This window comes from Azospirillum doebereinerae, assembly GCF_003989665.1.
Taxonomy (GTDB): Bacteria; Pseudomonadota; Alphaproteobacteria; order Azospirillales; family Azospirillaceae; genus Azospirillum; species Azospirillum doebereinerae.
Map to the genome: position 1 here is coordinate 113,998 of NZ_RZIJ01000011.1, position 57,671 is coordinate 171,668.

At 72.2% G+C, this 57,671-nt stretch carries 33 protein-coding genes and 2 pseudogenes (2 of these 35 only partly in view); 8 read left to right on the forward strand and 27 right to left on the reverse strand.

Annotated features, from left to right (window positions below; all coding sequences use genetic code 11):
- The 5 genes and pseudogenes from EJ913_RS15335 to EJ913_RS33225 form a co-directional block, all read right to left on the reverse strand.
- On the reverse strand, positions 1-3,836 hold the 5' portion of the coding sequence (locus EJ913_RS15335; protein ID WP_126999348.1) for a type I polyketide synthase. The gene continues 970 nt to the left of window position 1, outside the view; only the first 3,836 of its 4,806 coding nucleotides appear in the window; the start codon lies at positions 3,834-3,836; its stop codon lies off the left edge, out of view.
- A complete protein-coding gene (locus EJ913_RS15340) occupies positions 3,833-15,961 on the reverse strand; it encodes a non-ribosomal peptide synthetase/type I polyketide synthase (RefSeq protein ID WP_126999350.1) in 12,129 nt (4,042 codons plus the stop codon). The genes EJ913_RS15335 and EJ913_RS15340 overlap by 4 nt, the downstream gene beginning before the upstream one ends.
- A gap of 13 nt (positions 15,962-15,974) precedes the next feature.
- On the reverse strand, positions 15,975-20,039 hold the full coding sequence (locus EJ913_RS33215; protein WP_425321115.1) for an SDR family NAD(P)-dependent oxidoreductase: 4,065 nt from the start codon (positions 20,037-20,039) through the stop codon (positions 15,975-15,977).
- 42 nt (positions 20,040-20,081) lie between these two features.
- Positions 20,082-20,942: pseudogene (locus tag EJ913_RS33220) on the reverse strand (beta-ketoacyl synthase N-terminal-like domain-containing protein); the annotation flags it as partial.
- Positions 20,937-22,871: pseudogene (locus EJ913_RS33225) on the reverse strand (non-ribosomal peptide synthetase); the annotation flags it as partial. The pseudogenes EJ913_RS33220 and EJ913_RS33225, both read right to left, overlap by 6 nt.
- A 399-nt stretch (positions 22,872-23,270) precedes the next feature.
- Between EJ913_RS33225 and EJ913_RS15350 the strand changes: the two are divergent.
- The gene (locus tag EJ913_RS15350) at positions 23,271-23,894 is read left to right on the forward strand and encodes a YcjF family protein (protein WP_126999354.1); all 624 of its coding nucleotides are present in this window, start codon (positions 23,271-23,273) and stop codon (positions 23,892-23,894) included.
- Between the two features lie 85 nt (positions 23,895-23,979).
- Here EJ913_RS15350 and EJ913_RS15355 read toward each other — a convergent pair whose 3' ends face one another.
- From EJ913_RS15355 to EJ913_RS15380, 6 genes are all read right to left on the reverse strand, one after another.
- The gene (locus tag EJ913_RS15355) at positions 23,980-25,620 is read right to left on the reverse strand and encodes a cyclic peptide export ABC transporter (protein WP_126999356.1); all 1,641 of its coding nucleotides are present in this window, start codon (positions 25,618-25,620) and stop codon (positions 23,980-23,982) included.
- Positions 25,621-25,639: 19 nt separating this feature from the next.
- Complete coding sequence (locus EJ913_RS15360; RefSeq protein WP_126999358.1) at positions 25,640-25,831, reverse strand: hypothetical protein; 192 nt, start codon at positions 25,829-25,831, stop codon at positions 25,640-25,642.
- A gap of 13 nt (positions 25,832-25,844) precedes the next feature.
- Positions 25,845-27,152, reverse strand: a complete 1,308-nt coding sequence (locus tag EJ913_RS15365) for an ABC transporter substrate-binding protein (RefSeq protein ID WP_126999360.1) — start codon at positions 27,150-27,152, stop codon at positions 25,845-25,847.
- Positions 27,152-28,015 carry a prohibitin family protein gene (locus EJ913_RS15370; protein ID WP_185909792.1) on the reverse strand — a complete coding sequence of 288 codons (864 nt, stop codon included), beginning with the start codon at positions 28,013-28,015 and terminating at the stop codon, positions 27,152-27,154. Before EJ913_RS15370 ends, EJ913_RS15365 begins: the two co-directional genes overlap by 1 nt.
- 347 nt (positions 28,016-28,362) lie before the next feature.
- Complete coding sequence (locus EJ913_RS15375; RefSeq protein WP_211098963.1) at positions 28,363-31,446, reverse strand: response regulator; 3,084 nt, start codon at positions 31,444-31,446, stop codon at positions 28,363-28,365.
- Positions 31,447-31,620: 174 nt separating this feature from the next.
- The gene (locus tag EJ913_RS15380) at positions 31,621-32,541 is read right to left on the reverse strand and encodes a LysR family transcriptional regulator (protein WP_126999364.1); all 921 of its coding nucleotides are present in this window, start codon (positions 32,539-32,541) and stop codon (positions 31,621-31,623) included.
- 124 nt (positions 32,542-32,665) lie between these two features.
- Here EJ913_RS15380 and aptA point away from each other — a divergent pair, with 124 nt between their 5' ends.
- From aptA to EJ913_RS15395, 3 genes are all read left to right on the forward strand, one after another.
- Positions 32,666-34,027 (forward strand): omega-aminotransferase AptA, encoded by a 1,362-nt coding sequence (gene aptA / locus EJ913_RS15385; RefSeq protein WP_126999366.1) that lies wholly within the window; start codon positions 32,666-32,668, stop codon positions 34,025-34,027.
- 119 nt (positions 34,028-34,146) lie between these two features.
- Positions 34,147-35,187, forward strand: coding sequence for a DUF808 domain-containing protein (locus EJ913_RS15390; RefSeq protein ID WP_126999368.1), 1,041 nt, complete (start codon positions 34,147-34,149; stop codon positions 35,185-35,187).
- Positions 35,188-35,287: 100 nt separating this feature from the next.
- Positions 35,288-35,725, forward strand: coding sequence for a hypothetical protein (locus EJ913_RS15395; protein WP_126999370.1), 438 nt, complete (start codon positions 35,288-35,290; stop codon positions 35,723-35,725).
- Positions 35,726-35,787: 62 nt separating this feature from the next.
- On the opposite strand, the gene EJ913_RS15400 is transcribed toward EJ913_RS15395, so the two are convergent.
- The 8 genes from EJ913_RS15400 to EJ913_RS15435 form a co-directional block, all read right to left on the reverse strand.
- Positions 35,788-36,741 carry a phosphatidate cytidylyltransferase gene (locus EJ913_RS15400; RefSeq protein WP_126999372.1) on the reverse strand — a complete coding sequence of 318 codons (954 nt, stop codon included), beginning with the start codon at positions 36,739-36,741 and terminating at the stop codon, positions 35,788-35,790.
- Complete coding sequence (locus EJ913_RS15405; protein WP_126999374.1) at positions 36,738-37,391, reverse strand: lysophospholipid acyltransferase family protein; 654 nt, start codon at positions 37,389-37,391, stop codon at positions 36,738-36,740. The genes EJ913_RS15400 and EJ913_RS15405 overlap by 4 nt, the downstream gene beginning before the upstream one ends.
- Complete coding sequence (locus EJ913_RS15410; RefSeq protein WP_244939369.1) at positions 37,388-38,065, reverse strand: CDP-alcohol phosphatidyltransferase family protein; 678 nt, start codon at positions 38,063-38,065, stop codon at positions 37,388-37,390. The genes EJ913_RS15405 and EJ913_RS15410 overlap by 4 nt, the downstream gene beginning before the upstream one ends.
- Entirely contained in the window at positions 38,062-41,472 is a 3,411-nt protein-coding gene (locus EJ913_RS15415; RefSeq protein WP_126999376.1) for an acyl-[ACP]--phospholipid O-acyltransferase, read from the reverse strand. The genes EJ913_RS15410 and EJ913_RS15415 overlap by 4 nt, the downstream gene beginning before the upstream one ends.
- Positions 41,469-42,056 carry a TetR/AcrR family transcriptional regulator gene (locus EJ913_RS15420; RefSeq protein ID WP_126999378.1) on the reverse strand — a complete coding sequence of 196 codons (588 nt, stop codon included), beginning with the start codon at positions 42,054-42,056 and terminating at the stop codon, positions 41,469-41,471. Before EJ913_RS15420 ends, EJ913_RS15415 begins: the two co-directional genes overlap by 4 nt.
- 247 nt (positions 42,057-42,303) lie before the next feature.
- Positions 42,304-43,506 (reverse strand): glutathionylspermidine synthase family protein, encoded by a 1,203-nt coding sequence (locus tag EJ913_RS15425; RefSeq protein WP_126999380.1) that lies wholly within the window; start codon positions 43,504-43,506, stop codon positions 42,304-42,306.
- A gap of 4 nt (positions 43,507-43,510) precedes the next feature.
- The gene (locus EJ913_RS15430; RefSeq protein ID WP_126999382.1) at positions 43,511-44,128 is read right to left on the reverse strand and encodes a DUF1190 domain-containing protein; all 618 of its coding nucleotides are present in this window, start codon (positions 44,126-44,128) and stop codon (positions 43,511-43,513) included.
- Between the two features lie 16 nt (positions 44,129-44,144).
- Positions 44,145-44,558 (reverse strand): DUF350 domain-containing protein, encoded by a 414-nt coding sequence (locus tag EJ913_RS15435; protein ID WP_126999384.1) that lies wholly within the window; start codon positions 44,556-44,558, stop codon positions 44,145-44,147.
- Positions 44,559-44,770: 212 nt separating this feature from the next.
- On the opposite strand from EJ913_RS15435, the gene EJ913_RS15440 reads away from it, so the two are divergent.
- Both EJ913_RS15440 and EJ913_RS15445 read left to right on the forward strand, forming a co-directional pair.
- Positions 44,771-45,091 carry a hypothetical protein gene (locus EJ913_RS15440; RefSeq protein ID WP_126999385.1) on the forward strand — a complete coding sequence of 107 codons (321 nt, stop codon included), beginning with the start codon at positions 44,771-44,773 and terminating at the stop codon, positions 45,089-45,091.
- Positions 45,092-45,219: 128 nt separating this feature from the next.
- A complete protein-coding gene (locus EJ913_RS15445) occupies positions 45,220-46,170 on the forward strand; it encodes an MBL fold metallo-hydrolase (protein ID WP_126999387.1) in 951 nt (316 codons plus the stop codon).
- Between the two features lie 65 nt (positions 46,171-46,235).
- Here the strand turns inward: EJ913_RS15445 and EJ913_RS15450 are convergent, their stop codons facing one another.
- From EJ913_RS15450 to EJ913_RS15460, 3 genes are all read right to left on the reverse strand, one after another.
- Positions 46,236-46,430: a DUF2783 domain-containing protein gene (locus EJ913_RS15450; RefSeq protein ID WP_126999389.1), complete on the reverse strand. Its 195-nt coding sequence runs from the start codon at positions 46,428-46,430 to the stop codon at positions 46,236-46,238.
- A gap of 26 nt (positions 46,431-46,456) precedes the next feature.
- A complete protein-coding gene (locus tag EJ913_RS15455) occupies positions 46,457-48,115 on the reverse strand; it encodes an FAD-dependent oxidoreductase (RefSeq protein ID WP_126999391.1) in 1,659 nt (552 codons plus the stop codon).
- A gap of 279 nt (positions 48,116-48,394) precedes the next feature.
- A complete protein-coding gene (locus tag EJ913_RS15460) occupies positions 48,395-49,750 on the reverse strand; it encodes an esterase-like activity of phytase family protein (protein WP_126999393.1) in 1,356 nt (451 codons plus the stop codon).
- 325 nt (positions 49,751-50,075) lie between these two features.
- Between EJ913_RS15460 and EJ913_RS15465 the strand changes: the two genes are divergently transcribed.
- Both EJ913_RS15465 and EJ913_RS15470 read left to right on the forward strand, forming a co-directional pair.
- Positions 50,076-51,248: an amino acid aminotransferase gene (locus EJ913_RS15465; protein ID WP_126999395.1), complete on the forward strand. Its 1,173-nt coding sequence runs from the start codon at positions 50,076-50,078 to the stop codon at positions 51,246-51,248.
- 34 nt (positions 51,249-51,282) lie between these two features.
- Positions 51,283-51,927: a YitT family protein gene (locus EJ913_RS15470; protein ID WP_126999397.1), complete on the forward strand. Its 645-nt coding sequence runs from the start codon at positions 51,283-51,285 to the stop codon at positions 51,925-51,927.
- Between the two features lie 10 nt (positions 51,928-51,937).
- Here the strand turns inward: EJ913_RS15470 and EJ913_RS15475 are convergent, their stop codons facing one another.
- From EJ913_RS15475 to EJ913_RS15500, 5 genes are all read right to left on the reverse strand, one after another.
- Positions 51,938-52,855: a DMT family transporter gene (locus EJ913_RS15475; RefSeq protein WP_126999399.1), complete on the reverse strand. Its 918-nt coding sequence runs from the start codon at positions 52,853-52,855 to the stop codon at positions 51,938-51,940.
- Positions 52,852-53,901 carry a histone deacetylase family protein gene (locus tag EJ913_RS15480; RefSeq protein ID WP_126999401.1) on the reverse strand — a complete coding sequence of 350 codons (1,050 nt, stop codon included), beginning with the start codon at positions 53,899-53,901 and terminating at the stop codon, positions 52,852-52,854. Before EJ913_RS15480 ends, EJ913_RS15475 begins: the two co-directional genes overlap by 4 nt.
- 202 nt (positions 53,902-54,103) lie before the next feature.
- A complete protein-coding gene (locus EJ913_RS15490; RefSeq protein ID WP_126999403.1) occupies positions 54,104-55,345 on the reverse strand; it encodes a Zn-dependent hydrolase in 1,242 nt (413 codons plus the stop codon).
- 166 nt (positions 55,346-55,511) lie between these two features.
- Complete coding sequence (locus EJ913_RS15495) at positions 55,512-56,498, reverse strand: ketopantoate reductase family protein (protein ID WP_126999405.1); 987 nt, start codon at positions 56,496-56,498, stop codon at positions 55,512-55,514.
- A protein-coding gene (locus tag EJ913_RS15500) for an ABC transporter ATP-binding protein (protein WP_126999406.1) crosses the window boundary here: on the reverse strand, positions 56,495-57,671 show its 3' portion. The gene runs 476 nt beyond the window's last position; 1,177 of the gene's 1,653 nt are visible here — the last part of the coding sequence; its start codon lies off the right edge, out of view; the stop codon is at positions 56,495-56,497. Before EJ913_RS15500 ends, EJ913_RS15495 begins: the two co-directional genes overlap by 4 nt.

Consider the following 57,671-nt stretch of genomic DNA (forward strand, 5'->3'; position numbering starts at 1 on the left):
GGCGTGACGCTCTCCACCCGGAAGGCGGTGCCCTCGCCGGACGGGAGCAGGACGACCCGCAACTCGGCCACGCCCTCGGCGTTCGGCGTCAGGGGGCGGACCAGCGCCACGTCGCGCAGCTCCACCGGCTGGAAACCGCTCTGGTGATGGCCCTGGTGATGAACGAAGGCCGACAGCGCCAGCTCGACCACCCCGGTTCCCGGCAGGGTCGGGCGGCCGAACAGCCGGTGTTCGGCCAGCAGCCAGTCGCGCCCGGCGTCGAGCCGGCCGTGGTAGCGGATCTCCCCGTCCGGCATCCGTGTCCTCTCATGGAACACCGGATGGTCGAGCGCGGTGGTTTCCGCCCGGCGGCTCCAGACGTCCTGGGCCATGCCGACCGTCCGCCAGGAGTTCCAGTTGACGGAGATCACCGGCATCGGGTTGTCCGGCCGCTGGGCGAGCGCGTCCAGCACCGCGTTGGCGGCGGCGTAATCGGCCTGCCCGACCGTCGGCGCCACGGCGGCCAAAGAGGAGCACAGCATCAGGAAGTCCGGCGGGTCGTCGCGCAAGGCGTCGATCAGCGCGCAGGCCCCCGCCACCTTGGGCGCCATCACCGCGCGGGCCTGTTCGGCGGTCAGCGCGTCCAGCGTCACCGCGCCGGGCAGTCCGGCGGCGTGGATCGCCCCGTCGATCCGGCCGAAGCGGGCGCGACCTTGCGCCACCGCGCGGGCGATCTGGCTCGGGTCGGCGGCGTCGGCGGCCAGCGCCAGCACCTCGGTGCCCCGCGCGCGCAGGGCGTCGAGCCGCCGGGCCTTGTCGCCGGTGTCGCCTGGGTTGGGGATGTCGCGCGACACCAGCACCAGCCGCGCCGCCGTCGTTTCGGCCAGATGCCGGGCCAGGGTGTGGCCGATGCCGCCCAACCCGCCGGTGATCAGATAGACGCCGCCCGGCCGCAGCCGCCCGGCCAGGGTTTCGCCGTCCAGCGGCAAGGCCTCGGTGGCGGGGCTCCAGCGCTGGTTGCCGCGCAGGGCGACCACGGCGGCGGTGGCGTCGCTCGCCGGGAGCCGCAGTTCCGCCGCGACGCTGTCGGCTGTGACCGTTTCCCCGGCGTCGAGGACGCGGCCGGTCAGATGGGCGTATTCCTGGGCCGCCACCGCCGCCAGGGCGGGCAGCGCCGCCAGCTCCGGCCGGAGCGGGTCGGCGCCGGTCACCTGGAACAGGCCGGAGCCGACCACGTGGAGGGCGAAGGGCTTTTCCGGCCACACCGCGTCCACCGCGCGGATCCAGCGGTGCAGTTCCAGGAACCCGGACAACGCCCGTTCGGCGATACCGGTTCCGGCCCCCTCCACATTGCCTGGATCGGCGCAGAAGACCAGCGCGGTCGGCTCCCAGATCTTCAGACGGGTCAGCAGGCGGTCCAACTGGTCGGGGCGGGCGGTGTCGACGGTGTAGCGCCGCTCCGCCGGGTTGGTGGTCTGCTCCCCGGCGGCGATGCGGATCACCGTGTCGCCCCGACTCTCCAAGGCGTCGGCCAGACGTTCGCCCAGCCCGTCGCGGTCGAGCACCAGGATGCGGCAGCGCGGCCCCTCGGCGGCGGCAACGCGCGGCGGCAGCCGTCGCCACGACGGCACCTGGAAGCCGGGCGGCGGTTCGGTGGCGACGGTGGCGACGGTGGCGGGGGCGGCTGCCTTCGGGGCGGTCGGTTCCGCCCGGCCGTCCAGCCAGTGGCGTTCCCGTTCGAAGGGGTAGGTGGGCAGGGACAGCCTCTGGGGCGCCGTGCCGCCGTGGACGGCGGTCCAGTCGAGATCGACGCCGTCCAGCCACACTTGCCCGATCATCCGCGCCAATCCGGCCGCGCCACCACTTTCGTTGCCGCTCCCGCTGTCGGGAAGGCCGATGTCGAGCCGGATGTCGGCGGGATCGGCGGCGTCCTGCGGCGGCAGCGGCGGGGCGTCCCGGCCGCTGGCGAGCCGTTCCAGCGCCTCGTCCAGTCCAAGCACCCCCGCGACGCAGGCCGCCGCCAGACGGCCGCGGCCGCTGCCCTCCAGGCCGGTGGGCTCGATCCCCCAGGCGATCCAGGCGCGGGCGAGCGCGTGGTCGAACAGCAGCCGGGCTTCCGGGCCGGTCAGCCCGTCGAGCGCCTCGCCGAAGGGTGCCGCGCGGCCCTCGTCGAGCAGCCGGCGCAGGGTCGGGTCGGCGCGGTAGGCGCCCAGCGCGGCGGCGCGGTCCAGCGGCGTTTCGGAGAAGACGAAATGGACGCGCGGGTTGCGCCGGGTGACGGCGGCGTCGGTGGCCTTCCCCTCGCGCAGCCGCCGCGCCACCTCGCCGGCGCTGGCGCCGACGACCAGCCGGCGGTGGTTGAAGCCGTGCCGCCCGGCCCGCAGGGTGTGGGCGACGGCGTCGAGCGGCTGGTCGGGCTGGCGCTCCAGATGCTCGGCCAGCCGTTGCGCGGCGGCGTCCAGCGCCGTGGGCGTGCGGGCCGACAGCAGGATCGCCTGGGGGCGGCCCGCGTCCGCCGTCCGGGTGTCCATTGTGCGGGGCGGCGGCTCCGGCGCCTCCTCCAGCACCAGATGCACGTTGGTCCCGCCGTAGCCGAGCGAGGTCACCCCGGCGCGGCGGGGACCGTCCACGGCCTCCCACGGCCGGGTTTGCTCGTTGACGTGGAAGGGCGAGCCGGCGAAGTCGATGCGCGGGTTGGGAGCCTGGAAGTTCAGCAGGCCGGGCAGGGTGCGGTGGCGCAGGCTCAAGGCCGCCTTGATCAGCCCGACCACGCCCGACGCGCGGTCGGCGTGCCCGATGTTCGGCTTGGCCGAGCCGACCGCGCAATAGCCCCGCCGGTCGGTGAAGACGCGGAACGCCTTGGTCAGGGCGGCGATCTCGATCGGGTCGCCCAGCAGGGTGCCGGTGCCGTGGCACTCGACGTAGCCGACGCTGTCCGCCGGCACCCCGGCGTCGCGCAACGCCTGGACCACCACGCGGGCCTGCCCGTCGACGCTGGGGGCGTTGTAGCCGGCCTTGCGGTTGCCGTCGTTGTTGGCGGCCGAGCCCCGGATCACCGCGTCGATGCGGTCGCCGTCGGCCAGCGCGTCGTCCAGCCGCTTCAGCAGCACCGCGCCGACGCCGTTGCTGAACAGCGTGCCGTTGGCCCCGGCGTCGAAGGCGCGGACCACCCCGTCCTGCGAATAGAGGCTGTCGGGCATATGGCGGTAGCCCTGCGCCTGCGGCACCCGGACCGAGGCGCCGCCGGCCAGCGCCATGTCGCACTCGCCCTCCAGCAGGCTCTGCCGGGCCAGATGCACCGCCAGCAGCGAGGTCGAGCAGAAGGACTGCACCGTCAGCGCCGGCCCCCGCAGGTCGAGCTTGTAGGCAATGCCGGTGCTGAGGAAATCCGGGTTGGCGAAGAAATCCAGCCCGACGTCCAGCGCGGTCAGGTTGGGCGCGACGTTGTTGCGCCAATAGCTGTCCAGGCTCTGGCCGAAGAACAGCCCGGTGCGGCCGGGGGTGCCCTTGGGGTCGTAGCCGGCCTGCTCCAGCGCCTCCCAGCAGCATTCGAACAGCAGGCGGTTCTGCGGCGGCAGGCATTCGGCCTCCCGCGCGGTGAAGCCGAAGAAGCCGGCGTCGAAGCGGTCGATGCCGGGCAGCACGCCGCCGACCGGGACGTAGTCGGGATGCGTGAACTCGGCCTCCGGCACGCCGGCCGCCCGCAGCTCGTCCTGCGTGAAGGTGGCGATGGAGCACACGCCGTCGCGCAGGTTGCGCCAGAACGCGTCGGGCGTGTCGGCGCCCGGCACGCGCAGCCCCATGCCGATGATGGCGATGGCGCCGTCCAGATCGTCGTTGCCGCTGGTCATGCTCATGGAAGGAAGTCGTCCCGTTTTCTGTCGCGCCGCGAGCGGCGGCTGTCCCGGCTTTTGTCCAGGGTGAGTTCGTCGGCTGGCGCCGGCCTGGCGTCGGGCTTGCCCGGTTCCAGGCGCAGGGCCAGGGTCTCCACGGTCGGGGTCTCGTACAGGGTCACCGCCGGAAGGCCGGCCCCGAACTCCCGGTTCAGGCGGGCGACCAGCCGCGCCCCCACCAGGGAATCGCCGCCGAGGTCGAAGAAGTTGTCCCGGATGCCCACCGCCCGGATGCCGAGGATCTCCTGCCACAGCGCCGCCACCCGGCGCTGGGCCGGGGTGCCGGGCGCGACGAAGGAGGTCGCGAGGTCGGGACGCTCGTAGGCGCGGGCCTCCGGGGCTTGCTCTCGCTCCTCCGTCCGCCCGGCCGCCGCGATGTCGTCCAGCATGGCGTTCAGGTCGGTGGGGGAGACCACGACGTGGGGCAGGCCCGGCTGGGTCAGGATGCGGGCGAAGGCGTCGATCCCCTCCTCCACGGTCAGCGCCTGGGCCGCCTGCCGGCGGCTGACGCCGGTCCGGAACGCGCCCTTCGACAGGCCGGTGTCGGCCCAGGCGTCCCAGCCGATGGACAGCGTGGGCAGCCCCGCCGCGCTGCGCCGGTGGGCGAAGGCGTCGAGGAAGGCATTGGCCGCCGCGTAGTCCATCAGCCCGGCCGCCCCCAGCACCGCGCTGCTCGACGAGAACAGCGCCAGGAAATCCAGCGGGATCCCCGCCGCCGCGCCGGCCAAGGCCAGCGTGCCCTCCACCTTCGGGGCCAGCACCCGCGCCATGCTCTCCGGCGTCTTGGCGGCGATGGCGCCGTGGTCGGCGGTGCCGGCGGCGTGGATCACCCCGTGCAGCGTGCCGTGCTCGGCCAGGATGCGGGCGACCAGCGCCTCCATCGCGGCGGGGTCGGTCACGTCGGCGCTCGCCAGGGTCACGGACGCGCCGTGGCCGGCGATCTCGCGCAGGGTCTCGTGGCGCGGATCGCCGGGGGGAAGGGCGCCGCGTCCGCACAGGACCAGCCGGGCCTGACAGCGCTTCGCCAGGAAGCGGGCGATCTCCAGCCCGATCCCACCGAGACCGCCGGTGATCAGGTAGACCCCCCGCTCGCGCAGCGGGCCGGGCGTGTCCCCGCCGATGGTCAGCGGCTGGAAATCCCGCACCCAGCGGCGGTTGCGGCGGTAGGCCACCAGCCGGTCGCCCCGCCGGTCGTGGAGTTCGCCCAGAATGCGGTCGGCCGTCCGGGCCGGGTCGGGCTGCGCCGGGTCGGTGTCGAGGATTCGGCAGGCCACCCACGGGCATTCGCGGGGGATGACCGTTGCGGGGCCGAGCAGCAGGGCGGCCTGCGCCGGGGCCGGCTCGTCGCCCGCCACGTCCTGCACCCCAGCGGCGACGATGGTCAGGTCCAGCGAATCCGGGCGCTCCGCCAGGGTCCGGGCCAGGAACAGCAGGCTTTCCAGGCCAAGCTCGCGGGTCCGGTTGACCGGCGCCCCCAGGCTCCAGGCGTGGACGATCCGGCGCAACGGCCCTTGGGCGCGCAAGCGGGCGAGCAAATCCCGGTAGGCCTCGGCCCGGTGGGGCAGGGTGAGCGCGTCGGCTCCGGCGCTTTCGCCGCCGGCGCCGGGGCGGACGGTGACGACCCGGCCGCCCCGTTCGCGCAGCCGTCCGGCCAGCCGCTCCGCCACGCCGGTGTCGTCAGCGAAGATCAGGCACAGCCCATCCTCCGCCGCGCCAGGAGCGGTCGGCAGAGGGGCCGGCAACGCGGTCGCCGTCCAGCGGGGGATGTAGAAGCGGCGGGCGGCGTCCGCCCGTTCCGGCACCGCCGCCGGCACCACCAGCGTGCGGGGCGCCGGTCCGCTCTCGGGCGGGTCCACCCAGTAGCGCTGGCGGTCGAAGGGGTAGAGCGGCAGCGGCACCCGCCGGCCCGTCGTCGCGCGCCCGTCCGCCCCGGCGACGTGGCGCCACGCCACCTCCGCCCCGGCGGTCCACAGGGCGGCCAGGGCGCAGAGCAGGGCTTCGCGGTCGTCGCGGGTCTCGGTCTCGCGCCTTGCGGTGGCGAGGACCGGCGGGCCGTCCTTCCCCCTCAGCCCGTGGACCAGACGCTGGGCCTGGGCGCTCAGGACCCGTCCCGGCCCGACCTCCAGCAACGCCCGGCGCGGTTCGGCCAGCAGGGTTTCCACCCCCTGGCGGAAGCGCACGGCGCCGCGCAGCTGCCGCACCCAGTAATCGGGATCGCGGGCCTCGGCGTTCGTCAGCCACGTCCCGGTCAGGCAGGAGATCACCGGGACGCGCGGCGCGAGGCGCTCGACCCCGGCGACGGTGCGGCGGAAGTCCTCCAGGATCGGGTCCATCATCGCGGAATGGAAGGCGTGCGACGTGGCGAGCGCGTGGGTGGTCACGCCGCGCGCCTCCAGGCGGCGGGCGACGGCGGCGATGGACTCGGCGGGGCCGGACAGCACGCATTGGGCGGGGCCGTTGTCCCCCGCCAGACAGACCTCGTCCGACAGCAGATCCGCAGCCTCGGCGGCCGGCAGGTTGACCGCCAGCATGGCGCCGGGGGCCAAGCCCTGCATCAGCCGGCCACGGGCGGCGACCAGCGCCAGCGCGTCGTCGTAGGCGAAGACCCCGGCGAGTGCGGCCGCGACGTACTCCCCGACGCTGTGCCCCATCAGCGCGCGCGGCGCGACCCCGAAGCCCTGCCACAGCCGGGCGAGCGCGTGCTCGACGATGAACAGGAAGGGCTGGGTGTAACGGGTCTGCCCGAGAAAGGCGGCGGCCTCCGCCCGGCGCTCGGCGGTCGGGTGCAGCATGGCGCGCAGCGTGCCGGCCGGGGTGCCGTCCAGCGCCGCCAGCCGCTCCAGCCCCGCGTCGATCTCCTGCCGGAAATCCGGCCGGGACCGGTAGAGATCCCGCAGCATGCCGGGGTGTTGGGCGCCCTGTCCGGGGAAGAGGAAGGCCACCTCCGGCACGCCCTGCACCCGCGTCCGGGAGGCGCGGGCCAAGGCGGCGGGGACTTCCGCCACGCTGCGGACCACCAGCGCGGCGCGGTGGGCGAAGGCGCTCCGCCCCTCCTGCAAGGTGAAGGCGGCGTCGGCGAGCGCCGGAGCGCCGGGAGCGTCCAGCGTGTCCGCCAACCCTGTCACAATGGCCTCCAGCCCGGCGGCGCTGCCGGCCGACAGGGGGAGGACGTGCCACGCGTCATCATCCGCACCGGGCGCCGGGCGGGGCGGGGCCTGTTCGACCACCACATGCACGTTGGTGCCGCCGATGCCGAAGGAACTGACGCCGGCCCGCCGGGGCGCCGCGCCCTCCGGCCAGCCGCGCAAGGCCGTGGCGACGGCGAAGGGCGAGCCGGCGAAGGGAATCTTCGGGTTGGGCGTCCGCAGATGCAGGCTGGGCGGGATTTGCCCCTGCCGCACCGCCAGCACCGCCTTGATCAGCCCGGCGACGCCGGACGCCGCGCCGAGATGGCCGATGTTGCCCTTGACCGACCCCAGCAGGCAGGGCGACGCGGGCCGGGGACGGTCGCCCCAGGCCTGGACCAGCCCGGCCACCTCGATGGGGTCGCCCAGCGGGGTGCCGGTGCCGTGCGCCTCGATACAGCCGAGATCGGCGGGGGCGATGCCGGCCTTCTCCCACGCCTCGGCCAGCGCGCGGGCCTGCGCGTCGGCGTTGGGGGCGGTGTAGCCCAGCTTGCGGGAGCCGTCGTTGTTGACCGCCCAGCCCGTCAGCACCGCGTGGATCGTGTCGCCGTCGGCCAGCGCCCGCTCCAGCGGCTTCAGCAGCACCACGCCGACGCCGTTGCCGTTGACGGTGCCGCCGGCCTCCGCGTCGAAGGGGCGGCAATGCCCGTCGGGCGAGGCCACCATGCCCTCGCGGTAGCGGTAGCCCTGGACCTGCGGAAGCTGGATCGAGACCCCGCCGGCCAGCGCCATGTCGCAGTGCCCCGCCGCCAGCGCGTCGCAGGCCATCGCCACCGCGCTGAGCGAGGTCGAGCAGGCGGTCTGCACCGTCACCCCCGGCCCGCGCAGATCCAGCGCGTAGGAGGCGCGCGTCGCCAGGAAATCCTTGTCGTTGGCGAGGCTGAGCGCGTAGCCGCCGTTCATCTCCGCCGGGTCGATCCGGTGGGCGAGGTTGAACAGCAGGTAGTTGCTGATCTCCGACCCGGCGTAGATCCCGACCCGCTCCGCCAGCCCGCGCCGGCCGTAGCCGCCATGCTCCAGCGCGTGCCAGACGGTCTCCAGGAACAGGCGGTGCTGGGGATCGAGGGTCTCCGCCTCGCGCGGGGAATAGCCGAAGAAGCCGGCGTCGAAATCCTCCACCCCCTCCAGCACCCCGTTGGCCGGGACGTAGGACGGGTCGTCCGCCAGCGACGGCGGCACCCCGGCGGCCAGCAGCTCGTCCCGCGTGAAGCGGCGGACGCTCTCCACCCCACGGGTCAGGTTGTCCCAGAAGGCGTCGACGTCGGCGGCGCCGGGCAGGCGGGCGGCCATGCCGATCACCGCGACGGCGTGGCCTTGCGCGGTCGGCCGCGCCGGAACCGCGGCCGTGGCGGCGGGCTTCGCGGCGCCCGACAGATGCGCCGCCAGGGCGGCGACGGTCGGGTGGCGGAACAGCTCCAGCATCGGCACCGGGCCGAAGCCGGCCTCCTCCAGCCGCAGCCGCACGCGCGCCAGCATCAGTGAGGTGCCGCCCAGGTCGAAGAAATGGTCGTCCCGTCCCACCGCCGTCAGGTTCAGCAGGTCGCGCCAGATGGCGGCGACCGTCCGCTCGGCGTCGCCGGCCGGCGCGGGCGCAAGCGCAAGCGGGCGTTCCTCCGCCCTCGCCGCCGGCCGGGCCAGGACGGCGCGCAGGTGGCGGTCCACCGCCGCGCCGTCGATCTTCCCATGGGCGGTCAGCGGCAGGGCCGGCAGGGTCGCCCACAGCCGTGGCACCATCCAGCCGGGCAGGCGGCGTTCCAGGAAAGCCGCCGGTTCCCCCTCGTCCAGCCCGCCGCCCGCCGCCAGCACCAGACAGGCCCCCAGCACGGGCTCGCCCGAGGGGGCGGCCACCGTCCGGACCACCGCTTGGGCGATGGCGGGGTGCTGTTGAAGGACGGCCTCGACCTCGCCGGTTTCCAGCCGCATGCCGCGCAGCTTGACCTGACGGTCGGTCCGCCCGAGGAACTGGAGCGCCAGCGCCCCCCCGGCGTCGCGGACCAGCCGCACGCGGTCGCCGGTCCGGTACATCCGCGCGCCCGGCGTGCCGGCGAAGGGATCGGGGAGGAAGGATTGCCCGGTCAGGTCCGGCCGTCCCAGATAGCCGCGCGCCAGACAGCGCCCGCCCAGATACAGCATTCCCGGCACGCCCACCGGCACCGGCGACAGCGTGTCGTCCAGCACGTGGAGCCGGCTGCCGGCGACCGGGCCGCCGATCCGCACCGCGTCGTCGTCGTCGACATCGTCGGGGCAGATCCAGGCGGAGACGAACACCGTCGCCTCGGTCGGGCCGTAGACGTTGACCAGGGCGGTGTCGGGCAGAGCGCGGCGGAAGCGGCGGATCAGCGCGGCCGGCAGCGGCTCGCCGCCGCAGACCACCCAGCGCAGAGACCGGCAGGCGGCGAGACCCGGCTCATCCAGATAGGCCCGCCATTGCGACGGCACGGTGAAGGTGGCGGTCACCCGCTCCCGCGCCATCAGATCGACCAGATGGGCGGGGTCCGTGTGGCCGTCGGCCTTGGCCAGAACCAGCCGGGCGCCGGTGGTCAGCGGCCAGAAGATCTCGCAGACCGAGGGGTCGAAGCTGGTCGGCGTCTTGCCCAGCACGGCGTCGTCCGGGGTCAGCGGGTTGGCGCCCTGGAGCCAGTCCAGAAGGCTCGCCACGCTGTCGTGCGCGATCATCACCCCCTTGGGCGTGCCCGTGGTGCCGGAGGTGAACAGCACGTAGATCAGGTCGTCGGGGGTGACCGTCACCGGCGGCGCGTCGTCCCGCTCGTCCCGCGCCGCCGGATCGAGCGTCAGGACGCGGTCGGGATCGAGGGCGGCGAAGCGGTCCAGCCGGTCGGGCTGCACCAGCACCACGGCCAGCCCGGACTCCCCGGCCAGCCCGGCCAGCCGCTCGGCCGGGTCGTCGGGCGACAGCGGAACATAGGCGCCGCCGGCCTTCAGCACCGCCAGCAGCGCGACGATCATCGCCGCCGACCGCTCGACGCAGACGCCGACCAGCCGGCCCGGTCCCACCCCACGGCCGGCGAGGGCATGCGCCAAGGCGTTGGCCCGGCGGTCGAGCGCGCGGTAGCTGAGGCTCGTGTCCTCGACGGTCAGGGCGACGGCGTCGGGGGTGCGGCGGGCTTGGTCCGCGAAGCGGTGATGGACGCAGCCGCTCTCCCCCGTCCGCCCGGCGGCGTGCCACAGCGCCAGCGCCTCCCGGTCGGTGCCGGTTAGCACGTCGACGGAGCGGACCGGCGCCGTGGGCCGCCGCAGCAGGTCGTCCAGGGCGGCGCGGTAATGCGCGGCCACCGCCGCCGCCCCGGCTTCGTCGTAATGGGCGGTGTCGTATTTCAGGACGCCGTGCAGCGTGCCGTCGGCCTTGAACCACTCCATGGTCAGCGGGTACTGGCCCTCCTGCTGGTCCAGGAAGAAGGGCTCGATCTCCAGCGCGCCGAAGGGGATGCGGGCGGTCCGGCCGGGGATGAAGGCGTTGCCGAACGGCCCCATCTCCTCCAGGTTGCGCAGGTGGAACAGGGTGGTGAAGAGCGGGTGCGGCCCGTCGCGGTCGGCCTCCGGCGCCAGGGCGGCGATCTCGGAGAAGGGCAAATCCTGGTGCGCGATGGCGTCCAGCACCGCCCGGCGCACCAGCCGCAAGGCATCGGGCCAGGACGGATCGCCGGACAGGCTGGCGCGGATCGGCACCACGTTGACGAAGAAGCCGACCGCGTCGGCCCAGGCGCGTTCGCTGCGGCCGAGCGCCGGGGTGCCGACGATCACGTCGTCCCGGCCGGTCAACCGGCCGACCAGCAGCAGCCACGCCGCCAGCAGGGTCACGGTCAGGGTGGCGCCGTTCTCCTGGCTCATCCGCTCCAGGGCGGCGGTGCGCGCGCGGTCCAGCTCGAAGTGGAAGGAGCGGCCGTTCAGCGCCGGCTGCCCTGGGGCGGTGCGGGCCAAGGGCGGGGCGCCGGCGGGGGGCGCTCCGGCCAGCCGCTCGCGCCAATGGTCGCGCAGGATGCGTCCCCGTTCTCCGGCCAGCCGTTCCCGCTGCCACTCCACGAAATCGGCGTAGCCGTGGGAGGGCGGCGGCAGCGAGGCCGGCTCCCCCCGGACCAGGGCGGCGTAGAGCTGTTTGACTTCGGTCAGCAGCCGCTCGAAGGACCACACGTCGATGCTGATGTGGTGCACCGCGATCAGCAGCGCGTGGTCGTCCTCGGCCACACGCCACAGCCCGACGCGGATCGGCGGCCCATCCTCCAGCCGGAAGGGGCGGCGGTAGGCGGCTTCGACGGCGGCGCGCAAGGTGCTTTCCCCGCCGTCCGGCGCGTCGGCCGGTTCGATGGCGAAGCGGTCGGCGGGGATGGCGTCCTGGCGCGGCACCCCGCCGGGGGCGGTGAAGCGGGCGCGCAGGGGCGGGTGGCGGTCGAGCACCAGCCGGAACGCCCGCTCCAGCGCGTCCACGTCCAGGGCCGAACGGATGCGGGCGGTGAAGCAGGTGTGGAAGGCGGCGCTGTCGGGGGCCAGTTGTTGCAGGAACCACAGCCCCTGTTGCCCGGCACTCAGGCGGGAGCCGTCGGCGGATGCGGCGGGCCCCGGCTGTTCGGGCGCGTCGCTTTTTACGGCGTCGCCCAGAGCCTCGCAGAGCCCGGCGATGGTCGGGTGGTCGAACAGGATGGTGGAGGGCAGGCTCACCGCCAGCTCACCTTCGATGGCGTTGCGCATCCGCAGGGCCATCAGGGAGTCCAGCCCCAGCTCGAACAGATCTTGGGTCTCGGCGATGGCGGTGCCGGGCGCGGCGCCCAGCGCGTCGGCGGCGGTGCGGGCGAGGAAGGCGGCCAGCGCGTTGCGGTCCTTCAACCCCGTTGACGGGGACCGGGGGGCGTCGGGCAGCAGAGCGCGCAGCATCTCCGGCACCGCCCCGGCCGGCAGCGACCGGCGGTAGCGCGCCCAGTCCACCGGCAGCACCGCCGCGCCGCTCCAGCCCGTCGCCAGCAGCCGTTCCAAGGTGTCGAGCGCCCCGGCCGGCGTCAGCGCGGCGAAGCCGAGCAGGTCCAGTCCTTGGGCGACGGTTCGGCCGGCGGCCATGCCGGTCCCGGCCCACGGCCCCCAGGCGACGCTGAGCGCGGGCCGCCCCGCCCGCCGCCGCCGCGCCGCCAGCGCGTCGAGAAAGGCGTTGGCGGCGGCGTAGTTGCTCTGCCCCGCCGCGCCCAGAACGGCGGTGGCGGAGGAGAAATACACCATCAACTCCAGGGGCAGGCCGCGCGTCAGGCGGTCGAGCGTCCAGGCGCCGCCGGCCTTGGCCGCCATCGCCCCGGCCAGCGTTTCGTCGGTCTGGTCGGCCAGCAGCCCGTCGCGCAGCGCCCCGGCCAGATGGAAGACGCCGGCCAGCGGCGGCATCTCCCCGGCAAGACCGTTCAGGGCGGAGGCCAGGGCCGCCGGATCCGCCGCGTCGGCGCGCAGGATGCGGATCCGCGCGCCCTTGGCGGCCAGCGCGTCGAGCCGGGCCTGCGCGGCGGGCGACGGTCGGCCGCGCCCCAGCAGCGCCAGATGGTCGGCGCCCCGGCCGCACAGCCAGTCGGCCAGCTCCAGGCCAAGAGCGCCCAGTCCGCCGGTGACGAGGTAGGTGACCCCGGCCCGGATCGGCGGGGCCGCCGCGTCGGGCAGGGCGGCCGGCTCCAGCCGGGGCACCAGGGTGTCGCCGCCGCGCAAGGCGCGCTCGCCCGGTGCCAGCGCCGCCGCCAGCCGGTCCCAGATGGTCGGGTCGGGATCGGCCGGCAGATCGACCAGCCCGCCCCACAGGCGCGGCTGCTCCATGGCCAGCGAACGGCCCAGCCCCCAGAGGGCGGCCTGGAACGGATCGGCGTCGTCCTCGGGCCGGGCGGGCTGCGCGCCGCGCGTGACGATCCACAGCTTCGGCGGAGCGTCCAGCGCCGCCAGGGTCCGGGCCACGCGCAGGACCGGCGCGGCAAGGGCGGGATCCTCGCCGCCGTCCAGAGCGTGCAGGCAGACGACGCCCGTCAACTCCGCCCCCGCCTCGGCGATGGCGGTTGTCAGGCGGGCGGCGTCGCTGTCGGCGGGAAGGCGGATGGCGCCGGGGAGGGCGTCGTCCGGCAGGCCGGCGGGGGCGAGGACGATCCAGCGCCCCCCGGTCGCCGCTCCGGTCGCGGCGTCGGGGGCCGGGCGCCAGACGGTGCGGTAGCAGGGCGCCGGCCCCGCCGCTCCGTCCGCTCCCGCCGCGCGGCGCAGGTCGTCCGCCGACATCGGGTGGCCGTGGACGCCGTCGAGCGCCAGCAGCACCCGCCCGTCGCCGTCCAGCAGCCGCACGTCGCCCAAGGGTTCGCCGGCCGCCGTCAGGGTCGCGGCGGCCCAGCGGCACGGCGCGGCCGGGGCGCCGGGAAAGCGCAGGCGGGCGATGCGGACGGGCACCAGCGCCTCGTCCCCGCCTCGCCCCCACAGGGCCGGCAGCAGTTGCAGCCCGCCGTCGATCAGGCCGGGGTGGAAGGACGGCGCCCAGGACTCCACGGCCGTGTCGGAAGCGGCGTCCAGGGCGGCCAGCGCCGCGTCCTTCGTCCGCTTCGCCTCCGTCACCCGGCGGAAGGCGGGGCCGAGCGTCAGCCGCTCGCCCTGCGTCGCGAACAGATCCCCGGCGTCGAGGGCGGTGGTCCAGGATTCCCAGCGGGCCGCGACGGGCTCTGCCGGCAGCGCGGCGTCCCGCGCCGGGCACAGGGTCGCGGCGGCGTGGGTCACCGGGCCGGAATCGGTCAGGCGGGCGAGCCGCAGCTCCGCCCGCCCGTCCTCCAGGGGCCGCAGCCGCAGATGCAGCGTCACCGTCCCGTCGTCCGGCAGCGCCAGCGCGGCCGGGAAGGCGATGTCCTCCAGGTCGAAGGCGTGGCCGGGGGTGTGCCGGGCGGCGGCGGTCAGCAGCAGCGACAGGAAGGCCGCCGCCGGGACCACCGGCCGTCCGAACACCCGGTGGTCGCGGAACAGCGGGTGGCTGCCGAGGCCGAGCGTGGTCTCCCACAGCGTGTCGCGCAGCAGCGGGCTGCGCCACATCCGGCCGAGCAGCGGATGCGACGGGCGCGCTTGGGGCGCCGCCGGGGCGGGGATCAGCGGGCCGCCCGGATCGCCGAGATGGCAAGGCAACCCTTCGAAGGCGGTGGCCGGAAGATCGGCCCGGCGGTAGCCGCCAAGCGGCGCCAAGGCGTCGAGGTCCGGCTCGCCGCCCTGGCGGAAGGTTTCGGCGGCGTTCCGCAGCGCCCGGCCGGCGTCGAGGTCCAAGCCCTCCCGCCCGTCCAGGGCGCGGGCCAGCCCGGCGGCGTCGGCGGCGATCACCGCCAGCCGGTGGGGGAAGCGGGTCCGGTGGCGCAGCGCCGTGGCGCAGACGTCCCGCGCCGTGACCCCGTCCGGCAGGGCGTCCAGGTGGTTGCTGAAACGGCGCGCGGTTTGCGTCAACGCCTCCGGCGTCCGGGCCGACAGGCACAGCAGATACGGGCCGGCGGCGGGCTGCGGGACGGGCGCTTCCGGCGGTTCGCCCAGGATGACGTGGGCGTTGGTGCCGCTGAACCCGAAGGAGCTGATGCCGGCGTGCCGGGCCTGCGCTCCGCGTTCCCAGGGCACCGGGGCGGTCGGCACGCGGAAGCCGGCGCCGTCCCAGGGGATCAGCGGGTTGGGCTCGCTGAAATGCAGGTTGGGCGGAATCCGCCCGTGGCGCAGGGACAGCAGCACCTTGATGAGGCCGGCCATGCCGGCGGCGGCCTCCAGATGGCCGATGTTGCTCTTGACCGCGCCCAGCACCAGCGGGCGGGCCGGGTCGCGGTCGCGGCAGAGCGCCTCGCCCAGCGCGTCGGCCTCGATGGGGTCGCCGAGCGGGGTGCCGGTGCCGTGGGTCTCCACATACTGGATGTCGGCCGGGGTCAGCCCGGCCTTGTCCAGAGCCTCGCGCAGCAGGCGTTTCTGCGCGGCCCCGTTGGGGGCGGTGAAGCCGTTGCTGGCGCCGTCCTGGTTGACCGCCGTGGCCTTGACGAGCGCGAGGATCGGGTCGCGGTCGCGCAGCGCGTCGGACAGGCGCTTGAGCACCACCATGCCGCCGCCCTCGCCGCGCCCGTAGCCGTCGGCCGAGGCGGCGAAGCTCTTGCAGCGCCCGTCCGGCGAGATCGCCTGGAGGCGCGAGAAGCACACATGGGTGGCGGGCGCCAGGATCAGGTTGACCCCGCCGGCCAGGGCCAGATCGGTCTCGCCTGCGCGCAGGCTCTGGCAGGCGAGATGGAAGGCCACCAGCGAGGAGGAGCAGGCGGTGTCGACCGGGATCGCCGGCCCTTCCAGCCCCAGGACATAGGCGATGCGCCCGGCGGCGGTGCTGGGGGTGCTGCCGGTGATCGAATAGGCGTCGATGCGGGCCAGATCGCCGGAATGGCGGTGGGCCAGGGTGTAGTCGTCGCCGGACAGCCCGACATAGACGCCGGTTCGGCTGCGTTTCAGGCCGGCGGGGACGATGCCCGCCGATTCCAGCGCCTCCCACGCCAGCTCCAGCAGCAGACGTTGCTGGGGGTCGAGCGCGCGCGCCTCCTTGGGCGACAGGCGGAAGAACGGGTAGTCGAACAGCCCCAGGGAGACGTCGAGGAACCCGCCCTGGGCGGTGCGCATGGTGCCGGGCGCGCCATCGGGATCCAGGAAGGCCGCCGCGTCCCAGCGGTCGGGCGGCACGGTGCCGATGGCGTCGACGCCGCCGTCCAGCAGCCGCCAGAAGGCGTCCGGGCTGTTGGCCCCGCCGGGGAAGCGGCAGGCCATGCCGATGACGGCGACCGGCTCGGCCTCCCGCGCGGTTTGTTGCGCCTCCAGCGCCTCCCGTCGCTGCTGTTCCGTCTTCAGCGCGCGGAACAGCCGCTTGATGGTGTCCTGCGCCGACGCCGCGCCGTCCGTCATGACCCGCTCCGGCTCAGCATGCGTCCAGCTCGCGGTTCACCAGGGCTTGCAACTCGTCCAGGCTCAACCCGTCGAGGTCGGCATCCGCGTCTGCTGCGGTGGCCGGGGCGGGGGCGGTCTCGCGGTCCAGATACAGGGCGAGATCCTCCACGGTCGGGTGCTCGAAGACCATGGTCACGGGGAAGCTGCGCCCCAGCGCCTCGTTGATGGCGCTGCGCACGCTGATCGAGGCCAGGGAATCCAGCCCCTGCTCCATCAGCGGCTGGCTCGGATCCACGGCGTCCAGCCCGGTGAAGCTCAACGCCTCGGTCACGGTGTCGAGGACGAGCGCGAACAGCAGGCGGCGCCGCTCCTCCGGCCCGGCCACGGCCAGCGCCGCCGCCAGACCGGCGGGCGCCGCGACCGGCGTGCCGGAAACCGCGAGCGCGGGCGCGGGGCTCAGGACTTCCCGGAACAGGTCGGCCCGCCCGGTCCCGCCGCCGCTCTGCCGGACGTAGCGGTCCCAATCGCAGGCGATGGCGCAGACATGGGGAAGCCCCGACGCCAGCGCCGATTCCAGCGCCCGGCGCCCCTGCGCGGCGGACAGCGGGGCGATGCCCAGCCGGGCAAAGCCGGCGGCGATCCGGTCGGCGGCGGCCATGCCGGCCTCCGCCCACGGTCCCCAACTGATCGACAGCGCCGTCCGCCCCCGCGCCCGCAGATCGGCGGCCAGCGCGTCGAGGAAGGCGTTGCCGGCGGCGTAGTTCGCCTGCCCCGGATGGCCCAGCACCGACGCCGCCGACGAGAACAGAACCAGCAGGTCCAGCCCGCGCCCGCCATCGGGCTGCGCCGCCGCCAGCCGGGCGAGCGTCAACGCCCCTTCCATCTTGGGCCGGGCCACCGCGTCGAGGCGCGCGGGCGTCAGGCCGGAGACGGCCCCGTCGTCCAGCACCCCGGCGGCGTGGACGATCCCGCGCAAGGGCGGCAGTCCGGGTTCCAGCCGTCGCCACGCCGCGTCGAAGGCGGCGCCGTCGGCGATGTCGGCCGCCAACGGGTGCAGGGTGACGCCGCGCCCGGCCAGACGCCCGGCGCGCTCCGCGTCGATGCCGCCGTTGCGGCTGACCGCCACGATGTGGCGCGCCCCGGAATCGGCCAGCCAGTCCAGCAGGATGCCGCCGAGCGCGCCCGACGCGCCGGCCACGAGGTAGGCGGCGTCCGGCGACAGGGAGACGGGTCGGGAGGCGGGCGGCGGCACCGGCCGCAGGACCGGACGGTAACGGGTGGCGCCACGCCACGCGGCCTCCGCCTGATCGGCGACGGACAGCTCGTCCAGCAGCCGGCCGGCGTCGGCCTCAAGGTCGGTCGCGGCGGGATCGAGGTCGATGGTCCGGCAGGGGATGGCCGGGTGTTCCAGACGCAGGGACTTGGCCAGCCCCCACAGCGGCGCCTGGAGCGGGTTGAGCGTTCGCTCGTCGCCCACGGGCTGCGCGCCGCGCGTGACCAGCCACAGCCCGCCCGGCGTGCCGGACTCGATCAGCGCCTGGGCCGTCAGCAGCGCGCTGGCCGGTCCCAGGTCGCGGGCGGCCTGCGGGGCGGTGGTTCCGGTGGCGTCGAGGCTCCAGAGATGGAGGATCCCCACCCCGGCGTCGCCGGCCGCCGCCTTGGCTTCGGCCAGCACCGCCCGGTGGGCGGCGGGATCGGCGGGGTCGAAGCTCTCCCCCGGACGCACGCGCCGGCAGGGTTTGCCGTGCGCCTCCAGCCGGCGGGTCAGGGCGTCGCCGACGCCGTTCTCGTCGGCGAAGACCACCCAGGCTCCCGGCGCGGGCGCCGTGGCGGTACCGGGAATCGCCTCCGCTTCCCAGGCGACGCGGTGGAGCGGGACGGGGCCGTCGGACAGGATCTGCTCGCGTCGGGCCAAGCGGCCGACGAAACCGCGCATTTCCAGCACCGGGGTGCCGTCCTCCTCGCACAGATGGATGTCGCCGGTGACGCCGCCGCCATCGGCCTGCCGGGCGAAGCGTCCCCAGGCCCACAGGCTGTCGCCGCGCGGCCGGCGGTGGAAGCGCAGGCTCTCGATGCCGGACGGAACGAAGCTGTCGGCCACCTCCAGATCGACGGCGGCGATCATCAGGCCGAAGCAGGAATCGATCAGCCCCGGATGCAGGCCGTAGGCCGCGTCTTCCGCCGCGTCCAGCCCGGCCGGACGGCGCAGCCGGCAGAACGCCTGACCCGGCCCGCGCGCCAGCTCGGTCATCCAGCGGTACTGCGGCCCCAGCGCGATGTGGCGCTCGTCCAGAAGCCGGTGGTGGCGGTCGAGATCCCGCGTCTCGGGACAGCCGGCGCGGCAATCGGCCAGCCGGGGCGGCGCATCCGGCGATCCCGCCGCCGGTCCCAGCGTGCCGGTGACGTGGCGGCGGTGGCTCTGCCCGGCGGGCAGGGAGATCAGGGTGAAATCGGCGTGGCCGCCCGTGTCCGAAGTCTTTGGCTGGATCGCCAACTGCACCCGCACGCCCTCGGCCGGAACCGTCAGCGCCTCGACGAAGGCCACGTCGCGGATATCCTCGCCGCCGCCGACGCCCAGCAGCATCGACAGGGTGCAGGCGCCCGACACCACGACCTGACCATGGATGCGGTGATCGGCGAGCAGCGGCATCCGCGCGCTGTCCAAATGCCCTTCGTAGAACACGTCCCGCGTCAGCGGCGAGGCGAAGCGGGTGTCGAGCAGCGGGTGGGGCCGCTCCTCCGCTTCCCGCAACACCGGCGCCACCGGCGCCTTGGGCGGCTCCAGCCAGAAACGGCGGCTTTCGAACGGGTAGGTCGGCAGGGGCATCCGGCGGCGCCGGTAAGGCTTGTCGAAGCCGAACCAGTCCACCGTCCCGCCCCGGCTGTGCAGCGTCCCGAGCTGGTCCAGCAGCGGGCGCCAGCCCTCCGCCGACATCTCCAGCACCACGGCGTCGCCGGGAAGGGGCGCGGCGTCGCCGGCCTCGCCGCCGATGACGCGGGCCAGCGCCACCTCCAGCGACTGCTCGCCGAGCGCCCAGCCGGCCATGGAACCGGTGGCGGCGTCGGCCTCCACCCCCCAGCTTCGCCACAGATCGGCCACGGCGGCTCCGAGGCTGGCGGCGACGGCCGGGGCGAAGGCGGGATCGTCGGGCCACGCGGTGGCGCCGTAGAGGCACTGCACCAGCGACACCGGCCATGTCCGGCCCAGGATCGCCGCGCAGCGCTCCAGCGTCGCGCGGAAGGGCGGGGAAGTGCGGAACAACTCATGACCCAGTCCAGGCCGGGCGTCGCCGCCGAACCGGAACGCCACTTTGACCGAGGACACGGCACGGACGCCCGCCGCCGCCTCCGTGTCCAACGCGGCGCGCAGGGTGTCGAGGCCGTCGAAGACGATGGCGTGGCGGTGCTCGAAGGGCTTGCGCCCGCTGTTGGCGGTGAAGCACAGATCCGCCGGGTCGAGTCCGGGGCGGTCGGTCACCACGCGCCGGTAGGCGAGCATCAGCGCCGCCAGGGCGGTCGGCGTCCGCGCCGACAGGGTCAGCAGGTGCAGCGGCCGGTCGTCGGGAGCGGGCGCGCGCGCGACCGCCGGGGCCTCCTCCAGGATCACATGCGCGTTGGTGCCGCCGATGCCCAGCGAGTTCACCCCGGCGCGGCGCGGCACCCCGGCCGGCGGCGTCCAGGGCAGCGTCGCGGTGTTGACGCGGAAGGGGCCTCCGTCGAGGTCGATGGCCGGGTTGGCCCGGTCGAAATGCAGGGTCGGCGGGATTTCCCGGTGGTGCAGCGCCAGCACCGTCTTGATGAAGCCGACGATGCCCGACGCGATCTGGAGATGCCCGACGTTGGTCTTGACCGAGCCCAGCGCGCAGAAACCCTGCGGGGCGCCGGGCGTGCGCAGCGCCGCCGCGAGGCTCGCCACCTCGATCGGGTCGCCCAGCGCCGTGCCGGTGCCGTGGGCCTCCAGGAAGGTGATGGTCTCCGGCGGGACGGCGGCGGCGGCCAGCGCGTCGCGCACCACCCGCGTCTCGCCCGCCCCGCTGGGGGCCATGAAGCCGACCTTGACCCCGCCGTCGTTGTTGACCGCGCTGCCCTTGATCACCGCGTAGACGTGGTCGCCGTCGGCCAGCGCCGCCTTCAAGGGCTTGAGCAGGACCGCGCCGACGCCGCTGCCGAAGATGGTGCCGCTGGCCCCGGCGTCGAAGGCGCGGCAATGGCCGTCGGCCGAGACCAGCATGCCGTCCTGCCACAGATGGCCGGCGGCCTGCGGGCTCTGCACCGCCGCCGCCCCGGCCAGCGCCATGGCGCAGTCGCCGGCCAGCAGGCTCTGCACCGCCGCGTGGATCACCACCAGACCGGTCGAACAGGCGGTCTGGATGTTCAGGCTCGGCCCCCGCAGGTCGAGTTTGTACGAGGTGCGGGTGGCGATGTAGTCCTTGTCGTTGCCGACCATCGCCTGGAATCCGCCCATGGAATCCAGGGTGAAGACGTCGATGCGGTCGCGCGGGTCCAGCTTGCCCCGGTTGGGGTGGACGTTGTTGGTGAAGTAGGTGTTCATGCTGGCGCCCGCGAAGGCGCCGATGCGGCCCTGGTACTGGAAGGGGTTGTAGCCGGCGTCCTCCAGCGCCTCCCAGGCGCAGTGCAGGAACAGCCGCTGCTGCGGGTCCATCAGCTCGGCCTCGCGGGCGCCGTAGCCGAAGAAGGCGGCGTCGAAGCCGGCGGCGTCCTTCAGCACCGGGCTGGCGCGCACGTAGTGCGGGTCGGAGACCATGGCGCGGTCGAAGCCGGCGGCCACCAGCTCGTCCACCGTGAAGCGGGCGATGGATTCGCGGCCGTGGCGCAGGTTGTCCCAGAACTCGGCCGGGCTGTCGGCGCCGGGGAAGCGGCAGGACAGGCCGATCACCGCGATCTCGGTCTCGCCGTCCAGCCGCCGCCGGGGGGAGTCCGCCACGGCGGCGGCGGCGTCCGGGGTGTTCTGGGACAGCGATTCAGCCAAGGTGCGCACGGTCGGGTGCTTGAACAGATCCACCAGCGCCAGGGCGGGGAAACGCTCCTTCAGCTTGCCGTGGACCTGGATCAGCAGCAGCGAATGCCCGCCCAGCTCGAAGAAATTCTCGTCCGGCCCGATGTCGGGCAGGTCCAGCGCCGCCTTCCAGACCTCGGCGACGATCCGTTCATGGTCGCCGCCGCCGGTCTTGCGGGGCGCCGGAGAGGCGGAGGGAAGGGCGGCGGAAACGGCCAGCAGGCGGTCGTGGAACTCGCCCCGCTCGAACCGGCGCTTCAGGTCGAGCCGCTGGATCTTGCCGATGGAGGTCTTGGGCACGCGGTCGGGGGGAAGCGCGACCAGATGGGCCGGGGCCAGGCCGGTCCGCCGGGTCAGGTGCGACCGGATGCGGCGCCCCAGCGCCTCCAGCCCGGCCGGGTCGTCGTCGGCGGCGGCGGCGGGGCTGAACACCACCACCAGCTCCTCGACCTCGCGCACCGGATCCCAGACCGAGAAGGCCGCGCTGAAGGACGGCGCGACCCCGTCGATCTCCTCGACCGCCGCCTCGATGTCGTGGGCGGCGACGTTCAGGCCGTTGACGATGACGATCTGCTTCTTGCGGCCGGTGATGTGCAGCGCGCCATCGGCGATGTAGGCGAGGTCGCCGGTGGCAAACCAGCCGCCGGGCTTCAGCGCCTCGGCGTTGGCCTCGGGGTTCCCGACGTAGCCTTGCGTCACCGAGGGGCCGCGCAGCTCCAGATGCCCGATCTCGCCCTCGGTCATCACCGCGCCGTCGTCGTCGGTGATGCGGATGGCGGCGCCCGGAATCGGCGGTCCCAACGAGATGTTCGCCGCTGTGCCCGTCGGGGCGCCGGCCAGCTCCGCCCGCGTCAGCCCCGGCGACCATGTGATGCCCGAGCAGGTCTCCGCCATGCCGAAGGCCGGGCGCAGGGCGCCGTCCGGCAGACCGTGGCGTTCCAGCAGCGCCAGCGCGGCGGCCGAGGTGCTGGCCGCCACCTGCTCCCCGGCGCTGACCAGGAAGGCGACGCAGGACAGGTCCAGGTTCATCGCGGCCAGCCGGTCGGCGCTGCGCCCGATCAGGGAGAAGGCGAAGTTGGGCGCCCACGACACGCTGGCCCGGTGGCGGTCGATCAGCGCCAGCCAGCGCAACGGATCGGTCAGGATGTGGGCGGTCGGGACGTGGACCTGCAGGCTTCCCAGCAGCGTCGGCATCACGCCCAGGAAGATGTTGGCGCCCGGATGGTCGAGCGGCATCCAGTTCAGGATCACGTCGGCCGCCGTGAAGCCGTTGGCCTGGATGGTGCCGGCGACCATCGCCAGGGCGTTGGCGTGGGTCAGCAGCGCCGCCTTGGGCAGTCCGGTGCTGCCGGAGGTCAGCGGCATCATCGCCGGATCCTCGGGCCCCAACGCCGGCAGCGCTTCCACAGGCGCGGCCTCGCGCAGCGACTCCGCCGCCAGCACCCGAAAGCCGTCCCAGCCGGCCGAGGCGGCGTGGGCCGCCAGGGCGCTGGTGGTGCCGCCGTCGGCCACCACGACGGGGCGGCCCAGCAGCGACCACAGGCCGTGCAGCCGGCGCAACGGCGGCGCGCCGTCCTCGATCACCGGCGGGGCCGCCATCGGCACCGCGACGATGCCGCCGAGGAAGCAGGCCCACAGCAGGGTCAGGGTGTCGGCGACGCCCCGGACCGGCAGGATCACCCGAGTCCCCCGAACCACGCCTGCCTCGTTCAGCCCACCCAGCGCGCGCCGGGAATCGGTCAACAGTTGTCTATAGGATAGGAATTTCTCGTTTCCGTCATCATCCAGGCAAACCAGACCGCCGCCGCCCTCCGCCGCCCGAAGAAGAACCTGGCCCAGATTGTCCAGCCCGCTGTGGATCAGCGGAGAACCGACGACCTCGGCGGGCGTCATGACTGGTGCCTGGCTCATTCTTCACCCGTATCTGATAAAAAATCGATGGCGAATTCGCGTCTTTGTCTTTCGGCAAGTCGGCGGCTTCAAGAGGTGGTGAACGAATTCAACGCGCTGTCACAGTAGAAGTCGGCAAGACCGGCAGGTCAGGCCCCCGCCATATGAGTTAAGCCAACCGGGTTCTGTCAAGCCGAGGTTGCGGCGGCCGACGTTCGATTTTCGAAATGATCGGCCCCGCCCCCGGACGGGCCTTGTGGACTGGTGCCCTTCGCGCCCGCCGCGCGGGAAAGGCTGGCGAAGCGGCTGGTTGCTGGTATTGTGCGGTTGAAGACGCCGGCACCCAATCGCCTTTGCGACACCGCGAGCCGCCCCGGCGCGTCTCCGCACATCCACAACGCCGATCCAAGGAGAGGCCCGATGGCCCAGAAGACCACCGACAGCGCATTCACGGCGACCGACACGCCGCCGGCTTCGACCACCCTGGTGGAAGAGAGCATCGCCATCACTCTGACCGCGAACAATCTGGTCAAGGATTACGTGATCGCGTCGGTGGCGCTCGGCGCCGTGCCGGTTCCGCTGCTCGACCTCGCGGGCGTCGCCGGCATCCAGCTGCGCATGATCCAGAAGCTGTCGCAACTCTACGGCAAGCCGTTCAGCCAGTCGCTCGGCCGTTCGGTGATCGCGTCGCTGGCCGGCAGCTTCGGCGGCTTCACCGCCGGTCTGGTCGCGGCCAGCGTCGTGAAGGCGGTTCCGGGCATCGGCTGGGCGCTGTCGATGGCGACGATGCCGGCCGTGGCGGGGGCCTCGACCTACGCGATCGGCAAGGTCTTCGTGAAGCATTACGAGGAGGGCGGCTCGCTGGGTGACCTCGACACCGCCAAGTTCAAGGCCTTCTACAAGGAGCAGTTCGAGAAGGGCAAGGTCATGGCCAAGCAGGCCGCGGACGAGGCCAAGGCCCGCGCCAGCGCCGTGAAGGACGCGGCGACCGGCGCCTCGCCGACCCCGACCCCGGCGCAGGACACGCCTTCGGCGGCGATCTGAGGGCGGCGGTTTCGCAAAATCCCCCTCTCCCCCCTGGGGAGAGGGGATCGTTCCCGGTTTTGAGGTCTATCCGCCTTTGCGGGGCCTACAGTGCCCCCTGCGGCCGCTCCACGGCGACGAACTCGCCGTAGTCGAGCTTCACCAGCTGCTGGCACTGCCCGAAATAGCGGTCGTCGTGGGTCACAGCGAGGATCGTCTTCCCCTCCGCCCGCAGCCCCGGCAGGATGGTGTCGTAGAATTTCGCGCGGAATTCCGGGTCCTGGTCCGCCGCCCATTCGTCGAAGACGTGGATCGGCTTGTCCTCCAGCAGGGAGGCGACCAGCGCCAGCCGCTTGCGCTGGCCGGTGGACAGGTCGAGGTTGGTGAAGCGCCCGTCGCGGTATTCGGTCTTCCCCGCCAGCCCCATCTCGGCGATCATCCCGTTGACCCGCGCCGGATCCAGGTCGGACAGGCCGTAGAGCCGGTCGAACAGGTGGAAATCGGCGAAGATGCAGCTGAACAGCTCGCGGTAGGACGGCAGGGCGGCCGGCGCCACCTCGATCCCGTCGATCAGGATGCGGCCGGATTGCGGCTGGTAGAGGCCGGTCAGCACCTTCAGCAGGGTCGACTTGCCGCAGCCGTTGCCGCCGACGATGAAGGTGGCCTCGCCGCGCACGACCTTGAGGTTCAGCGGGCCGATCTGGAAGCCGTGCTCGGCGCCCGGATAGCGGAAGACCACGCTGCGCAGCTCCAACGTCCTGAAACCGGCGAAGCGCTGCGGGTCCGGATCCGGCTGCCCGGCATCCTCGCGGTCGAGCGCGCGGTCCAGCGAGGCTTCCAGCGCGCGGATGCTGCTCAGCGCCACCTGGGCCTTCAGGTTGAAGTGGAAGGCGAACTGCACGGTCTCCAGCGGGGCGACCAGGAACAGCACCGCCGCCGTCAGCTTCATGATGGTCTGCGGCTGCGACCATTCCAGGCTGGGCAGCACGAAGACCAGCACCGCCAGGATCAGGTAGATCAGCGTCTGCGCCATCACCAGATGGTTGGTGTAGCGCTTGACCACGCGGACCATGATCGTCTCGGTCTCCACCGCGACGCCGCTCACCCGCTCGAACACGTCGTCGTTCTTGCGGTGGCTGATCTTCACCTCCTTGAAGCCGTCGACCAGATGGCCGAGCGAGTCGAAGAACTCGGTCTCCTTGGCGATCACGACCTCCAGGTCGCGCATGGTGGTGCGCTGGCGCTGCATGTAGCTCCAGCCGGCCGCCGCCAGGAAGGCCAGCGTCATCAGGAAGGCGTCGAAGGAGATGAACAGGATGTAGAGCAGCCCGGCCAGCACCACGATGGCCGATTGCAGGCCGTTGAAGATGACCGGCATGCTCTGGGAGATGGTGCTGGTGTCCTGGGTCAGCCGCGCGTAGATCTCGCCGTGCCCGGTGTGCTCGACGAACAGCAGCTCCGACCGGCGCAGCTTCTCCGCCATGGCGACACGGATGTCGCGGATCGCGCGCTCGGCGGCGACCGAGGCGTCGGACATGGACTTGCGCTTCGACACCACGAACAGGGCGAGCGCGGCGGCGAACATGACGACGACGCGCAGCTCCACCTTGCCGTTCGACGCCATCTCGGCGGCGGCGTTGACCACGCCCAGCATCAGGCCGCTGCTCAGGCCCGAGATCAGGACCAGGGCCAGGACCGCGCGTTGCGAGCTGCGGCTGCGTTCGATCAGGAAGCGGTAGAGATCCATGCGTCGGAACCGGCCCCCGTCAGTGCCGGTCGATCCGGCGCGGCCGGTCGTCGGAGGCCAGCAGCACGATCACCCCGACCAACGGGCTGAACAGGAAGGACACCAGGAAATTCCCGACGAAGCCGAAGCGCTTGTTGCGGCCCAGCAGGGCGACGACGACGCTCAGGAACAGCCAGATCAGCATCATGAGCGGGTGGATGAACGGGATCATCGGAGCGCCGCCTTCATCGGTTAAGTGTGGGGGTGGGTGGGGGCAGGGTCGAGGGGGTGGTCGGGCCGTCCGTGTCCGGCACCGACTCGAGCGGCGTCATCGACGGGTGGCTGTAGCCGGCGACGGTCTGGAAGGCGGTGCCGTCGTGGCGCAGGACGAACAGGGAATTGTCGGTCGCCTGTCCCGAAGCGTTGAAGACCAGCGATCCGGTGGCGCCGTGCAGCGGGTTGCCGTAGCGCATCACCCGGATGGCGTCGGCCAGCTTCCCGGCGTCGAGCGTTTTGGCCGAGGCCGCCGCGTGGGCCACCAGCAGCACCGCGTCGTGGCCCAGCGCCGCCGTGGGCGAGGGGCCCGTGTCGAAGCGGGCGCGGAAGGCGCGGGCGAAGGCCTGGGTTTCGGGGGCGCTGCCCTTGACGTCGAAGGGCGAGACGCCGAACACGTCCTTCATCGCCGCCCCGGCCTGGACCGAGATGGTGCTGGAGGTGATGGCGTCGGTGCCGAAGATCGGCGTCGTGATGCCGAGCTGGCGCGCGCGGAGGATGAAGGCCGCGTTCTCCACCGCGCCGCCGGCGGCCAGCAGGATGCCGTCCAGCGTGTCCAGCGCGAACAGCGGGTTGTCGAGCAGGAACAGCAGCAGTGAATCGACGCTGCGCTTCTCGATGTCCAGCATCCGCTGGTGCAGGATCTCGCCGCCTTCCATGGCGATGGCCTGCGCGAAGAAGCCGGCGGTCTCCTGCCCGTAGGAGGTCTCGCCGCTGAAGATCACGAAGCGCCGCATGCCGTGGCGGACGGCGTGGCGGGCCAGCAGCCGGGTGGCGTCGCGGTCGTTCGGCAGCATGGCGAAGACGCGGGGGAGCTGGGCGGCGGTCAGCAGCAGGCTGCTGGCGTGGGTCGCCAGGAACAGCTTGTTGGCGCGGTTGTAGACGCCGCTGGCCGCGATGGCGGTGGTCGAGGACGGGTGGCCGACCACAGCGACCACCCGGTCGTCGTCGGCGATCCGCGCCGCCGTCGCCAGCGTGTCGGAGACGACCCGCGCCAGCGTGGCCTCGTTGGTGAAGCGGGGCTCCTCGATGAAGCGCAGCTCGACCGGACGGCCCAGCAGGCCCCCGGCGGCGTTCACCGTTTCGGCCGCCAGCGTGATGCCTTCGAAATACAGGTCGCTCAGCGTGTTCAGCCGGCCGCGCCCGACGGCGACGATGACCGGGTTGCCGTCCGCCGTCCCCCGTTTCGCCAGCAGGGCGCCGCCCGCCGCCACGGCGGTCGCGGTCGCGGCGGCGGCGGACGCGGCCAGCACTTGGCGGCGTGACGGGCGGAAGCGCATCAGCGGTCGTTGCCGAGGAGGAGCGGCAGCCCGTCCTTGCCGGCCCCGACGATGATGGTCTTGGTGTTGGGCGAGGTGGCGAGGTCGCGCGTCGTCTGGATGCCCTGCCAGCGCAGCAGATCCGGGGTCAGCGTCTTGGTCAGGGTGGCCTGGTAGGCGGCGATGCCGGCGGCCTCGATCTCCTTGCGTTCGGCCTCCTTGCGTTCGATGCCCAGGCGGTGGACGTAGGCTTTTTCCTGCTCCTGGAGGACGAGCTTGCGTTCGACCTCCTCGCGCAGGCCCTGGGGCAGGTCGATCGACTTCACCAGCACGTCGTCGATGATGACGAAACGGCGCTCCGCCTCGGCGAGGCTGCTCATCATCACCGCCTCCAGGAAGCCGCGCTTGCTGGTGTAGACCTCCTCGGGGTCGTATTGGCCGACGTGGCGGCGCAGCACGGCCTCGGTCTCCGGGAAGACGACCTTGTCGAGGTAGTTGGGGCCGATCGCCACGTGCAGCTGCGGCAGGGTGCGCAGGTCGGGCTGGTAGCGGATGGCGACCCGCAGCGTCAGCGGCAGGCCGGCTCTGGTCAGCAGGGTGTATTCGCGCTCCTGGGTCTGCAGGCGGATGTCGTAGACCGTCATGCTGTCCCAGGGGAAGACCAGGTGGACGCCCTCGCCGTAGACCTTGGTGCGGTCGGTGCCGCTGAACCAGCGGAACAGCACGCCGGCCTCGCCGGAGCCGATGCCCACGACCATGCGCGGCCACAGCACCGCCGCGACGATAATCAGGCAGAGAAGAAAGATGAGGAGGGTGGGCGCCTTGCGGCGAAGCCAGCTCTCCGAAGCCTCGTCGTCCTTCGACGCTCCGGTCCCGCGTGTCACGCTCGCCTGCGCCATGTGGCTGCCGCTACCCCTTTTGGATCGTGCGGCATTATGGGGGCGGAGCGGCGGGTACGCCAGTGGAACGCGGGATGGGGTGGAAAATCGCCGGGAATGGCGGGTTCGATTGCCTCAGGCGATCATCGCGGCATTTCCCCGTATGCGGCGGGGGAAGGGCCGGTTGGGCGCGGGGGTGGAATCGCGCGTTATTAAGGTGTTGCCCCCTCCCTAACCCTCCCCCGCCGTTGGCGGGAGAGGGGACTGCCGCTGCCTCTCCGCAAAGGTCCAGGCCCCCTCTCCCGCGAAGCGGGGGAGGATCGGGGAGGGGGCAACCGGCGCTTTCGCTTCTCTCAGGACCGCACCGCCCGGATGGCGGCGACGAGGCCGTCGCCGTCGTAGGGCTTGCGCAGCAGGCGGGTCGCCCCCTGGCCGTCCAGTCCGGGGGCCTGGTCCTTGCCGGTCGCGAAGACGATGCCGATGCCCGGCCGCAGCTCGCGCAGCTTCGCCGCGAACGCGGCGCCGGACAGGCCGGGCAGGCCGAGGTCGGTGACCACCACGTCGACCCGCTCCGTCTGGAGCGCCTCCAGGGCCTCCTCCGCGCTCTCCGCCTCGATGACGCCGTGGCCGAACTCCTGGAGCATCTCCGAGGCGCCCATCCGGATCAGCGCGTCGTCCTCGACCAGCAGGACGGACAGCTTGGCCTCCTCCTCCGGCCGGTCTTGCGGAAGGGCGGGCGGGGGAGTCGTCCGGTTGCCGATGGTCCGATACCCCATGGTCTGGTTGCGTTGCGCCTGGTTCGTCAGCACATGGCGCAGCTTGCGGGCCAACGCCTCCCGGCTGTAGGGCTTGGAGAGCAGTTCCACCCCGGCGTCGAGCCGGCCGCCGTGGACGATGGCGTTCTCGGTGTAGCCCGAGGTGAACAGCACCGCGATGCCCGGCTGGCGCTCCCGCGCCTTGCGGGCCAGATCGGGGCTGCGCAGCGGGCCCGGCATCACCACGTCGGTGAACAGCAGGTCGATGGGGACGCCGCTCTCGATCACGGTCAGCGCGCCGGCCGCGTCCTTGGCGGTGAGCACGCGGTAGCCCAGTTCGCCCAGCATCTCGACCACGGTGGTGCGCACCCCCTCGTCGTCCTCGGCGACCAGCACCGTCTCGGTCCCGCCGGTGGCCGGGCCGGTCGCGAGCGGGGCCATCACGTCCTCGGTCTGGGCGACGCGCGGGAAATAGAGCTTCACCGTCGTGCCCTGGCCAAGCTCGCTGTAGAGCTTCACGTGGCCGCCCGACTGCTTGACGAAGCCGTAGACCATCGACAGCCCCAGCCCGGTGCCCTTGCCCTCGGGCTTGGTCGAGAAGAACGGCTCGAAGACCTGGGCCATGACCTCCGGCGTCATGCCGCTGCCGGTGTCGGTGACCGCCAGCATGACGTATTGGCCGGGAACCAGGTCGGCGTGGTTGCGGGCGTAGGAATCGTCGAGGAAGGCGTTGCCGACCTCGATGGTCAGCCGGCCGTCGCCGTCCATGGCGTCGCGGGCGTTGATGGCGAGGTTCAGCAGGGCGTTCTCGACCTGCACCGGATCGACCAGCGTGTTCCACAGGCCCCCGGACACGACGACCTCGACCTCGATGGCCTCGCCGATGCTCCGGCGCAGCATGTCGTCCATGCCGGTGACGAAGCGGCCGATGTTGACGACCTTGGGTTCCAGCGCCTGCCGCCGCCCGAAGGCCAGCAATTGGCTCGCCAGCTTGGCGCCGCGCCCGACCCCGGCCAGCGCGTTCGACACGCGGCGCTCGGCCCGCTCGTTGCCGGCCACGTCCCGCATCAGCAGTTGCAGGTTGCCCGAGACGACCTGGAGCAGGTTGTTGAAGTCGTGCGCCACCCCGCCGGTGAGCTGGCCGATGGACTCCATCTTCTGGGCCTGCTGGAGCGCGGCCTCGGTGCGCCGCAGCGTTTCCGCCGCCTCGCGCTCGGCGGTGACGTCGCGGCCGACGGCGTGGATGAAGCGGTCGTCGGGGACCGCCGTCCAGGACAGGACGCAATAGCCGCCGTCCTTGCGCTGGTAGCGGTTCTCGAACCGGAAGGTCGTCTCGCCGCTGCCCAGCTTGCCGACCTCCGCCAGGGTCGCCGCGCGGTCGTCGGGGTGGATCAGATCCATGAAGGAGCGGCCGACGAGATCCTGCTCCGTCCAGCCCAGCCCCGGCGTCCAGGCCGGGTTGATGGCGGTGATCGTCGCGTCGAAGGTGGCGACCAGCATGATGTCGGTCGACAGCCGCCACATGCGGTCGCGGTCGGCCGTGCGCTCGGCGACCTGCTGCTCCAGCGTGGCGTTGAGGATGCGCAGCGCGGCCTCGGCCTCGGCGCGGTAGCGGTTCTCCCGCTGCACGGACTGGAACAGCCGGGCGTTGTCGATGGCGACCGCCGCCTGGGCGGCGAGGCTCTGGAGGCTGACCTCGACCGCCGCGTCGAACCGGCCGGTTTCGGGATGGCCGAAGAACAGGCCGCCGATGACCTCGCCGTTGCGCGACGTGACCGGGACCGCCAGATAGCTGCGGACCGGGAGATGCCCCGCCGGCATGCCCGACCGGGGCGCGTTCCTCCCGTAGCGCGGATCGCGCGTGATGTCGTCGGAGCGCACCACCCCCTCGCCCGAGAAGGTCGGGGCGAAGACCGCCGTGTTGCGCGGCATCGGGAAATCGACGAAGGCTTTCCGGTCCACGCCCGAGAGGGTGTACAGCATGTAGCTGCCCTTCTCCTCGTCCTGGACGTTGTAGAAGAAGGCCCCGAATTGGGCGCCGCTGATCGCCACCCCGGCGTCGGTCACCAATTGGGTCAGGCGGTCGATGTCGAGTTCGGCGGCGAGCGCGGCGCCGGCCCGGTTGATGATGGCGAGCGTTTCCGTCTGCGCCTTCAAGGCGTCGACCGCCGCGCGGACCGCCCGCTCGGCCCGCACCTTGGCCGTGGTCTCGACCACGAAGGCGATGACGCCGATTGGGGTTCCGCCTTCCCCCAGCACCGGCGAATAGTCCAGGTTCATCCAGACCTGTTCCGGCGCGCCGTGGCGGTGGAGCGTCAGCTCCTGGTCCTGGTAGGCCAGCGTGCCCCCGGCCATGCACACCGTCATGACGTTGTCGTTGAAGTCGGCGACCTCGGGCCAGCCCTCGCGCACCTTGGAGCCGAGCAGCCGGGGGTGGCGCCCGCCGGCGAAGACGGAATAGGCGTCGTTGTAGATCATGACGCCGTCGTCGGCCCACAGCGTGACGATGGGCACCGGCGAGCGAAGGACGATGGCGATGGTGGTCTTCAGGCTCTGCGGCCAGCCGGCGATGGGGCCGAGCGCGGTGGAGGGCCAGTCGAACGCGGCGATCAGGGCACCCAGTTCGCCGCCGCCGGCCAGGAAGGACAGGTCCAGATCGGCGGTCCGTTGCTCTTGGGTCATGCGTCTTCGCTTGTTCCTGATGTCGGCGATGCGCGGCAAGATGTCGCAGTGTGTGCGGCCCGCTTCTGTAGCATGGACGCCACCGCCGCAGGCAACCTCCGTGCGCGAGGGCGGTTCCGAAACCCTGTCCTGATATGGGCGGCCGGAGTGTTCACGCACAGCCCCCGAACACGCTCATGGCCCCTCCGGCGGGCCGGCTGTCGCCTGTCCCAGAAGCTCCATGAAGCGTTCCAGCACCAGGTTCGGCTGCGCGCCCGTCTTGGTCACCGCGTGGAAGTCCAGGCTGTGGCGGTGGCTGTCGGGCAGCAGGGCGCGCATCGCCCCGCGCTCCACCCATTGCCGGGCGTAATGGACGGGCAGGAAGCCGACGTAGCAGCCGGTCAGCAGCAGGAAGGCCACCCCCTCGCGGTCGGTCGCCGTCGCCGTGGTGTTCAGCGCGTGGGGCAACGGCGCGCGGGTCGGGGCGACGGCGTCGGCGGCCTCGACCGCCGCGCGGGTCACCGCCTCGGCCGGAAGGTCGAACAGCGGATGGCCGCGCCCGCAATAGAGCAGCGACTCCTCCTCGTAGAGCGGCAGCCGGGCCAACCCCGGCAGGGCGCGGCGGGCCGGCACCACGCCGACGTGCAGCCGGCCGTCCAGCACGCCGCGCTCGATCTCGTTGGGCGGGATCATGCGGATGTTGACCCGCACGTCGGGCGCCTGGGTCTTCAGCCCGCGCAGCGCGTGGGTGACGTGCATCTGCGGCAGGGTCACGAGGTTGTCGGTGATGCCGATGTTCAACTCGCCGCGCAGCCGGCCGTGGGCGGTGTTGATCTCGCTGCGGAAGCTCTCCAGCCCGGCCAGCAGGCGCAGCGCCGCCTCGTAGGCCAGACGGCCCTCGTCGGTCAGCAGGAAGCCGGCCCGGCCCCGGCGGCACAGGCTCATGCCCAGCCGGCGCTCCAGATCGGCCATGTGCAGGCTGATGGCGGCGCGGCTGATGTTCAGTTCCACCTCCGCCGCCGAGAAGCCGCCGCACTCCACCACCGTCCGGAAGACGCGCAGCAGCCGGATGTCCACATCGGTCACGGCGGGCAGGGGGCGGGCTGGCTTGCTCATCGTGTCTGCCGGAATGGGTAAGCGGACGCTTGCGTGAAGATTGGATGGTTTGGGTTTAATCACATCCGTTGGTCCGGCACACTGCTTTTCGCGAAGCCCCACCCCACACGCAGGAGACCGGCGGATGGCCCCCTTGGACAACGACCACGCTTTCGGCGCCGGCAAGGCCGGCGGCCTGACGGCCGAGGAACTCGACGCCCATTGGATGCCCTTCACCGGCAACCGCGAGTTCAAGGCCAACCCGCGCGTCCTCGTGAAGGCCGATGGCTGCTGGTATTGGGACGCCCAGGGCCGCAAAATCTACGACAGCCTGTCGGGCCTGTGGTGCTGCGGCGCCGGCCACGGCCGCCGCGAGATTTCCGAGGCCGTCGCCCGCCAGATCGCCGAACTCGACTACAGCCCGGCCTTCCAGCACGGTCACCCCGCCGCCTTCAAGCTGGCGCACAAGCTGGCCTCGATGACCCCGGCCGGGCTGGACCACGTGTTCTTCGTGAATTCGGGCTCGGAGGCGACCGACACCGCGCTGAAGATGGCGCGCGCCTATTGGCGGCTGAAGGGCCAGCCGGCCAAGACCAAGCTGATCGGCCGCTCCAAGGGCTACCACGGGGTCAATTTCGGCGGCATCAGCCTGGGCGGCATCGGCGGCAACCGCAAGCTGTTCGGCACCGGGGTCGACGCCGACCATCTGCCGCACACCCTGCTGCCGCAGAACCTGTTCACCAAGGGCATGCCCGACGAGGGCGCCCATCTGGCCGACGCGCTGGAGGAGCTGGTCGCCCTGCACGACGCCTCCAACATCGCCGCCGTGATCGTCGAGCCGCTGGCCGGATCGGCCGGCGTGCTGCCGCCGCCCAAGGGCTACCTGCAACGCCTGCGCGAGCTGTGCACCAAGCACGGCATCCTGCTGATCTTCGACGAGGTCATCACCGGCTTCGGCCGCATGGGCGCGCCGTTCGGCGCCGACGCCTTCGGCGTGGTGCCCGACATCCTGAACGTCGCCAAGGGCCTGACCAACGGCGCGGTGCCGATGGGCGCCGTCGTCGCCAGCCGCGAGATTTACAAGACCTTCATGGACAACGGCGGGCCGGACTATCTGGTCGAGTTCCCGCACGGCTACACCTACTCCGCCCACCCGGTCGCCTGCGCCGCCGGGCTGGCCGCGCTCGACCTGTTCGAGCGGGAGGCGCTGCACGAGAAGGCGGCGGCGCTGGCCCCGCATTTCGAAACGGTGCTGCACGGGCTGAAGGGGCTGAAGCACGTCGCCGACATCCGCAACTACGGCCTGGCCGGCGCCGTGACCATCGCGGCGCTGCCGGGCGAACCGGCGCGGCGCCCCTACGAGATCGCCATGAAGTGCTGGGACGCCGGCTATTACGTGCGCTACGGCGGCGACACGCTGCAATTCGGCCCGCATTTCTACAGCGAGACCGCCGACCTCGACCGCCTGATGAACGTCGTCGCCGACGCCATCCAGACGACGGCCTGATCCGGGGCGGGCGGGCGGCGCCTTCCGGGCCGCCCGCTTCGCAGCATAAGAGGTTTTGGCGGTGGATGAACGCCGCGTTCTTTGGTTGAGTGGTGCCTGGACTGACAGGAGCCACTCGCGTGAGTACAGGATTGATAGCGCTGCTCGATGACGTGGTCGGCTTGGCGAAGGTCGCCGCCGCGTCGCTGGACGACGCCGCCGCGCAGGCCGGGCGGGCGGGGGTCAAGGCCGCAGGCGTGGTCGTCGACGACGCCGCCGTGGCGCCGCGCTACGTGGTCGGCTTCACCGCCGAACGGGAACTGCCCATCGTCGGCAAGATCGCGCTCGGCTCCCTGAAGAACAAGCTGATCATCCTGCTGCCGGCGGCGCTGGTCCTCAGCCTGCTGGCGCCCTGGGCGATCACGCCGCTGCTGATGATGGGCGGCGCCTTCCTGTGCTACGAGGGGGCGGAGAAGGTCCACGAATCGCTGTGGCCGCACGCGGAGCACGAGGGGGCCGGCGGGGACGCTCCGGCCAAGGGCCAGACCGCCAAGCAGTTCGAGGACGAGAAGGTGCGCGGTGCCATCGCCACCGACCTGATCCTGTCGGCGGAGATCATGGCGATCACCCTGTCGACGGCCGCTGACGAGACCTCCTCCTTCTGGACGCAGGCGGTGATCCTCGCGGTGGTCGGAGTCGGCATCACCGTCCTGGTCTACGGCGCCGTGGCGCTGATTGTGAAGGCGGACGACGTCGGCCTCTCGCTGGCGCAGAACGACCGTCCCGCCTCCAGCCTGCTGGGTCTGAGGCGCGGCGTCACCGGCGCCGCGAACGGCGCGGACCAAGCCTTGCGCCCGCTGACCAAGGGGATCGGCGGCGGCCTCGTCTACGGCATGCCGATCTTCCTCAAGGCGCTCGCCCTCGTCGGCACCGCCGCGATGCTGTGGGTGGGCGGCGGGATCATCATCCATGGGCTGGAAGGCTACGGGCTGCCGGAGATCGGTCACGCCATCCACGGTGTCGCGGCCTCGGTCGGCCACGCCCTGCCGATCGGCGGTTCCGTGGTGGAATGGCTCGTGGGCGCCGCTGGGTCGGGGGTGTTCGGGCTCGCCCTGGGGGCCGTGCTGATCCCGCTGGTTCACAAAATCGCGCTGCCGGTCGTGGCGAAGGTGAGGGGCTGATCTCACTCTCCGCCGCAGCCAAGATTCCGTGGATGAAAGCAACCGCATCCCGTGTTCACACCAAAGCCGGCCAACCGGTGGCTTGAGTGTGGAGGGTCACATGCGCTTGATGGTTGCATCGCTCGCGGTCGTCGTCTTCGTTTCCGGTGCGGCGCTCGCCGACACGCGGGACCTGCAAAACGTAATGGGTTTGTCGTCCGGCGCCTTGAGGGACGACGGCCGTGGCGGTTTCATCATTGAAGCCGGCAATGGGGCAACGACAGGCTACTTAAAAAACGATGGGCGTGGAGGCTATGTCATGGAAGCCGCCAACGGGGCGACCACGGGGTATCTGAAAGCCGATGGGCGTGGTGGATATGTCAAGGAAGCGGCCAATGGCGCAACCGAGGGCTATCTGAAAAACGACGGCAGGAACGGCTTCGTCTTGGAACGTTCGAACGGAGCGACGGAAGGCTACCTGAGAAGCGATGGCAGGGGAGGGTTCGTCCGAGAAGGGGCGAACGGGGCAACCATCGGCAGGATCAGCCCACCGCGCTGACCGTCTTGCCAGGGCGCCCCTCGATTGCCGCAGGGGCCGGTTCCGCCCCGGCCCCGCCAGCCTCAGGTGAACCAGTAGCGGGTGAGGTGGAAGAACAGCGGCGCCGAGAACACGACGGAATCCAACCGGTCCAGCACCCCGCCATGCCCCTCGATCAGCGTGCCCCAGTCCTTGACGCCGAGGTCGCGCTTCATCGCCGACAGGACGAAGCCGCCGAAGAAGCCGGCCGTCACGATGACCAGCGACATCCCCGCCGCCTGGAGCGGCGTGAAGGGCGTGATGACGTGCAGCCCGGTGCCGATGGCGACGGCGGTCAGCCCGCCGCCCAGCAGCCCCTCCACCGTCTTCGACGGGCTGATGCCGGGCGACAGCCGGGTCTTGCCCCACAGCTTGCCGAAGACGTACTGGAACACGTCGCTCAACTGCGCCACCGTCATCAGGTACAGCAACAGCAGCGCCCCCGGCAGCTCGTAGCCCGGAATGTCGAGCCACAGCAGGGCCGGCGCGTGGCTGGCGCAGTAGACCGCCAGCATCAGCCCCCATTGCGCCTTGGCGGTGCGGGTGAGGAAGTCGGTGGTGTCGGCGCCCAGCACCGACAGCGAGGGCAGCGCCATGAACACGTAGACCGGGATGAAGATCGAGAACAGCCCGTACCAGCCGATCCCGATCAGCCAGTATTGCACCGGCACGACCACGAAGAAGGACAGGAACAGCCCCGGATGGTCGCCGCGCCGGGTCGGCGTCAGGGTGAGGAACTCGCGCAGCGCCAGATAGGACAGCAGGGCGAACAGCACCAGGGTCACCGTGCCGCCCAGCAGCATGGCCGCCGCGAACAACGCCACCATCACCCACCACGACCGGATGCGGGCGTTCAGGTTGCGCACCGTGTCGTGCCCGGCCGGCGTCGTCACCCGCTGCGCCAGCACGGCGCCGATCAGGGTGGCGACGGTCAGCAGCGCCAGGGCCGCGCCCGCCAGCCAGAGGAACAACGGTTGCAGCAGCGGTTCGGCGGTCATCGGGCGGTCTCTTGGCTGGGGGTTCGGGGTTGGGATTGCGAGGAATGCGACAGGGAGACCAGCGCGTCGCGCGCCCGCTCCAGGAAGGCGGCCTTGTCCTCGCCGTCGCCGGGCGGTGCCACGGGCGCGCCGAAGCGCATGGTGCAGATCAGCGGGACCGGCAGCGGCATGCCCTTGGGCATCACGCGGTTCAGGTTCTCGATGAAGACGGGCACCAGCTCGGCCCCCGGCACCCGGCGGGCGAGGTGGTAGAGCCCGCTCTTGAACGGCTGCACGGCGCCGTCGCCGCGCGTGCCCTCGGGGAAGAGGATCAGCGACTGGCCGCCGTCCAGCACCGCCGCCATGGCGTCCATCACCTCGGCCGTCGCCTTGCCGGTGCGGTCGACCAGCAGCGCGTTCAGGCAGCCCACCGCCACGCTCCGCCGCAGGGCGGACCCGCCCCAATAGTCGAGCGCGGCCACCGGGTGTGTCCGCGCCCGCAGCTCGCGCGGCAGCGCCGCCATCATCACCAGCGTGTCGAGGTGGCTGCTGTGGTTGGCGAAGTAGATGCGGGGCACGTCGGCGGGCGCGCAGCCCTCCCAGCTCGCGCGGGCGCCGACCAGCAGGCGGGTGAGGCCCAGCAGGGCCGGACGGAGAAGGGGGATCATCATGACCGGGCCTCCAGCCCCTGATTCTTCAAGTGACGGGCGATGCCGCTGGTGCGCGTCGCGGCGGTGAGCAGGCTTCCCGCGACGATGATCCAGCCGGCGGCGAGCAGGCTGTACCGCGTCCCCCACAGGACATGCTCGACCGCCTGGGCCAGCAGGGCGACGGTGAGGGCGGCCATGCGGCGCTGCTTGGCCATCACCCCGCCGAAATCCTGCGTCAGCCCCAGCGCGCCGCCGAAGACCCGGACATAGGCGGTCAGCATCGCCGCCAGCGCCGCCGCCCAGCCGAGCCAGGGGAGGCCCACGGCGTAGCCCAGCGGCACCAGGAAGGCGGTGTCGGCGAAGCGGTCGGGGATCTCGTTGTAGAGCGCGCCGACCGGCGACCCCTTGCCGCCCTCCACCGCGACCATGCCGTCGAGCAGGTTGCACAGCAGGCGAAGCTGGACGCAGAGCGCGGCGCCGATCCAGGCGGCGATCCCGCCGTGCAGCAGCAGCGCGCCGCCGATCACGGCCCAGACCGCCGACAGCACGGAGATTTGGTTGGGCGTCACCGGCGTCGTGGTCAGCCACGCCGCCAGCCTCTGCGCCCAGCGGGCCTGGCGGGTGGCGATGGGGCGGCGGTCGGCGGCGGGGGCGGCGGCGCTCGCGGCGTGGTCCATCATGGGATCTCCCATCATGCGGTCTCCTTGAGGGCGTCGGCGGCGAAGCGCGCGACGGCCGGATAGTCGGTCTTGCCGGTGCCCAGCAACGGGATGGAGTCGAGGCGCAGCACGTCGCGCGGGATGGCGATCTCGGGCGCGCCCTTGCCGCGGGCGGCGGTGGCCAGCGCGTCGCGGGACAGCGCGGGGGCGGTCGTCACCAGAACGATGCGCTCGCCGCGCTTGGCGTCGGGCAGGGCGACGGCGGCGTGGGTGGCGTCGGGCTCGGCGAGGCTGGCGATCTCCTCGACCACGCCCAGCGCGATCATCTCGCCGGCCACCTTGGCGAAGCGCTTGACCCGGCCGACGATGCGGATGAAGCCTTCGGCGTCGATGGTCACGATGTCGCCGGTGTCGTGCCACCCGCCGTCCGGCGGCTGGATCACGCTGGGACGGTCGGCGTGCAGGTAGCCCTTCATCACGTTCGGCCCGCGCACCCGCAGCCGCCCGCCGGTCTCCACGCCGGGCACCGGCGTCAGCTCGGTCTCGATGCCGGGCAGGGCCTGGCCGACGCTGCCGGGGCGGAAGCGGGCCGGGGTGTTGACGGCGATCACCGGGGAGGTCTCGGTGGTGCCGTAGCCCTCCAGCAGGTGGACGCGCAGGCGCTCGGTGTAGATCCGCCGCGTCTCGTCCTGGAGCCGCTCGGCCCCGGCGAAGACCAGCCGCAGCGAGCGGTAGTCGTAGGGGTCGGCCGTCCGCGCCCAGGCGTTCAGGAAGAAGTCGGTGCCGAACAGCACGGTGGCGTTGGTCTGGTAGACCAGCTCCGGGATCAGCCGGACGTGGCGCGGGTTGGGGTAGAGCACCGTCTTCACGCCGTTGAGGATCGGCAGCAGCATGCCCCCGGTCAGCCCGAAGGAGTGGAAGACGGGCAGGCAGTTGAACACCACGTCCTGCCGGGTGAAATCGACCACCGAGGCGATCTGCGTCAGGTTGGAGAGCAGGTTGCCGTGGCTGAGCGCCACGCCCTTGGGCGGCCCCTCCGACCCGGAGGTGAAGAGGATGGCGGCGACGTCGTCGTGGCCGCCCTGCTCCGGCAGCAGCCGGTCGGGCATGACCAGCGCCGCCAGGGCGCGCAGCTTGTCGCCGAGGCCGAGACCGCGCTTCACGTCCTCCAGATAGACGATGGCGTGGTCGGCGGCGAGCGCCTCGACCAGCGCGCCCAGCCGCCCCTTCTCGATGAACTGGGCCGAGGTGACGACGCGGCGCACCCCGGCGGCGCGGCAGGCGGCCTTCACCGATTCCGGGCCGGCGGTGAAGTTAAGCATGGCGGCCGGGCGGCCATGGGCGGCGAGGCCGAAGAACACCGCCGCCGTCGGCGAGGCCGTGGGCAGCAGCACGCCGACCGCCTCGCCCGGTTCCGTCCCCCGCGCCAGGATGCGGCCGAGCACCAGGGCGCGGGCCGCCAGCGCCCGGTAGGACACGGTCGAGAAGTCGCCGTCCTGCACCGCCGCCTCCCGCGCGCCGGTCTTGCGGCGGGCGTCGAGCAGGGCCAGCATCAGCGTGTCGGGCTGGCTGCGGGCGGCGCAGACGGTCTCCGTCATCACCCGCGACAGCCAGGATTTCAGCGCGGCGCGGCGCTTCTTGCCCATCAGCCCGCTGACGTCCGGGGTCAGGACCGGCGGCCGCACGGTGATGGTGATGCGCGGGAACAGGCCCAGCCGCAGCCGTCCCTTCATCCGCGACAGGACCGAGCGCTGGGCGCCCTCGATGCAGACCGGCACCACCGGGCAGCGCGCCTTGTCGGCCAGCATGCCGGGGCCGCCGTTGATCTTCATCAGCGAGCCGGTGACGGTGATCCGCCCCTCCGGGAAGACGCAGACCTTGTCGCCGTCGGCCAGCGCGCGGGCCAGCACGCGGGTGCCCAGCGGGTTGGTCGGGTCGATGGTGACGTGGTCGGCCATCGCCAGGAACGGCTTGACCAGGGCCAGCTTGGCGATGTGGGTGTCGACCGCGAAGCGCATGCCCGGCAGGAAGGCGGCCAGCAGCGCGCCGTCCAGGAAGGACTGGTGGTTCGGCGTCACCACGGCGGCGCCCTCCAGCCCGGTCAGATGCTCCGCCCCGCGCACCTCGACGCGGAAGGCCAGTCGGAAGACGGCGCGGAACAGGGTGCGCAGCAGGCTCCGCCCATCGACGGCCAGCGCCATGACGACGGCCACCAGCATGCTCGCCCCGCCCCAGGCGGCGACGGCCAGCGGCGACAGGCCGAGCGCCAGCATCCCCGCCGCGACCGCCGAGCCCGCCACCATGTACAGCGCGTTGACCACGTTGGCGGCGGCGATGACGCGGGCGCGGGCCGAGGCGGCCGCCCGGTGCTGGATCAGCGCGTAGAGCGGCACGGCGAAGGCGCCGCCCGCCGCCGCGATCACGAACAGGTCGGCCAGCAGCGGCAGCGCCCAGGGCTGGGCGAGCAGCGCCAGCGGCGACAGCGGCTCGGCCGGGGGGATGGCCGGGGTCAGCAGGGGCAGGGCGGCGCCGGCCAATGCTGCGACCAGCCCGGCCAGCGCCGCCTTGCCGGCGTCGGCGGTGGACGGCGTGCGGTGGCTCATCCCCGCCAGCACCGAGCCGGCGGCGACGCCGATGGCGAAGACCGCGAGCAGCAGCGTGGCGCCGTTGCTGTCGGCGCCCAGCGTCTCGCGGGCGATGGAGGGGAACTGCGCCATCACCACCGCGCCGACGCCCCAGAACACCGAGATGCCGTGGATCGCGCGCATCGACGCCTTGTCCCCGGCGACGGAGCGCAGCACCCGCGCCGTCACCGACACCGGGTTCAGCCCGACGCGCACCGCCGGGTCGGCGTTGCCGGCGCGCGGGATGAACAGCGACGCGCCCAAGCCCAGCACCGCCGAGGCGCCGAGCAGCCCCGGCACCGCCCAGGGATGGACCAGCGCCAGCGAGCCGCCGGCGATGGTGCCGAGCAGGATGGCGACGAAGGTCCCGGCCTCCACCAGCCCGTTGCCGGCGGTCAGTTCGGACGGGGCCAGCAGGTCGGGCAGCAGGCCGTATTTGACCGGCCCGAACATCGTGGAATGCGCGCCCATGCCGACCAGCGCGACGATCAGGACGGGCAGGTCGGCGGCGACGATGCCCCAGGAGGCGATGCCCATCAGCCCGATCTCCGCCAGCTTGACGGCGCGGGCGACCAGCGTGCGGTCGTAGCGGTCGGCGAGCTGCCCGGCGGTGGCCGAGAGCAGCAGGAAGGGCAGGGTGAAGGCGCCGGCCGCGAGCGTCGAGATCATCGCCCCGTTCAGCGGCCCCCCGGCGGCGATGCCGTAGACCGCGATCACCGCGATGGCGCCGCGCAGCACGTTGTCGCCGAAGGCGCCGAGGAACTGGGTGAGGAACAGCGGCAGGAAGCGCCGTGAGGCGAGCAGGGCGGGGGCGCTCATGGTTTGGCTCCGGGAACGGCGATGCCGGTGAGGATCGCGTCGGCGATGGGGCCGGCGAGCGTGGAGAGCGGGGCCGTCTGGCGGCCGTAGACGTGGGATTGGACGTTGAGGACGATGGCGCCGATGACGATGTGGGCCAGCGCGTCCTTGTCGGCCCGGACGACGCTGCCCTCGGCGATGCCCTCGGCGACGATGCGGCAGATCACGTCCACCGGGGTTTCCTGCCCCTGCGGCACCAGCGGCAGCGAATCGTGCTGCGACAGCAGCAGGAAGCGGGCGCGGTCGGGGGCGGATTCGGCGAGGTGGAAGGCGTGGTGAATGACCCGCCGCAGCCGCTCGGGCGCCGGGCCGCTTCCGGCCGCGTCGCGCAGGGTCTGCGACATGGCGGTGTATTCCGCCGCGAACAGCTCGGCCGCCAAGTCCTCCTTGCTCGGCCAGTGGCGGTAGAGCGCGCCCTCCGACACCCCGGCGGAGCGGGCGATGTCCTTGACCGTCGTCGCCCGCACCCCTTTCTGGGCGAACAGCGCGATGGCGGCGTCGCGGACCTTGTGGCGGACATCGGGAGGGCGGGCATCGGCGGACACGGCGCACCTTTACGTGAGTGAATGTTCACTCACACGATGACGAGGCCATTCCCGGAACGCAACGGGATTCGTGGGGCTACCTCTTTTGTTGAGGGGGGTGGAGATGCGGCGGCGTTTGCCCCCTCCCCATCCCTCCCCCGCTTGTCAGCGGGAGAGGGGGCCGGACTTTTGCCAGCGTTCGGCGGAGTTCCCTCTCCCGCAACGCGGGGGAGGGTTTAGGGAGGGGGCAAACGCCGCCGGGGCTGCCTCACCCGATCCGATGCGGGACGAAGCGGCTGGTGTTGCCGGTGATCAGGGCGCGGTCCTCTCGGATGCCCATCCCGCACGCCGTGCCCCCGGCCATCCAGACGCCGAAGACGGCGTGGTTGCCGTCCGCCTCCGCCAGCGGCGTGAAGGCCTGATAGACCCAGCCGTCCTCCACATACGGCCCCTCCGTCTGGGCGATCGGCTGACCGACCGGGAGGCCGGCGGCGTCCAGGGTCGCGATGCTGACGTTGCGGCCCTCGCGGCCGAGCAGCGGCTTGGCCACCACCGTGCTGCCGGCCGGAAAGCCGCTGCGGTCGAGCGCGGTCGGCAGCAGGTTCGGGTGGCCGGGGTTTAGTTCCCACAGCAGGGCGAACAGCCCCTTGGACGCCATCACCATCTTCCAGGCCGGCTCGATCACCCGGATCCGCCCTTGCGCAGCGGCGGCGACCAGTTCGCGGCCGGTCGTCTCCCCGATCATCCAGTCCCAGGGATACAGCTTCATCAGATGCCGGATCGGCAGCCCGGCATCGTCCAGGAAGCGCTGGGAGGAATCGTCGTAGCGGATCGCCTGGATCGGCATCGCCTTGGTGGTCATGCCCGCCCGCAGCGCCAGCGTCTGGAGGTAGGCGATGGTCGCCTCGTCCTCCGGGTGCGGCATCAGGCAGGCGAAATGAACCGCCTCCTCCTGGGTGCCGAGCCCCGGAAATTCCCGCATCCGCGCCTGCCAGCGTTCGACCAGAGCCTCCTCCAGGCTGTTGAACTGGTCGTCCTCCGGGTGGGTGTCCTGGAGCCAGCACCATTGCGCGACCGCCGTCTCGTAGAGCGAGGTCGGCGTTTCGGCGTTCAGTTCCAGCGCCTTGGGCGGACCGCCCTTGCCGTCCCAGGCGAAGTCGAAGCGCGCGTAGAGCGGCATGTCCCGCGCGTCGCGTTCGGCCCAGCTCGCCTCGATGGCCGGGGCGGCCCAGCGGGGGATGCCGACCGCCTCGTACAGGCCCCGCGTCACCACATGGCCGACCGCCGCCTCGCACAGCCGGTAGACCTCCTCGGCGGCGGCCTCCAGCGTTTCGATTTCAGCGAGGGAGAAGCGCCAATGGGCGCTTTCGTCCCAATAGGGCGTGCCGTCCTCGTCCGTGTGGAAGGGGAAGCCGATCTCGTCGAGCTTGGCCTGCCACTGCGGGCGGGGTGTCGTCCGGACGCGCTCCATGGCGTCAGCTTCCCGAGAAGCCGTGCGAGGAGCCGGTCGAGCCGAACCCCGCGCTGCGCCCGGTCGTCGGGACCGTGAAGGACTTGCCCGCGTTGGCCCCGCCGGGCCGGTAGTAGGAGCCGGAGCTGGTGGCGACCCCGCCCGATCCCTGCCGCGCCTGATCCTGGCGCGGCAGCACCGGCGCGGTTCCGATCTGGGTCCGGCCGGTGCGCGCGTAGCCCTGGCGGTCGAAATAGACCGGCTGCGAGAAGCCGCCGGACAGGCTGCGCCCAACCATGAAACCGACCAGCGCCGGGACGAAGACGTTGCCCATGCCGCTGCCCTGGCCGCCGCCCGGATTGTCCGCCTGACCGTTCGCCTGGGCGTCGTCCGCCGGGGTGCAGGCGCCGTCGCCCATCTCCGCCTCGCAGGCCTCGCGGCTGGCGAAGCGCGGGGCGGTCGCTTGGTGCTCCTGGCGGGCGGCGGCGAAGGCCGTGCCGCAGTCGGCGGCGGACATCTCGACGGCGCAGGCCTCGACGGACGGGAAGACGGTCGTGGCCTCGGGCGCGTCCTCGCCGCAGGCGACCAGGATCGGGCTGATGCCGCCCAGCAGCAGGGCCGCCACGGTGTGGGAGCGTTTCATCGGATCCCTCCTTCCCTCAATAGGTCAGCGAACCGTAGTTCAACAGCCCGACCGCGATGGACAGGCTGCCGAGCAGAACGCCGTAGGCGGTGCGGTCGGCCTCGACCCCGGCGCGGAAATCGGGCAGCAGCACGCGCGAGCCGATGACGTAGGCGACGATCTGCGAGACCAGCGCGATCACCCCCCACACCGCCAGATCGAGGAGGCTGGTGGTGTGGGACGCGACGCTCATCAGCGGCAGGGCGAAGCCGATCATGGCGCCGCCGAGCGTGAGCGCGGCGGTGGTGTTCCCCTGGCGGACCAGCGCCAGATCGCGGTACGGCGTGACGGCGGTGTAGGCCACGATGAACAGCATCAGGAAGCCCAGCATCACCGCCGCGAAGAGCAGATAGGACGGCAGGGTCGTCAGGGACTGGAGAATGGGCGCCATGCGATCATCCGACGTTACGTTGTCCGGCCGCAGGGTTGCACCTCATGCGGGCATGCGTCCAGCGCCAATCGGGAGGATTGCGCTGGAGGTTGGTCATACGCCCTCGCATCGGGCCGCCGCGTCCGTCCGACCGCGCTGCCCGCCACGGATCGTTCCGCGCGGCGCGCTGTTGGTCCTGCAACGCGGAATTTTCAAAGACGGGAACCGGCATCATGGAACGCACGCAGATCGACCTGTCCGGCTGGCTTCTCCTGTCGATCGCGGGCGAGGAATACCTGATGGGCCACAGCGAACAGACCGGCGCGCTGCTGCTGTCCGCCCCGCTGGTGGAAGTGGATCCCGCCGTCACGCCGGAGTGGGCGGTGGCCGATGGCGGCATGCGCTACCGGCTCGCCCCGTCGCGGGGGTTGCGCGACGCCCAGGATCTCGACGACGCGGCGGCGCTGCTCGCCGATTCGCTGGCGGCCTGGGGGATTCCGGACGAGGAGCGGGCGGCGGCCATGCAGCAGGTCTTCGGCCCGTCGCCGTCCTGACTCCGCCCACGGCAGGAGCCGCGTGGGGAACGCGTTGCATGATTTCATTTGAAACGGTATGTTCGACCAATCAACAGGCGGTGCCGCGCCGCGCCGTCCCGCGAACCACCGGCTTCGGGAATCCCGCCATGTCCAGTTCCTTCGCCTCGCACGCCGACCTCGACGACAAGACGGTCAGCTTCGACCGGCTCTCCGACAACGCCTACGCCTACACGGCGGAGGGCGATCCCAACACGGGCGTCGTCGTCGGCGACGACGCGGTGATGGTGATCGACACCCAGGCGACGCCGGTCATGGCGCAGGACGTCGTCCGCCGCATCCGGACGGTGACCGACAAGCCGATCCGCCACGTCGTGCTGTCGCACTACCACGCGGTGCGCGTGCTCGGCGCCTCGGGCTATGCGCCAGAGCAGATCATCGCCAGCGAGGACACCCGCGACCTGATCGTCGAGCGCGGCGAGGCCGACATGGCGAGCGAGATCGGCCGCTTCCCCCGCCTGTTCCGCGCCGTGGAGTCGGTGCCCGGCCTGACGTGGCCGACCATCACCTTCACCGGCAAGATGACGCTGTGGCTGGGCGGGCTGGAGGTGCAGCTTCTCCAGCTCGGGCGCGGGCACAGCAAGGGCGACACGGTGGTGTGGCTGCCTCGGCAGAAGATCCTGTTCTCCGGCGATCTGGTCGAATACGGCGCCACGCCCTATTGCGGCGACGCCTATTTCACGAACTGGCCGGCGACCCTGGACGCGCTGGCGGCGCTGAAGCCGGAAAAGCTGGTGCCGGGGCGGGGCGCCGCGCTGACCACGCCCGAGCAGGTGCAGGAGGGGCTGCGCGGCACCCGCGCCTTCACCAGCGAGCTGTTCGCGCTGGTCCGCCAGGGCGTCGCGGCCGGCAAGGATCTGCGCGCGATCTACAAGGAGACCCACGCCGCCCTGAAACCGACCTTCGGCCATTGGGTGATCTTCGACCACTGCATGCCGTTCAACGTCACCCGCGCCTACGACGAGGCGACGGGCCACGTCGATCCCCGCATCTGGACCGCCGAGCGCGACCAGGAGATGTGGCGCCAGTTGGAAGGGTGAGCGAACCCGGACGGGAACCGCCCGCCCTTTCGTGGAGGGACTCGCGAAAGGGCGGGCGGTTTGCCTCACACCCCCTTGCGGGCGTGGGACAGGGCCTCGCGCAGCACGTCCATGTCGCCGATGTGGTTGGCGAGCAGGAGGATCAGCTTGGCGTTGACCATGCCGCTCTGTTCGGCGGTCAGGTCGCGGTGGGTGTCGATCAGCGCCTCGTAGAAATCGTCGGGGCTGGGAAGGCGGTTTTCGGTCGCGAGCGTGGGCATGGGGGCGTTCCTTTCCGGTCGGAGGCTCAGCGGCCGATGGCGCGGTTCAGCGCCTCGGCCAGCGCGGCGGCGTCGACGTGGCGCCAGCGGCCGGCGACGTGCTGGTCGGGGCGGATCAGGTAGAGGCTGCCGGGCGTCGCGTCGTAGCGCTCCCGGAAACGGCCGTTGACGTCCACCAGCTCGTTCGGCCGGGCCTCGCGGCGGCGGTCGGTGACGGCGAACCACGCGAAGGGGATGCGGCCCCGCGCCAGCGCGTCCAACCGCGCCGCCGTCTCGGCCGGCACCGGGTCGGCACCGGCGTGGTACAGCGCCACGAAGCGGCCGCCCAGCCGGTCCATCAGCCAGCCCGGCTGGCCGTTCTCCTCGACCGGAGCGTCGGTGGCCGGCGCCCCCGGCACCATGCGGCCGGCGAAGGACCCGGTGTCCGGGGTGTTCAGCGCGCTGCCGGCGTAGGTCGTCGGCGTCGACAGCCGGCCGGAGTTGACCAGCGACCGCGCGAAGGGATGCTCCCCCGCCAGATCCAGCACCGCGTCGCGGAACAGACGGCTGACCGCGCTCTTGGGGGTGATGAAGTCGGTGGAGCGGGTCGAGTTCAGCAGGTTTTCCCTGGCCGCCGCGACGCGCTCCTCCGAATAGCTGTCGAGCAGGCGGTCGGGCGCCACCCCGTCCATCACCAGCTTCAGCTTCCAGACCAAGTTGTCGGCGTCGGGCACGCCGCTGTTGGCGCCGCGCGCGCCGAACGGCGAGACCTGATGCGCGCTGTCCCCGGCGAAGAGGACCCGGCCGTGGCGGAAGCGCTCCAGCCGCCGGCACTGGAAGGTGTAGACCGACACCCATTCCAGCTCGAACGCCGTGTCCGCGCCCAGCATCGCCTTCAGCCGGGGGACGACGTTCTCGGGCTTCTTCGCCTCCTCCGGGTCGGCGTCCCGGCCGAGTTGGAAGTCGATGCGCCAGACGTTGTCCGCCTGCCGGTGCAGCAGGGCGGATTGGCCGGGGTGGAAGGGCGCGTCGAACCAGAACCAGCGCTCCGCCGGGAAATCCGCCTTCATCACCACGTCGGCGATCAGGAAGCGGTCCTGGAACACCTGCCCGACGAACTCCAGCCCCAGCATCTTGCGCAGGGGGGAGCGGGCGCCGTCGCAGGCGATCACCCAGTCGGCTTCCAGGGTGTGGACGCCGTCGGGGGTCTCGACGCCCAGCGTTGCGTGGCCGTCCCGCTGGTCGAGCGACACCACGCGCGATTTCCAGCGCAGGTCGACCAGCCCGGTCTTCCTGGCCTCGGCGACCAGATGCTCCTCCAGGTAATATTGCTGGAGATTGATGAAGGCGGGGATCTTGTGGTCCGGCTCGGGCAGCAGGTCGAACTGGTAGACCTGATCGTTGCGGTGGAAGACCCGGCCGACGTTCCAGACCACGCCCTTGTCGATCATCCGCCGCGCGCATCCCAGCCGGTCCCAGACCTCCAGCGCGCGCTTGGCGTAGCAGACGGCGCGGCTGCCGACGCTGACCGTGTCGTCCTCGTCCAGCACGACGGCCGGCACGCCCTGGCGCGCCAGATCGAGCGCCGCCGTCAGCCCGACCGGCCCGGCCCCGACCACCACGACGGGGTGGCGCCGCACGACGCCGGTCCGTTGCTCCTCCGTCTGGAGGTAGGGGAATTTCGGGTAGCCGTATGTGGAAAGCATGCCGTGTCCTCCCGCCTTTTATTATTGGGGAAGGATACAGTTTCATATGATACATTTTCCAGCGGAAAAGAGCTGGAATGGCAGTGCGCCGGGTGCCCCCTCCCTAACCCTCCCCCGCTCTCGGCGGACCAAAGGTCCGCCTGCCGCGTCAGCGCAAACCGTAGGTTTGCGCGAGAGCTTCGCGGGAGAGGGAACTCCGCCGAACGCCGACAAGGGTCCGGCCCCCTCTCCCGCCAAAGGCGGGGGAGGGATGGGGAGGGGGCACGCGCCAGTCCGCCGTCACTTGGCCTTCAAGAACGCCTCGACGTTCAGCAGGACCAGTTCGTTGTCGTCGGCCACGTTCGGCTCGCGGCTGCTGGAGTAGGGCAGGTTGTTGTCGTTGCCGACCACGATGTGCTGGGCGTCCACCACGTCGACGTTCTCGATGGTGAAGAACGGGAAGGCCAGCGCGCCGTCGGTCAGCGGCTTGCGCGCCTTCCTGTTCGGGTCGGCGATGCGCATCAGGTCGATGTAGCCGATCTTGCGCAGCGGGCCGCCGGCGTTGGCGTCGGTCAGCTCGATCTTGTAGACGCGCTTGAACTGGGCGACGCTGGAGAAGCAGTTGACGGTCGGCTGGCCCTGCGCGCAGGCCTTGTCGGCGGTGCCCTCGCCGTTGTCGCGCTCGATGATCAGGCCGGTGGTGGCGTCGATCATGTTGAAGTCGCCGATGGCGTTGCCGGCCTTCTCCAGCGCGTAGAGCCAGGACCGGCCCGACCACGCCTCCTTGGCCACGTCGAACTCCAGGACGCGCAGGGCGTCCTTGCCGTCAGCGGTCTTCTCGAACGCCTTGGCGTCGGCGTTCCACAGCGGCCCTTCGAGCAGCGCGTAGAGGAACTTGCCGTCCTTGGACGAGGCCATGCCCTCGAAGCCCTTGGAGCGGCGGACCTGGAAGGCGACGCCGTCGGTCGGGCTGGCCGGGGTGGTGACGGCCGGGTTGTCGGGCGAGCGCACGACCTTGCCCTCCACCAGCGTGTCGAACACCGCCTGGACGCGGCCCTTGAGGTCGGCCTTGATCAGGAAGGGACCGAACTCGTCGCCGATCCAGAAGGAATCGCCGACGATCTGGAAGCTCTCCGTGTCGAAATCCGACCCGGTGAGGTAGCGCGTGTCGGTGCCCTCCTGGACGATGCGGAAGGGCACCTTCTTGTCGGGATCGTGCAGGAAGACGGTCTCCAGCCGCTCGAAGGCGCCGCTGGCGAAATCGACCTTGTAGCGGTTCAGGTACAGCATGCTGTCGGGCGAGTTGGCCTTGGCGCCGAAGCCGTTGTCGGTCAGGATCCAGAAGCTGCCGTCCGCCATGCGCTTGATGCCCGAATGGCCCTGCAACGGCTGGCCGGCGAAGGGCAGGGAGACGCCGGTCGGCCGGTCGGCCGATTTGCCCTCGACCGAGCCGATGGTGTCGACGCGGCGGCCGGTGGTGAACTTGCCCGAGACCTTCAGATCGGCGGGGGCGTCGGCGGGGGCGTCGACGAAGCTCTTGGCCGGCAGGATCGCGTGGCCGTCCAGGGTGGCGGGGAAGGCGTCCTGGGCGTGGGCGGTCGGCGTCAGCGACAGCGCGATCAGAGCCGCGCCCATGCAGGTCAGCGTGCGGAACATTGTGCGGAGGCTCCAGGGGGAGGTTGCGGAATGGAAGGCCCCCTTATGCCGGGCGGCGTGTGTCGGGTTCGTGATGCTTCCGCTATGGATTTTTGAACCTTGGGCCGGGCGGTTGCGGAACCTTGTGGACGGGAAACCGCGCCGGGCTTTCATACGACGTCGTATGGGCACGCCATGGTCCCGCCATGCGTGGCCGGCCCGGCTGTGCTGCGGATGCGAAGGGGGGATCGACAAGAGCGGGGGTTCCTGGCAATCCTCCCCGATGTGAGACGGTTGCCGACGCAACCGTTTTCCCTTCCTCCGCTGCAAGACCGGACACCCCGCCATGTTCAACGCCCTTTCCCGCCAGCCCGACGACGCCCTGCTCGCCCTGATCGGCCTCTACAAACAGGACCCGCGCGCGGACAAGGTCGATCTGGGCGTCGGCGTCTACCGCGACGAGGAAGGGCGCACCCCGGTGTTCCGCGCGGTCAAGGCGGCCGAGCGCATCCTGCTCGACGGCCAGGACAGCAAGGCCTACATCGGGCTGGAGGGCGACACCGTCTATCTCGACCGGCTGTGGACCCTGGTGGGCGGCGAGGCCGGGGCGCGGGTGGCGTCCGCCGGGGTGCAGACTCCGGGCGGCTCGGGCGCGCTGCGGCTGGCGGCCGATCTGGCGCTGCGCGGCGGGGCGACGCGCATCTGGGTCGGCATGCCGAGTTGGCCCAACCACGCCGGCATCTTCGCCGCCGCCGGGCTGGAGGTCGCGACCTATCCCTTCTTCGACACCGCGACGCAGACGGTTCTGTTCGACCGCATGATCGAAGCGCTCGACGGCGCCGAGCCGGGCGACGTGGCGCTGCTGCACGGAAGCTGCCACAACCCGACCGGCGCCCCGCTGTCGCTCGATCAATGGGCGACGGTCGCCGCGACGCTGGAGAAGCGCGGGGTGCTGCCGCTGATCGATCTGGCCTATCAGGGCTTCGGCCGTGGGCTGGACGAGGACGCCGCCGGGCTGCGCCACGTCATCGCCTCGGTGCCGGAGGCGCTGGTCGCGGTGTCGTCGTCGAAGTCCTTCGGGCTGTACCGCGAGCGGACCGGCGCCATCTTCGCCGTCGCGGCGGCGGCGGGCGCGGCCGATCTGGCGCGCTCCAACCTGATGGCGCTGGCCCGCACCAGCTATTCGATGCCGCCCGACCACGGCGCCGCCGTGGTGCGGACGATCCTGGGCGACGCGGCGCTGACCCGCGACTGGACCGACGAGTTGAACGTCATGCGCGCCCGCATCGAGGGGCTGCGCCGGGCGATGGCCGCCGGGCTGCGCGGCGCGTGGCCGGCGCTGGACGCCGTCGAGCGCCAGGAGGGCATGTTCTCCCTGCTGCCGCTGACCGAGGCCGAGGTGCTGCGGCTGCGTTCCGAGCACGCGATCTACATGCCGACCTCGGGCCGCGTGAACATCGCCGGGCTGAAGACGGCCGAAGCGGAGGCCGTGATGGCGAAGATCGCGGCGCTGCGCTGAGTTCGGACGCCTGACCAGGAAGCGGAGCGACGCCATGTCCGACACCATCGCCACGCCGACCTCCCCGGCCGCCCAGACGGAGGTGGAGCGCCACCAGCTCTACGAGGACGCGCTGGCGATGCTGCTCGGCACGCTGTTCATCGCGCTGGGCATGATGCTCTACGCCAAGACCATGCTGCTGACCGGCAGCATCGCCGGGGTGGCGCTGCTGCTCAGCTACGTGACTCCGGTGTCGTTCGGCAGTTTGTTCTTCCTCATCAACCTGCCCTTCTACGCGCTGGCCTGGAAGCGGCTGGGCTGGCGCTTCACCCTGCGCACCTTCATCGCGGTGGGGCTGGTGACGCTGTTCTCGCGAATGACGGAATCCTGGATCGGCATCGCCCATCTCGACCCGGTCTACGCCACGGTGGTCGGCGGCGGGCTGTGCGGGACGGGGCTGCTGATGCTGTTCCGCCACCGCACGGGGCTGGGCGGCGTCAACATCCTGGCGATCTACCTCCAGGAGCGATACGGCGTCCGCGCCGGCTATTTCCAACTCGCCGTGGATCTGGCGATCCTGGCGGCGGCCTTCTTCGTGCTGACGCCCGACCGCCTGCTGCTGTCGGTGGTGGGCGCCACCATCGTGAACATGATCCTCGCCATCAACCACAAGCCGGGCCGCTATCTGGGCGTGACCTGAGAGGCTCGCCTCAGCCTTTCGCGGGCCGCTTGGCGCCCAGCACGCAGGCCACGGCGGTCAGGATCAGCAGCAGCGCCACCGCCAGCCGGGGCGTCACGGGGTCGCCGAGAATCACCACCGCCCCGCCGACGCCGACGATGGGGATCAGCAGCGTGCTGACCGCCGCCTCGCCCACCGTCAGCCGGCGCACGGTGACGTACCACAGCGCCTGGGCGGCGCAGATCGAACACAGGATGTGCCACGCGAAGCCGACCCAGACGGCCGGATGAAGGTCGGCGACGGCCGGGCGGGTCTCCGTCGTCGCGGCGGCGATCATCGGCAGGGCGCAGACCACGTATTGCCAGCCGGTGATGACCGTCGGGCGCGCGCGCCAGACCCGCCGCTTCATCACGATGGTGCCGAGCGCCCAGGCCAGCGCCGCCCCCAGCATCAGCGCCGGGCCGAGCAGGGCGGCCGGCGGGGCCGACAGCGCCTCCGGCCCCATCAGCACCAGCAGCCCGGCCAGCCCGCAGGCCAGCCCGGCGAACTGGCGCCCGCCCGGCCGCTCGCCAAGCAGCGGGATCGCCAGCAGCGTCGCCCAGACCGGCATGGTGAAGGCGATGATGGCCGCCTGCGAGGTCGCCATCATCGTCTGCCCGAAGGCGGTGCACAGGTTGAAGGCCAGCACGTTGAACAGCCCGCCCAGCAGCAGCGCCGGCACCTCCGCCCGGTCCACCCGCAGGCGCTGGCCCGACAGCCGGGCGGCCCCCAGCAGCAGGACGGCGCCGGCCGTGAAGCCGATGGCCCGCAGGCTGAGCGGCGGCATCTGGGTCAGGATGGTCTTCACCGCCGGCCAGTTCAGGCCCCAGAACAGGCTGACCGTGGCGATCAGCGCGTATTTGACCGGATCGCGGCCGGTCCCGGCCGTGCCGGCGGTGGTGGCGCTCATGCCATCGCGCTTTCGTACCCGTCGAGGAAGCTGCCGAGGTTGGCGGCGAGGTCGTCCACGGCGTAGCCGCCCTCCTGCACCAGCACGGTCGGCAGGCCGGCCTTGGCGATCAGCGCCGCCATTTTGGCGAAGCCGGGGGTGGTGACGCCGAAGGCGGCGAGCGGATCGTTGATGAAGGTGTCGAAGCCCAGCGAGAGGAACAGCATGTCGGGCGCGAAGCGGGCGATGGTGTCCAGGCTGCGGCCGATGGCGGCGAGCACGGTCGCCTCGTCGCTGCCGATGGGGAGCGGCAGGTTCAGGGTGTAGCCCTCGCCGCGCCCGATTCCGCGCTCCTGCTCGTAGCCGGCCATGTGGGGGTAGAACTGCGCCGGGTCGCCGTGGACCGAGACGAAGAACACGTCGTCGCGTTCGTAGAAGATGTCCTGCGTGCCGTTGCCGTGGTGCACGTCCACGTCGAGGATGGCGACGCGCGCCGCCTTGCCCTGGCTCCGCAGGATGGGCAGCACGGATTCGGCGGCGACGGCGACGTGGTTCAGGTAGCAGAAGCCGCCGGCCATGTCGCGGGTGGCGTGGTGGCCGGGCGGGCGGCACAGCGCGTAGGCGGCGCGGTCGGCGCCGGTGGCGACCAGCCGGGCGGCGTGGATGGCGGCGTTGGTGGCCGCGCAGGTGGCGGTCCAGGTGTGGGCGTCGATCGGGCAGGCCGTGTCGTACATGTGCCAGCCGGCCTGCCCGACGATGGACGCCGGGTAGGACGGCACGCGCTGCATCTTGTGGACGTTGGGCAGCACCACGTCGCCCATGCCGCCCTCGGCCATCCAGCGCGCGTGGGCGGTCTCCAGGAAGGCGAGGTAGGCGGGGGTGTGGACGGCGGCGCGCGGGGCGGAACCGTAGTCGTCGGGGCGGATCAGGGCGCCGCCGCGCGTCTCGACCAGGGCGGCCAGCGCGCCCAGCCGCTCGGGCTTCTCGGGCAGGGCGCGCAGCTGGCCCTTGTTGAAGTAGGTCGAGGGGCGGTGCAGTGCCGCGTCGGGGTGGTGGACGAACTTCATCGGGGAAACTCCGGGGCGGAAGGGCGGACCGATCGCTGGAAGCCCCTCTCCCCTTGCGGGAGAGGGGTTGGGGTGAGGGGCAAGCAAATCCTTTCGCCTACGGCGAATACACCTCATCCCAACCCTTCTCCCGCAAGGGGAGAAGGGCTCTTCGCTTGGTTCGAGCGATTGCCTGGGGCGGGAGAGGGCGATGCGGGCGGGGTCAGGCGGCGCCGGCCGTGGCGACCAAGGCTTCGAACAGCACGGCGGCGCCGCGTGCGCCGTCGGCAGGGGCGATGTTCTCGACCTCGTTGTGGCTGATGCCGTCCTCGCAGGGGATGAAGACCATCGCGGTCGGCACCTTGCCCGCCACATAGACCGCGTCGTGCCCGGCGCCCGACACGATGTCGCGGTGGCTGAACCCGAAGCCCGCCGCCGCGTCGCGCACGCGTTTCACCAGCGTGGCATCGAAGGGCGTGGGCGGGAACTCCCAGAAATCCGCGACCTCGGCGGTCACCCCGGCCTCATCGGCGATGGCGGCGACGGCGTCGCGGAAGCGGCGGTCCATGCCGGCCAGCGTCGCGGCGTCGGGGTGGCGCAGATCCACCGTGAAGAACACCCGGCCGGGGATGACGTTGCGCGAATGCGGGTGGACGTCGAGGATGCCGACCGTCGTGCAGGCGTCGCCGGGCGTCTCCAGCCCCAGCGCCTGCACCGCCGTCACCATCCGGGCCGACGCCACCAGCGCGTCGCGGCGCAGGCGCATCGGGGTCGGGCCGGCGTGGGCCTCGACGCCGGTGACCGTCACCTCGTACCAGCGCTGCCCTTGCGCGCCGGTGACGACGCCGATCTCCTTCTCCTCGACCTCCAGCACCGGGCCCTGCTCGATGTGGGCCTCCAGATAGGCGTGCATCGGGTGCTCGACCGGGGCGTCGCCGGCGTAGCCGGTGCGGACCAGCTCGTCGCCCAGCCGGGCGCCGTCCTGGGCGATCTTGTCGAGGATCTCGTCGAGCGTGAACACGCCGGTCGCCACCCCCGACCCCATCATCGGCGGCGAGAAGCGCGAGCCCTCCTCGTTGGTCCAGACGGCGACCTCGACGGGATGGCGGGTGGCGAGGCCCCGGTCGTTCAGCGAGCGGATCACCTCCAGCCCGGCTAGCACGCCGAACACGCCGTCGAAGCGGCCGCCGGTCGGCTGGGTGTCGAGGTGGCTGCCCATCACCACCGGGGGGAGGCTCGGGTCGCTGCCGGGGCGGCGGGCGAAGATGTTGCCGACGCGGTCGACGGTGACCGTGCAGCCGGCGGCCTCGCACCAGGACACGAACAGGTCGCGCCCGGCCTTGTCCTCGTCGGACAGCGCGAGGCGGCAGCTTCCGCCCTTGGCCGTGGCGCCGATCTCCGCCATCGCGGCGAGGCTGGCCCACAGCCGGTCGGGGTTGATGGGCAGATTGGAGGGCAGGGACATGGGGCAGGGCTCCAGGGAGCGGGAGGATGGATGGGATGGTGGGAGAGCGCCTTGCCCCCTCCCTAACCCTCCCCCGCTGCGCGGGAGAGGGGACCGTGAGGATGCGGGGGCCGGCTCCCTCTCCCGCCAAGGGCGGGGGAGGGTTGGGGAGGGGGCCGCCCTGCGCTCACGCCGCCAGCTCGCTGCGGCGCTCGCGCGCCCGCAGATCGACCAGCGCCAGGACCGCGCGCATCATCGGCACCTCGGCGCCGACCCGCTCGGCCAGCTCGATCACCGCGCCGAGGATGGCGTCCAGCTCCAGCCGGCGCCCGGCCTCGTAGTCCTGGAGCATCGAGGTCTTGAACTCGCCGACGCCGGCGGCCATGGCGATGCGCTCGTCCACGCTGGTGGCGAAGGTCACGCCCAGGCGTTCGGCGACCGTCTTGGCCTCCAGCATCAGGGCGCGGCCGACGTCGCGGGTGCCGGGGTCGTTGCACAGCCGGCCCAGCGTGGCGCCGGTCAGCACGCTCAAGGGGTTGAAGCCCAGATTGCCCCACAGCTTCACCCAGACCGCCTGCCGGATGTCGGCGGTCCGCGCGGGCTGGAAGCCGGCCTGCCCGAACAGGGTGACGATGCGGTCCACGACGGGACGGTCGCGGTCGGCGGCGTCGCCGAAGACGAAACGCTGGTCGCTGATGTGACGGATTCGGGTCGGGCCGTCGCCCTCCACCGCGACGAAGGTCGTGGCGCCGACCACCCGGTCGGGGTCGATGGAGCGCCACAGCAGACCGTCGGGATCGACGCTGCGCAGCGGCCGGTCGGCCAGCGGCTCGGGCTGCCCGTGCGGGTACCACCAGGGAACGCCGTTGATCATCGGCACGATGGCGGTCTCCGGCCCCAGCAGCGGCGCCAGCGTGTCCACCGTGCCGCGCAGCGCGTGCGCCTTGACGCAGAGGATCACCACGTCCTGATGCCCGAGCGACAGGGAATCGTCGGTGACGCGCGGGTGCAGCCGGGCGACGCGGTTGAGCGGCGTGACCATGGTCAGCCCGTCGCGCCGGATCGCGGCGGCGGCGTTGGGGCGGGCGACCAGCGTCACCTCCGCCTCGGTGGCGCCGAGCCGCGCGGTCAGCAGCCCGCCGACAGCACCGGCCCCGACGATGGCGACCTTCATGATGCGGCTCCCACGACCGGCGCCTTCTGCAGGTCGTCCGGGATGTGCCACGCCTTGCCGGGGATGGCGTCGAGCAGGGTGCGGGTGTAGGCGTCGCGCGGGTGGGTGAAGACCTGCCGCGAGGTCCCCATCTCGACGATCTTGCCGCGCCGCATCACCGCGATGGTGTCGCAGACCTGGGCCGCGACCCGCAAATCGTGGGTGATGAACAGCATGGCGAGGCCGAGCCGCTTGCGGATGTCGTCCAGCAGCTCCAGCACCTGCCCCTGCACCGACACGTCGAGCGCCGAGACCGGCTCGTCGGCGACCAGCAGCTTGGGCTCCATGGCGAGCGCGCGGGCGATGCCGACGCGCTGGCGCTGCCCGCCGGAGAACTCGTGCGGGAAGCGGTCGGCCGCCGAGCCGTCGAGCCCGACCATCGCCAGCAGCTCGCGCGCCCGTTTCAGCGCCTTGTTGCGGTCCTCGCCGAAGGCGACGGGGCCTTGCGCGATGATGTCGCCGATGCGGTGGCGCGGGTTCAGCGAGGCGTAGGGATCCTGGAACACCATCTGCACCCGCCGCCGGTAGGGGCGGAAGCCCTTGGCGTCGAGCGACAGCAGGTCGGTGCCCTCGAACAGGATGCGGCCCGAATCCGGCTTGATCAGGCCGACGATGCTGCGGCCGAGCGTCGATTTGCCGGAGCCGGATTCGCCGACCAGCCCGACCGTCTCGCCGGGGTGGATGGTCAGCGACAGGTCGTCGCCGGCCACCACGGGCTTGGACTTCCTGAACAGCCCGCCGCCGACGTGGAAGGTCTTGCGCACCTTCTCGGCGACCAGCAGCGGCGCGCCGGACTTGGCGTGGTCGTCGCGGTGCTCGATGTAGTGGGGGACCGAGGCGATCAGTTGCCGGGTGTAGGGGTGCTGCGGGCGGTTCAGCACGTCGCCGGCTGCGCCGTACTCCACCAGCTTGCCGTGGCGCATCACCGCGACGCGGTGGGCGATCTCCGCCACCACGCCGAAGTCGTGGGTGATGAACATCATGCCCATGTGGCGCTCGGCCTGGATCGCGCGGATCAGGTCGAGGATCTGCTTCTGGGTGGTGACGTCGAGCGCCGTGGTCGGCTCGTCGGCGATCAGGATGTCGGGCTGGCAGGCCAGCGCCATGGCGATCATCACGCGCTGGCGTTGGCCG

What these genes read in the sequence shown, in the direction of transcription:
- EJ913_RS15340 (WP_126999350.1), bottom strand. Translation starts at nt 15,961, where the DNA reads ATGACGGACGGCGCGGCGTCGGCGCAGGACACCATCAAGCGGCTGTTC.
- EJ913_RS15350 (WP_126999354.1), top strand. Translation starts at nt 23,271, where the DNA reads ATGGCCCAGAAGACCACCGACAGCGCATTCACGGCGACCGACACGCCG.
- EJ913_RS15355 (WP_126999356.1), bottom strand. Translation starts at nt 25,620, where the DNA reads ATGGATCTCTACCGCTTCCTGATCGAACGCAGCCGCAGCTCGCAACGC.
- EJ913_RS15360 (WP_126999358.1), bottom strand. Translation starts at nt 25,831, where the DNA reads ATGATCCCGTTCATCCACCCGCTCATGATGCTGATCTGGCTGTTCCTG.
- EJ913_RS15365 (WP_126999360.1), bottom strand. Translation starts at nt 27,152, where the DNA reads ATGCGCTTCCGCCCGTCACGCCGCCAAGTGCTGGCCGCGTCCGCCGCC.
- EJ913_RS15375 (WP_211098963.1), bottom strand. Translation starts at nt 31,446, where the DNA reads ATGACCCAAGAGCAACGGACCGCCGATCTGGACCTGTCCTTCCTGGCC.
- EJ913_RS15380 (WP_126999364.1), bottom strand. Translation starts at nt 32,541, where the DNA reads ATGAGCAAGCCAGCCCGCCCCCTGCCCGCCGTGACCGATGTGGACATC.
- aptA (WP_126999366.1), top strand. Translation starts at nt 32,666, where the DNA reads ATGGCCCCCTTGGACAACGACCACGCTTTCGGCGCCGGCAAGGCCGGC.
- EJ913_RS15395 (WP_126999370.1), top strand. Translation starts at nt 35,288, where the DNA reads ATGCGCTTGATGGTTGCATCGCTCGCGGTCGTCGTCTTCGTTTCCGGT.
- EJ913_RS15400 (WP_126999372.1), bottom strand. Translation starts at nt 36,741, where the DNA reads ATGACCGCCGAACCGCTGCTGCAACCGTTGTTCCTCTGGCTGGCGGGC.
- EJ913_RS15405 (WP_126999374.1), bottom strand. Translation starts at nt 37,391, where the DNA reads ATGATGATCCCCCTTCTCCGTCCGGCCCTGCTGGGCCTCACCCGCCTG.
- EJ913_RS15410 (WP_244939369.1), bottom strand. Translation starts at nt 38,065, where the DNA reads ATGATGGGAGATCCCATGATGGACCACGCCGCGAGCGCCGCCGCCCCC.
- EJ913_RS15415 (WP_126999376.1), bottom strand. Translation starts at nt 41,472, where the DNA reads ATGAGCGCCCCCGCCCTGCTCGCCTCACGGCGCTTCCTGCCGCTGTTC.
- EJ913_RS15425 (WP_126999380.1), bottom strand. Translation starts at nt 43,506, where the DNA reads ATGGAGCGCGTCCGGACGACACCCCGCCCGCAGTGGCAGGCCAAGCTC.
- EJ913_RS15430 (WP_126999382.1), bottom strand. Translation starts at nt 44,128, where the DNA reads ATGAAACGCTCCCACACCGTGGCGGCCCTGCTGCTGGGCGGCATCAGC.
- EJ913_RS15435 (WP_126999384.1), bottom strand. Translation starts at nt 44,558, where the DNA reads ATGGCGCCCATTCTCCAGTCCCTGACGACCCTGCCGTCCTATCTGCTC.
- EJ913_RS15440 (WP_126999385.1), top strand. Translation starts at nt 44,771, where the DNA reads ATGGAACGCACGCAGATCGACCTGTCCGGCTGGCTTCTCCTGTCGATC.
- EJ913_RS15445 (WP_126999387.1), top strand. Translation starts at nt 45,220, where the DNA reads ATGTCCAGTTCCTTCGCCTCGCACGCCGACCTCGACGACAAGACGGTC.
- EJ913_RS15450 (WP_126999389.1), bottom strand. Translation starts at nt 46,430, where the DNA reads ATGCCCACGCTCGCGACCGAAAACCGCCTTCCCAGCCCCGACGATTTC.
- EJ913_RS15455 (WP_126999391.1), bottom strand. Translation starts at nt 48,115, where the DNA reads ATGCTTTCCACATACGGCTACCCGAAATTCCCCTACCTCCAGACGGAG.
- EJ913_RS15460 (WP_126999393.1), bottom strand. Translation starts at nt 49,750, where the DNA reads ATGTTCCGCACGCTGACCTGCATGGGCGCGGCTCTGATCGCGCTGTCG.
- EJ913_RS15465 (WP_126999395.1), top strand. Translation starts at nt 50,076, where the DNA reads ATGTTCAACGCCCTTTCCCGCCAGCCCGACGACGCCCTGCTCGCCCTG.
- EJ913_RS15470 (WP_126999397.1), top strand. Translation starts at nt 51,283, where the DNA reads ATGTCCGACACCATCGCCACGCCGACCTCCCCGGCCGCCCAGACGGAG.
- EJ913_RS15475 (WP_126999399.1), bottom strand. Translation starts at nt 52,855, where the DNA reads ATGAGCGCCACCACCGCCGGCACGGCCGGGACCGGCCGCGATCCGGTC.
- EJ913_RS15480 (WP_126999401.1), bottom strand. Translation starts at nt 53,901, where the DNA reads ATGAAGTTCGTCCACCACCCCGACGCGGCACTGCACCGCCCCTCGACC.
- EJ913_RS15490 (WP_126999403.1), bottom strand. Translation starts at nt 55,345, where the DNA reads ATGTCCCTGCCCTCCAATCTGCCCATCAACCCCGACCGGCTGTGGGCC.
- EJ913_RS15495 (WP_126999405.1), bottom strand. Translation starts at nt 56,498, where the DNA reads ATGAAGGTCGCCATCGTCGGGGCCGGTGCTGTCGGCGGGCTGCTGACC.